The organism is Chitinophaga sp. sic0106 (assembly GCF_019219075.1).
In the GTDB taxonomy this organism is placed as follows: Bacteria; Bacteroidota; Bacteroidia; order Chitinophagales; family Chitinophagaceae; genus Chitinophaga.
This window is the reverse complement of record NZ_JAHUWJ010000017.1, coordinates 57,672-115,342: the sequence shown is the minus strand read 5'-3', so window position 1 is coordinate 115,342 and position 57,671 is coordinate 57,672. Positions and strand designations below refer to the sequence as shown.

At 47.4% G+C, this 57,671-nt stretch carries 45 protein-coding genes (2 of these 45 cut by a window edge); 27 read left to right on the top strand and 18 right to left on the bottom strand.

The features are described from left to right. Window positions 1–1,178, top strand: the 3' portion of a protein-coding gene (locus KW844_RS22185) for an ectonucleotide pyrophosphatase/phosphodiesterase (protein ID WP_255578578.1). 76 nt of this gene lie to the left of the window's left edge; 1,178 of the gene's 1,254 nt are visible here — the last part of the coding sequence; its start codon lies off the left edge, out of view; its stop codon occupies window positions 1,176–1,178. 311 nt (window positions 1,179–1,489) lie between these two features. Then, a complete protein-coding gene (locus KW844_RS22180; RefSeq protein WP_218378979.1) occupies window positions 1,490–4,198 on the top strand; it encodes a hypothetical protein in 2,709 nt (902 codons plus the stop codon). A 7-nt stretch (window positions 4,199–4,205) separates the two neighbouring features. Here the strand turns inward: KW844_RS22180 and KW844_RS22175 are convergent, their stop codons facing one another. Then, entirely contained in the window at window positions 4,206–5,051 is an 846-nt protein-coding gene (locus KW844_RS22175; RefSeq protein WP_218378978.1) for an AraC family transcriptional regulator, read from the bottom strand. 91 nt (window positions 5,052–5,142) lie between these two features. On the opposite strand from KW844_RS22175, the gene KW844_RS22170 reads away from it, so the two are divergent. Continuing rightward, window positions 5,143–6,372, top strand: coding sequence for an MFS transporter (locus KW844_RS22170; RefSeq protein ID WP_218378977.1), 1,230 nt, complete (start codon window positions 5,143–5,145; stop codon window positions 6,370–6,372). A gap of 75 nt (window positions 6,373–6,447) precedes the next feature. Here the strand turns inward: KW844_RS22170 and gcvP are convergent, their stop codons facing one another. Then, window positions 6,448–9,309 carry an aminomethyl-transferring glycine dehydrogenase gene (gene gcvP, locus KW844_RS22165; protein WP_218378976.1) on the bottom strand — a complete coding sequence of 954 codons (2,862 nt, stop codon included), beginning with the start codon at window positions 9,307–9,309 and terminating at the stop codon, window positions 6,448–6,450. Window positions 9,310–9,473: 164 nt separating this feature from the next. Between gcvP and KW844_RS22160 the strand changes: the two genes are divergently transcribed. Then, window positions 9,474–9,968, top strand: a complete 495-nt coding sequence (locus KW844_RS22160; RefSeq protein WP_218378975.1) for a YkgJ family cysteine cluster protein — start codon at window positions 9,474–9,476, stop codon at window positions 9,966–9,968. A gap of 101 nt (window positions 9,969–10,069) precedes the next feature. On the opposite strand, the gene KW844_RS22155 is transcribed toward KW844_RS22160, so the two are convergent. After that, complete coding sequence (locus KW844_RS22155; protein ID WP_218378974.1) at window positions 10,070–11,323, bottom strand: MFS transporter; 1,254 nt, start codon at window positions 11,321–11,323, stop codon at window positions 10,070–10,072. A 120-nt stretch (window positions 11,324–11,443) separates the two neighbouring features. On the opposite strand from KW844_RS22155, the gene KW844_RS22150 reads away from it, so the two are divergent. After that, complete coding sequence (locus KW844_RS22150; protein WP_218378973.1) at window positions 11,444–12,664, top strand: sorbosone dehydrogenase family protein; 1,221 nt, start codon at window positions 11,444–11,446, stop codon at window positions 12,662–12,664. Window positions 12,665–12,836: 172 nt separating this feature from the next. After that, a complete protein-coding gene (locus KW844_RS22145) occupies window positions 12,837–14,954 on the top strand; it encodes a carboxy terminal-processing peptidase (protein ID WP_218378972.1) in 2,118 nt (705 codons plus the stop codon). Window positions 14,955–15,821: 867 nt separating this feature from the next. Here the strand turns inward: KW844_RS22145 and KW844_RS22140 are convergent. Continuing rightward, window positions 15,822–17,426, bottom strand: coding sequence for a S41 family peptidase (locus KW844_RS22140; protein ID WP_218378971.1), 1,605 nt, complete (start codon window positions 17,424–17,426; stop codon window positions 15,822–15,824). Window positions 17,427–17,584: 158 nt separating this feature from the next. Between KW844_RS22140 and KW844_RS22135 the strand changes: the two genes are divergently transcribed. From KW844_RS22135 to KW844_RS22100, 8 genes are all read left to right on the top strand, one after another. Continuing rightward, on the top strand, window positions 17,585–18,433 hold the full coding sequence (locus KW844_RS22135) for an N-acetylglucosamine kinase (RefSeq protein ID WP_218378970.1): 849 nt from the start codon (window positions 17,585–17,587) through the stop codon (window positions 18,431–18,433). A gap of 20 nt (window positions 18,434–18,453) precedes the next feature. Beyond that, the gene (gene murQ, locus KW844_RS22130) at window positions 18,454–19,272 is read left to right on the top strand and encodes an N-acetylmuramic acid 6-phosphate etherase (protein WP_218378969.1); all 819 of its coding nucleotides are present in this window, start codon (window positions 18,454–18,456) and stop codon (window positions 19,270–19,272) included. Between the two features lie 29 nt (window positions 19,273–19,301). Then, window positions 19,302–19,865 (top strand): hypothetical protein, encoded by a 564-nt coding sequence (locus KW844_RS22125; RefSeq protein WP_073083787.1) that lies wholly within the window; start codon window positions 19,302–19,304, stop codon window positions 19,863–19,865. Window positions 19,866–19,966: 101 nt separating this feature from the next. Further along, the gene (locus tag KW844_RS22120) at window positions 19,967–20,653 is read left to right on the top strand and encodes a succinate dehydrogenase cytochrome b subunit (protein ID WP_218378968.1); all 687 of its coding nucleotides are present in this window, start codon (window positions 19,967–19,969) and stop codon (window positions 20,651–20,653) included. Between the two features lie 19 nt (window positions 20,654–20,672). Then, window positions 20,673–22,646, top strand: a complete 1,974-nt coding sequence (locus KW844_RS22115; protein ID WP_218378967.1) for a fumarate reductase/succinate dehydrogenase flavoprotein subunit — start codon at window positions 20,673–20,675, stop codon at window positions 22,644–22,646. A gap of 50 nt (window positions 22,647–22,696) precedes the next feature. Continuing rightward, window positions 22,697–23,461 (top strand): succinate dehydrogenase/fumarate reductase iron-sulfur subunit, encoded by a 765-nt coding sequence (locus KW844_RS22110; protein WP_218378966.1) that lies wholly within the window; start codon window positions 22,697–22,699, stop codon window positions 23,459–23,461. Window positions 23,462–23,678: 217 nt separating this feature from the next. After that, complete coding sequence (locus KW844_RS22105; RefSeq protein WP_218378965.1) at window positions 23,679–25,061, top strand: Gfo/Idh/MocA family protein; 1,383 nt, start codon at window positions 23,679–23,681, stop codon at window positions 25,059–25,061. A gap of 42 nt (window positions 25,062–25,103) precedes the next feature. Continuing rightward, complete coding sequence (locus tag KW844_RS22100; protein ID WP_218378964.1) at window positions 25,104–27,161, top strand: S9 family peptidase; 2,058 nt, start codon at window positions 25,104–25,106, stop codon at window positions 27,159–27,161. Between the two features lie 604 nt (window positions 27,162–27,765). Here the strand turns inward: KW844_RS22100 and murI are convergent. The 3 genes from murI to KW844_RS22085 all read right to left on the bottom strand — a co-directional run bounded on the left by murI (window position 27,766) and on the right by KW844_RS22085 (window position 29,769). Then, the gene (gene murI / locus KW844_RS22095; protein WP_218378963.1) at window positions 27,766–28,593 is read right to left on the bottom strand and encodes a glutamate racemase; all 828 of its coding nucleotides are present in this window, start codon (window positions 28,591–28,593) and stop codon (window positions 27,766–27,768) included. A gap of 18 nt (window positions 28,594–28,611) precedes the next feature. After that, window positions 28,612–29,268: a carbonic anhydrase gene (locus KW844_RS22090; protein ID WP_218378962.1), complete on the bottom strand. Its 657-nt coding sequence runs from the start codon at window positions 29,266–29,268 to the stop codon at window positions 28,612–28,614. A gap of 66 nt (window positions 29,269–29,334) precedes the next feature. Next, window positions 29,335–29,769 carry a hypothetical protein gene (locus KW844_RS22085; protein ID WP_218378961.1) on the bottom strand — a complete coding sequence of 145 codons (435 nt, stop codon included), beginning with the start codon at window positions 29,767–29,769 and terminating at the stop codon, window positions 29,335–29,337. Between the two features lie 201 nt (window positions 29,770–29,970). On the opposite strand from KW844_RS22085, the gene KW844_RS22080 reads away from it, so the two are divergent. Next, window positions 29,971–31,614, top strand: coding sequence for an ABC-F family ATP-binding cassette domain-containing protein (locus KW844_RS22080; RefSeq protein WP_218378960.1), 1,644 nt, complete (start codon window positions 29,971–29,973; stop codon window positions 31,612–31,614). A gap of 103 nt (window positions 31,615–31,717) precedes the next feature. On the opposite strand, the gene KW844_RS22075 is transcribed toward KW844_RS22080, so the two are convergent. Together KW844_RS22075 and KW844_RS22070 are read right to left on the bottom strand one after the other, a co-directional pair. Further along, window positions 31,718–32,191, bottom strand: coding sequence for a response regulator (locus KW844_RS22075; RefSeq protein WP_218378959.1), 474 nt, complete (start codon window positions 32,189–32,191; stop codon window positions 31,718–31,720). 373 nt (window positions 32,192–32,564) lie between these two features. After that, window positions 32,565–33,527 (bottom strand): hypothetical protein, encoded by a 963-nt coding sequence (locus KW844_RS22070; protein ID WP_218378958.1) that lies wholly within the window; start codon window positions 33,525–33,527, stop codon window positions 32,565–32,567. A gap of 102 nt (window positions 33,528–33,629) precedes the next feature. Here KW844_RS22070 and KW844_RS22065 point away from each other — a divergent pair, with 102 nt between their 5' ends. After that, a complete protein-coding gene (locus KW844_RS22065) occupies window positions 33,630–34,355 on the top strand; it encodes a ribonuclease H-like domain-containing protein (protein ID WP_218378957.1) in 726 nt (241 codons plus the stop codon). A 6-nt stretch (window positions 34,356–34,361) separates the two neighbouring features. Continuing rightward, the gene (gene holA / locus KW844_RS22060; RefSeq protein WP_218378956.1) at window positions 34,362–35,357 is read left to right on the top strand and encodes a DNA polymerase III subunit delta; all 996 of its coding nucleotides are present in this window, start codon (window positions 34,362–34,364) and stop codon (window positions 35,355–35,357) included. Between the two features lie 78 nt (window positions 35,358–35,435). Here the strand turns inward: holA and KW844_RS22055 are convergent, their stop codons facing one another. Then, window positions 35,436–36,371, bottom strand: coding sequence for a bifunctional riboflavin kinase/FAD synthetase (locus KW844_RS22055; RefSeq protein WP_218378955.1), 936 nt, complete (start codon window positions 36,369–36,371; stop codon window positions 35,436–35,438). A gap of 141 nt (window positions 36,372–36,512) precedes the next feature. Between KW844_RS22055 and KW844_RS29470 the strand changes: the two genes are divergently transcribed. Beyond that, the gene (locus tag KW844_RS29470) at window positions 36,513–37,691 is read left to right on the top strand and encodes an AIR synthase related protein (RefSeq protein ID WP_218378954.1); all 1,179 of its coding nucleotides are present in this window, start codon (window positions 36,513–36,515) and stop codon (window positions 37,689–37,691) included. Window positions 37,692–37,779: 88 nt separating this feature from the next. Here the strand turns inward: KW844_RS29470 and KW844_RS22045 are convergent, their stop codons facing one another. Both KW844_RS22045 and KW844_RS22040 read right to left on the bottom strand, forming a co-directional pair. Next, window positions 37,780–39,450: a M56 family metallopeptidase gene (locus tag KW844_RS22045; RefSeq protein WP_218378953.1), complete on the bottom strand. Its 1,671-nt coding sequence runs from the start codon at window positions 39,448–39,450 to the stop codon at window positions 37,780–37,782. Beyond that, the gene (locus KW844_RS22040; RefSeq protein ID WP_218378952.1) at window positions 39,447–39,818 is read right to left on the bottom strand and encodes a BlaI/MecI/CopY family transcriptional regulator; all 372 of its coding nucleotides are present in this window, start codon (window positions 39,816–39,818) and stop codon (window positions 39,447–39,449) included. The genes KW844_RS22045 and KW844_RS22040 overlap by 4 nt, the downstream gene beginning before the upstream one ends. A 256-nt stretch (window positions 39,819–40,074) precedes the next feature. On the opposite strand from KW844_RS22040, the gene KW844_RS22035 reads away from it, so the two are divergent. From KW844_RS22035 to KW844_RS22025, 3 genes are all read left to right on the top strand, one after another. Next, window positions 40,075–40,770 carry a cell division ATP-binding protein FtsE gene (locus KW844_RS22035; protein WP_218378951.1) on the top strand — a complete coding sequence of 232 codons (696 nt, stop codon included), beginning with the start codon at window positions 40,075–40,077 and terminating at the stop codon, window positions 40,768–40,770. Between the two features lie 208 nt (window positions 40,771–40,978). Next, complete coding sequence (gene rpsO / locus KW844_RS22030; RefSeq protein WP_073087248.1) at window positions 40,979–41,251, top strand: 30S ribosomal protein S15; 273 nt, start codon at window positions 40,979–40,981, stop codon at window positions 41,249–41,251. 129 nt (window positions 41,252–41,380) lie between these two features. Then, complete coding sequence (locus KW844_RS22025; protein ID WP_218378950.1) at window positions 41,381–43,744, top strand: polyribonucleotide nucleotidyltransferase; 2,364 nt, start codon at window positions 41,381–41,383, stop codon at window positions 43,742–43,744. Between the two features lie 198 nt (window positions 43,745–43,942). Here KW844_RS22025 and KW844_RS22020 read toward each other — a convergent pair whose 3' ends face one another. Then, complete coding sequence (locus KW844_RS22020; RefSeq protein ID WP_218378949.1) at window positions 43,943–44,545, bottom strand: hypothetical protein; 603 nt, start codon at window positions 44,543–44,545, stop codon at window positions 43,943–43,945. A 111-nt stretch (window positions 44,546–44,656) separates the two neighbouring features. On the opposite strand from KW844_RS22020, the gene prmA reads away from it, so the two are divergent. The 3 genes from prmA (at window position 44,657) to KW844_RS22005 (ending at window position 47,199) form a co-directional block, all read left to right on the top strand. After that, the gene (gene prmA / locus KW844_RS22015) at window positions 44,657–45,475 is read left to right on the top strand and encodes a 50S ribosomal protein L11 methyltransferase (RefSeq protein WP_218378948.1); all 819 of its coding nucleotides are present in this window, start codon (window positions 44,657–44,659) and stop codon (window positions 45,473–45,475) included. A 130-nt stretch (window positions 45,476–45,605) separates the two neighbouring features. Further along, window positions 45,606–46,247: a glycerol-3-phosphate 1-O-acyltransferase PlsY gene (plsY, locus tag KW844_RS22010; RefSeq protein ID WP_218378947.1), complete on the top strand. Its 642-nt coding sequence runs from the start codon at window positions 45,606–45,608 to the stop codon at window positions 46,245–46,247. Between the two features lie 142 nt (window positions 46,248–46,389). After that, complete coding sequence (locus KW844_RS22005; protein ID WP_218378946.1) at window positions 46,390–47,199, top strand: M48 family metallopeptidase; 810 nt, start codon at window positions 46,390–46,392, stop codon at window positions 47,197–47,199. A 162-nt stretch (window positions 47,200–47,361) separates the two neighbouring features. Here the strand turns inward: KW844_RS22005 and KW844_RS22000 are convergent, their stop codons facing one another. Together KW844_RS22000 and KW844_RS21995 are read right to left on the bottom strand one after the other, a co-directional pair. Then, a complete protein-coding gene (locus KW844_RS22000; protein ID WP_218378945.1) occupies window positions 47,362–48,309 on the bottom strand; it encodes a hydrogen peroxide-inducible genes activator in 948 nt (315 codons plus the stop codon). A 271-nt stretch (window positions 48,310–48,580) separates the two neighbouring features. Beyond that, window positions 48,581–49,909, bottom strand: coding sequence for a DivIVA domain-containing protein (locus KW844_RS21995; RefSeq protein WP_218378944.1), 1,329 nt, complete (start codon window positions 49,907–49,909; stop codon window positions 48,581–48,583). Window positions 49,910–50,091: 182 nt separating this feature from the next. Here KW844_RS21995 and KW844_RS21990 point away from each other — a divergent pair, with 182 nt between their 5' ends. Genes KW844_RS21990 through KW844_RS21980 form a run of 3 tightly spaced genes read left to right on the top strand, consistent with a single transcriptional unit; the run spans window position 50,092 to window position 52,510 of the window. Beyond that, a complete protein-coding gene (locus KW844_RS21990) occupies window positions 50,092–50,829 on the top strand; it encodes a glycosyltransferase family 2 protein (protein WP_218378943.1) in 738 nt (245 codons plus the stop codon). A gap of 18 nt (window positions 50,830–50,847) precedes the next feature. Beyond that, on the top strand, window positions 50,848–51,645 hold the full coding sequence (locus KW844_RS21985) for a class I SAM-dependent methyltransferase (protein ID WP_218378942.1): 798 nt from the start codon (window positions 50,848–50,850) through the stop codon (window positions 51,643–51,645). A 49-nt stretch (window positions 51,646–51,694) separates the two neighbouring features. Next, window positions 51,695–52,510, top strand: coding sequence for a dienelactone hydrolase family protein (locus KW844_RS21980; protein ID WP_218378941.1), 816 nt, complete (start codon window positions 51,695–51,697; stop codon window positions 52,508–52,510). 89 nt (window positions 52,511–52,599) lie between these two features. On the opposite strand, the gene KW844_RS21975 is transcribed toward KW844_RS21980, so the two are convergent. The 3 genes in view from KW844_RS21975 to KW844_RS21965 are tightly spaced (at most 28 nt apart) and all read right to left on the bottom strand, a layout consistent with a single transcriptional unit that may run on beyond the window. Then, window positions 52,600–54,030 (bottom strand): TolC family protein, encoded by a 1,431-nt coding sequence (locus tag KW844_RS21975; RefSeq protein WP_218378940.1) that lies wholly within the window; start codon window positions 54,028–54,030, stop codon window positions 52,600–52,602. Further along, window positions 54,023–57,166, bottom strand: a complete 3,144-nt coding sequence (locus tag KW844_RS21970) for an efflux RND transporter permease subunit (RefSeq protein ID WP_218378939.1) — start codon at window positions 57,164–57,166, stop codon at window positions 54,023–54,025. Before KW844_RS21970 ends, KW844_RS21975 begins: the two co-directional genes overlap by 8 nt. A 28-nt stretch (window positions 57,167–57,194) precedes the next feature. Then, a protein-coding gene (locus KW844_RS21965) for an efflux RND transporter periplasmic adaptor subunit (RefSeq protein WP_218378938.1) crosses the window boundary here: on the bottom strand, window positions 57,195–57,671 show its 3' end. It continues 636 nt past the right edge of the window; only the last 477 of its 1,113 coding nucleotides appear in the window; its start codon lies beyond the right edge, outside the window; its stop codon occupies window positions 57,195–57,197.

The following is a 57,671-nucleotide window of genomic DNA, read 5'->3' as shown; positions in this document are numbered from 1 at the left end:
AAATTGTAGCAGGCCGGGTTAACAGCGCCTCCAATCAAACAAGGCCTTATGTAATCATGATCTCCATAGATGGTTTCCGCTACGACTACGCGGAAAAATACCAGGCCCAAAACCTGTTGCGCCTCTCCCAGCAGGGAGTACGCGCCACAGCCATGCAGCCTTCCTTTCCATCCCTGACCTTTCCGAATCACTATTCCATTATCACCGGGTTATACCCGGCACACCATGGCCTGGTCGACAACCTCTTCTGGGACAAAAAAAGAAAAGAGAAATATCGTGTAGGCGATACTGTTAGTGTGGCCGATGGTACCTGGTACGGCGGCTCGCCACTGTGGGTACTCGCCGAAAAACAAAAGATGGTAAGCGCCAGCTACTTCTGGGTAGGCTCCGAAGCTGATATCCAGGGTACACGCCCCACCTATTACTTCAAATACCACGAAAAAACAGGTATTAACAGCCGTATCTCCCAGGTAGTCAACTGGCTCCAACTGCCGGAAGAACAACGCCCGCACCTGATCACCTTCTACTTCCCGGAAGTAGATCATATGGGGCATTCCTACGGTCCGGACTCCGACAGCGTCCGCGCAGCGGTTAAGTTCGTAGATGAAGCCATCGGGCGCATGACTGCCGAAGTAGCGAAACTAAATCTGCCGGTAAACTTCATCATCGTGTCGGACCACGGCATGTCCGCAGTAGATACGGTACATACCATCTCCATCCCGGAAGACGCTTCCCTGGCCAACCTGAAAATAATGCCAGGTGGTGAAAAAGTGATGCTCTACGGCAACACAGAAGAAGAGATCACCAACGCATACAACTATCTCAAACGCCACGAAAATCATTATACCACTTATCGTAAACAGGAAACTCCTGCCCGCTGGCACTATGGTCAGGAAGATATCTACGGCCGCATCGGTGATATCATCCTCCTGGCAGAACCAGGCTTCGTATTCAAAGGCACAGCTAAAAAAATGCATCCCGGCCACCATGGATTCGATAACAACCTGACCAACATGAACGCCATCTTCATGGCATGGGGCCCTGCATTCAAATCTAATTATCGCATCGCTACCTTCGAAAACGTTCACGTGTATCCACTGGTCGCTTATTTGTTAGGACTCAATATTACCCAGCCTATCGATGGTAAGCTGGAAGTATTGGAAGGTATCCTCCAGTAAAATAGCTTTCACTCCTTATCCAACTGGGCGGCGGCTACCGGCCACCAGCCTGTTGGGGCTTGCTTGCAAGGGATTGCACGCGCTGGTGTTAGCATAGCAGGAGGCGGGCACTTAGTCAACACCCTGTTGGGCCTTATTTGCAAGGGATTGCACGCTTTGTCGTCAACATAGCAGGAGGGCGGCGGCTGGTAGCCGCCGCCCTCCTGCGTTAAATCCGGTGCCGAAGGCGCCGGATTTAACGCAGGTAAAATCCACAAATTGTCGTAACTTAACATTGACCCCAATTTATTGTTCCCCAAAAAGTCAAAACCATGTTGACTAAGGCTCTCGACGTTGTAAAAGACCTGCTCGTCTTATTATTTCTTCATTTTCGGGCAGTCTTTAAAAAACTAAACCGCGCCAAACACGGTATCCCGCTGCGATACCTCGCGTCAGATTTCCTCGGCGTATTGCATAGCTGCGCTATGTTCACCGTACTCACCATGCTGGCATTCTTCATTTTTAATGTACTCCCCCAGGGCAGGGATGTACTGCTCATTATCGTGGAAGAAATTGCCGTGCAGCACCGCGTAGGCAGCCTGTTCTGGCTACTGGGCGGCGTTACCGCCTGGAGCGTGGTGTCGGAATTTGGTACCCGCTACAGCATTTATGTAACGGACAACTCCGGCAGGAGCCTGCCGGAAGAACGGGTGGAATGGCGAAAAGTAGTGCAGGAAACCGTGGCACAGCTATTCCTGTTACTTCCATTTTTCATCGTTTTCCTCGGCTTCCTCCGCAACTACCTCCAGGATACCACCCTCACCACCAGCCAGAAAAACTGGGGCTTTGGTATACCCGTAGCCTGCCTCTACCTCGTGATGAACCTGGTAGTGCGCTCCTATTTCTCCGATACAGAGGTAGAACAGAAAATAGACCGCCATAAAGCCACCAGCAAAAGACTCAACAAGGAAGCCAATCTGGCCGCTGATGCTAAACTGGCAAAAACCATTGCCAGGCCGCAAAAGCCGGATGGCATCTTCTCCTTCTTCCAGCTCAATGAACAGGAACAAACCTGGTGCAGTAAGCTGATAGGCATCTACAATACTTATGTATTCGCCATCAGGAAGGCATCTAATTTTCAGCCCACCATCAACGAGCCACTGGAGCGATTTACAGACCAGTTCTCCAAGCTGGAAAGCTATAACGAACAATTACATTTTCTGCAACGGGAAGATCATATGCCGGATAACACCCGTATCCCGGCTGATTTTATTCCTTTGAAATTCACCCAGGACCCGGATAAACCCGACGGCCAGTTCCGCTGGGTGTTCAAAATTCCGCTGGACTTCTACGACGATCTTCACCGCCAGATCAAATGGGTCACTATCATCTGCCTGTCGGTATTCCTCATCGTTTGCTTCCTGCCACTTAATATGTACCCGCTGATTGGCTCTCCGGGTCTGGTGATCATCGCCATCACCTGCTGGCTGGGTATGTACCTCGGCCTCCTTTATCTCGATTATGCCTGGTCGCGCGACCGGCAGGTATCCCTGCGCTTCCTGCTTTTTGTGCTGCTCGTGGTCAGCTCCTTTATCAACAATGACCACCAGGTACGCTATAACGATACCGGCAGAATCGATAACCGTCCCTCACTGGCCACTCACTTCGATCGCTGGTTCGAGGACTATAAAAAGGACTCCCTGCATACCCGCTATTATTTCAGGTGGATACAGGATACGCCGGTGGCTAAGTTCAGGCATCCGGTCATTTTCGTATGTGCGGAAGGGGGAGCGTTGCGTACCGCCGCCTTTGCCGCCCAAACCCTTAGCTTTTTGCAGGATAATTTTGTGAGAGAAAAAGATTCATTCATCTACCGCAAGGCCATGGAAATGGACGATTCCGCCCGTAAAAAAGGCCAGCCTGCGGATAACCTGGCCCGTTACTTCCAACGTAAAGTAGAACGGGAGGAAGTCGGAAAGGACTTTAAAAAAGCCGTATATGCGTATTCCGGCGTTTCAGGTGGTGCCCTGGGCCTCTCTTTCTTTAACGCTATCGCCTATATGACGCCGGGCTTCAAACGCCGGGAAGACTCCCTGAGCATCCTTACCCGCACCTTTTTTACACAGGACTACCTGTCGCCGGTGATCGGTAAAATGTTTTATGGAGATTTCATCAACCTCTTTTTACCATTCCATATCCAGTATTTCGATCGCGCCATTGCCCTGGAAGAAAGCTGGGAACACGGTTTCATGGAAACAGTTACCAGCAGCTCTACGGATATATTTTCAGAAGATTTCCTGTCGCTCTATCCCCAGTCGCACAAATACCCGGCAATGTTTATCAACACCACGGAAGTAGAATCCGGATTGCCCTGCTGGCTCACTAATGTGCGGCCCGATAGCAGTATGGCCCTCTGGCAACGCCGGGATCTGCTCGCAAAGAAAATTAAGGGAGGCATCAACTACAGCACCATGGTCAATTTCAGCTCACGTTTTCCGCTGTTTTCTCCTGCTGCCAACCTGCGGCAAAATTCAAATATGAAGTTACATTATGTAGATGGGGGGTACGCTGAAAATACAGGTTCCGGTACAATGCTGGAAGTACTCCAGGCGCTGAAGCGCAAGTCCACCTACTTCAAACGGGACGAGGTAGTACCCTTCGTCATCGTCCTCAAATTCAGCGATGAAAAAGCAGATAATTTTGAAAATATTAACCTGGGCAATGAAATAATGGAAGTATTACTGGGTATCAATAATGCCCGCAGTGGCCGTTCTACCATGGCATTAACGCAACTGGAGCGTTACACAGAGCGGGACCTCAAGGGAAGGTTCATTGCTTTGTCGCTCGAAAAAACCGGTAGCCAGGTGCCGCTCAACTGGGTGCTGTCCGGCACCAGCATCCAGAACCTGCAAAGTGATATAGAGGAGAAATGGAAGAACCGTATGGTCAACGACCTTAACCAATTCTTCCTGCTGAATAACGAGTGTGTGCTCATGGCCGATACAGCGCGCGCAGCGGCCTGTGGCATCTCCCGAAAATAAAATAAATTTACTCCGCAGCAACCAGGCTTTTGCGATACGCTTTAGGACTCAAGCCTGTTTGCTGCCTGAAAAATTTATTCAGGTGACTTTCATCCGTAAACCCAAGCTCGGCAACAATTTCATTAATCCGCATATTGCTGTGCTTCAGGCGATGTGTTACCAATGAGAGCTTGTAGTTGCTGATGTATGACTGCAACGTATGGCCGGTGTGCTTCTTGAAATAACGACCCAGATAATTTTCTGAAATGCCGAAAATGTTGCAGATGGTTTCTGTTCGCACAGTGTCCGGTTCGTAAATATTGGCCTGAATATGCTGGAGAATGGATACTATTTTCTCGTCGGTATGTTCATTGATTTTTTCAGGCAGTCGCCTGGCAATATTTCTTGCAACCACCACAATCAAAGTGTTCACTAATTGTTGCGTCATTTCTTTCTCATACAAATCTTTGTTGGCCACCTCTACGATCAGTGATTCAATGATAGCGCGAACCAGGCTTTTGTCCGTAATGTCTTTCATAATGCAGCCAGGCTTATGATTGGCATTATGCAGGATGTATTCCAGGCGCTGAATATTTTCCGATTGCAGTGCGTTGGACTTAATATAGATATCGTTAAACCGCAAAAAGAAAAAGGACGAGGTAGTGGTTAACTCAAACGAATGGGAATCCTGTGGTGTAATCAAAAAAAGCTGCCCCGGTTTGTAGTCCAGTTTATGCCCGTTAATATACTGTATCCCCGTTCCTGCATGAATATAAATCAACTCAAAAAATGAATGCTGATGCGTCAGTTTAGGACATACATCAGAGGTTTTATACACAATTTCAAACGGTTCGTATAAATGTTCTCTTTTCATACCAGGATGTAAATTTACCGATTTATAGCAAAGATATACCAATTTAGCTGTGTTTTTATGTAGAATTTTGCCTTACTAAATCACAGGTAGAATGAAACAGCTCAAAAAAGAGAATGAAAGAATCAGTACCGTCCTTGCGTTTGCCCTGGTACCAATTTCCGGATTTGCCATGGATGTATACATCCCATCTTTCCCGGAAATGGCCACCGCCTTACACACTTCCGCATCCAATATCAAGCTCACCATGACGATATTCCTCATCAGTTACGGCATCTCGCAACTGTTTGTTGGTAGTATCCTGGATAGTTTCGGACGATATAAGATCAACCTGATTTCCTTGCTGGCTTTCACGCTAAGCAGTATCGGAATTGTACTCACAAAAGATATTTACCTGATATTCCTGCTTCGTTTCGTACAGGGGATAGCGATATCGTTTATCGTACTAAGCAAACGTGCCTTCCTGGTGGATGTGTATACAGGAGAGAAACGTAAACACTATACCAGTTTGCTTACGGTGATATGGTCCATAGGTCCTATCGTAGCGCCTTTCCTCGGTGGCTATTTACAAAATTCCTTCGGCTGGAGATCTAATTTTTATTTCCTTGCTTTTTATGGTTTAGTAATGCTGCTCCTGGAATTGAGATATAGCGGCGAAACAATTCATACCCGCCACCGGTTCCGTCTTAAAAATATTCTCCATGTATATTCCGAACTCCTGTCTGCCAAGCAGTTTAGTTTGGGCATAGTGATCCTGGGGCTGAGTTATAGCATGGTCATGGTTTTCGGAATGAGTATCCCATTTGTGGTAGAGCAGCATTTCCACTTTTCAGCGGTAGTATCTGGTTACTGTGCGCTGGCATCAGGCGTGGCCATCATGTTAGGTGGTATGCTCAGTAAATACATGATTGATAAGCCGATGATGAAGAAGTTACAGATCGCCAATTATGCGCAATTCGCTGTGGCAGCCATCATGCTGCTCACAGGCAGCTTTTTCAATTCACTGTTGCCGATTGTGATATTTGTGATGTTATTGCACTTTGGGCAGGGATTCACTTTCAATACGCAATTCACTTATTCCCTCACCAGGTTCCCGGATCATGCGGCTACGGCGAGTGGACTGGCCAGCGGAGGTACTTACCTGATCATTTCCGTGACCAGTTATGCTATTGCCAATACGCTCAACATCAGTAACCAGCAAACGTTATCCGGTTCCTACCTGATCCTGCTGGGCGTGATAGGCGTATGGCTGATCCTGATAAAACTCATGACAACAAGGGGAGCTAAAAATCATGCACCCGCCATACCACAAATGCAATTATAAACCAGCCAATCAATACAAAAGTAAAAGGCCGTCTCAAACGAATGAGACGGCCTTTTTTGCTTTTCTTGGTAAAACTTATGCGTTTACTTCTTCATAAGCACTCACTGGTTCGCAGGTGCAAATGAGGTTTCTGTCGCCATGAGTGTTATTAACACGGCTTACAGAAGGCCAGAATTTATTCAGCTTCACATATTCCAGTGGGTAAGCGGCCTGCTGACGGCTGTATGGATGGTTCCATTCGTCGGCAGTGATTACAAACTGTGTATGTGGTGCATTTTTCAGTGCGTTGTCCTGCTTGTCTGCACGACCTTCTTCTACTGCGCGGATTTCTTCGCGGATAGAAAGCATGGCATCGCAGAAGCGGTCCAGTTCACCTTTATCCTCACTTTCAGTAGGCTCAATCATGATGGTACCAGCAACCGGGAAGCTCATAGTAGGAGCGTGGAAGCCGTAATCCATCAGGCGTTTTGCTACATCTTCCGCTTCGATACCGGCGGTAGCTTTAAACGGACGAAGGTCCACGATGAACTCGTGTGCGCAGGTACCGTTGCTGCCACTGTACAGGATATCGTATGCTTTTTCCAGTCGCGCCTTCATGTAGTTGGCATTCAGGATCGCATACATAGAAGCTGCTTTTACGCCCTCAGATCCGAGCATGCGGATGTAAGCGTAAGAGATCAGCAGGATGCTGGCAGAACCATAAGGGGCTGCAGAAACAGCGTTGCTGGCAGCACCGTTGTTCAGCTCTACGTGACCAGGCAGGAATGGCGTCAGGTGTTTGGCAACACAGATCGGGCCCATGCCGGGACCACCGCCACCGTGAGGGATAGCGAAGGTTTTATGCAGGTTCAGGTGGCAAACGTCCGCACCAATCAGGCCAGGAGCAGTGAGTCCTACCTGTGCGTTCATGTTTGCACCGTCCATGTATACTTGTCCGCCGTACTGGTGAACGGTTTCACAAATTTCTTTCACACTCTCCTCATAAATACCGTAGGTAGAAGGATAAGTGATCATGATACCTGCGAGGTCAGCAGCATGTGCTTCCGCTTTTGCTTTCAGGTCGGCAACATCGATATAACCGTTTTCCAGGGCTTTTACTACTACTACCTTGAAACCAGCCATTACTGCGGATGCAGGGTTGGTACCGTGGGCAGAGATAGGGATCAGCATCACGTTACGGTGACCTTCACCACGGCTCTCATGGAAATCGCGGATAACGAGCAGGCCGGCATATTCACCCTGTGCACCGCTGTTTGGTTGCAGGCTGCAGGAATCAAATCCGGTGATAGTGCTCAGGTAATCACCCAGCTCGGTGATCATCTGCTGATAACCGCCGGTTTGATCTTTAGGTGCAAATGGATGCATTTTGCTCCAGTGTGACCAGCTCAATGGAATCATTTCGGAAGCTGCATTCAGTTTCATGGTGCAGGAACCGAGAGAGATCATGGAGGTGTTGAGGGAGAGATCCTTATTTTCCAGCAGCTTCAGGTAGCGCATCATCAGTGATTCGCTGTGATAGCTGTTGAAGTGTGGGTGGGTCAGGTATGGAGAGGTACGTACCAGTTCTGCCTGGATAGCAACGGCACTGCCGTTTACTGCGTTGACATCGGTATTACCTGCGCCAAATACACCCAGGATATCATTGATATCACCAATAGTAGTAGTTTCATCCAGGGAGATACCAACGTTACCGTTAGCGAAGTAACGGAAATTGATACCGGCACCGGTGGCTTTAGCTTTCACATCCGCACCGCTTACCACGATGGTATCGAAGAAATTGTTCGATGCCAGTGTCAGACCCTTCGCTACCAGTTTGCCGGCCAGGGTGTTGGCCAGTTTGGCTACGCGGGTGGCGATGTTTTTCAGGCCCTGAGGACCGTGATATACTGCGTACATAGCCGCCATATTGGCCAGCAACGCTTGTGCAGTACAGATATTGGAAGTAGCTTTCTCACGTTTGATGTGCTGCTCGCGGGTTTGCAGGGCCATGCGCAGTGCGCGGCCACCCTGAGCATCAATGCTCACACCAATGATACGGCCTGGAATAGTACGTTTGAATTCATCTTTTACAGCAAAGAATGCCGCGTGAGGACCACCAAAGCCCAATGGAACACCAAAGCGCTGTGCGGAACCCAGGGCAGCGTCAGCACCCAGCTCACCGGGAGAGGTCAGCAGGGTCAGTGCCAGCAGGTCAGTAGCCATTGCTACATAGGCGCCGGCACCGTGAACTTTCGCGATGAAGTCCTGGTAGTTTTCAACACTGCCTACGTTGTTTGGATACTGCACCAGTGCGCCGAAATAGCTTTCATCGATCCGGGCTGCTTTATAGTCACCGGTTACCACCTCGATGTTCAGCGGGGTAGCACGGGTGTGGATAACGTCTAAGGTCTGCGGATACACATGTTCATCCACGAAAAACTTAGGTCTGCTCAGGTTGGCGTGATCCCTGTTCAGTGCATTGAAGAACATGGTCATTGCTTCAGCCGCTGCAGTAGCTTCATCCAGCAGGGAAGCATTGGCAATAGGCAATCCGGTCAGGTCGCTCACCATGGTCTGGTAGTTCAGCAGACTTTCCAGGCGGCCCTGAGAAATTTCTGCCTGGTACGGGGTGTACTGGGTATACCATCCTGGATTTTCGAACACGTTGCGAAGGATCACACTTGGAGTGATCGTGTCGAAATAACCCTGACCGATATAACTGCGGTAAACCTGGTTTTTCAGTGAAACTTCTTTGAGATGGCGCAGATAATCGCTCTCACTCATGGCAGCAGGTACTGCCAGCGGCGTCTGCATACGGATGGCGCCAGGTACAGTTTTGTTGATCAGCTCATCCAGGCTGCCGGTTCCGATGGTTTCCAGCATCTGGCTCTTCTCAGCTTCATTCGGCCCAATGTGACGGTGCACGAATTCATTTTGTTGAATATCAAAAAGATTCATGATGTAAGCAGGTAGTTTGAATAGAATGCGCAAAGCTATGACGATTTTTAGCAATCGCCAAACCTCGGCCACCAGGCTGGTTAAATCAGTGATAAATGGAGGATTTCCGGTATAAAGGAATGTCACAGTATTGTCCATTGCCTAAATGCCTATCTTTGCAGCAAATGAGCAATATTTTAGAAAACTGGGAACAGAAAGCCAAGGATAAACAAAAGGCTAACAAGCAGTTCCTGGAAAAACTGAATTCACGCCGCGGTAAAGGCGTTGAGAAACTTCTCCCGAAACTTCATGACGAAGCTTTCAGTAAAATCGACTGCCTCGAATGTGCCGGATGCTGCAAAACCATCAGCCCACGCTTCAAAGCACCTGATATTAAACGGATTTCCAAACACCTGGGCATGAAGGAAGCCACCTTCATGGATACCTATCTGAAAATCGATAAAGACGAGGATTATGTAGTGAAGTTCAGTCCATGCCCGTTTCTCGGGGACGACAACTACTGCAGTATTTATGACGTAAGACCCGGTGATTGCCATAACTATCCTTATACTGATAGCTACGACTTCTTCAAAAGACCTAATATCACTTATATGAACAGTACTACCTGCCCGGCGGTGTATTATGTACTGGAAAGATTAAAAGACGAAATGAAGCTCTGATAATCCCTTGTAGAGCCGCAATGCTTGCGGCTCCAGGCTCTGATCCTTCTGATGAACGGGTTGAAAGCGGGGAGCCGCAAGCATTGCGGCTCTACGGGGAATCACGCCTTCAAATCCAGCTTCCTCATAGCCGGCGAAATAACATAAGTAGTTATCACCACGCCCAGCGTTACACAGCCTCCAAATACCACTGATGGCACCAGCCCCAGCGCCCTTGCCATAAATCCACTCTCAAATGCCCCCAGCTCATTGGAGCTTCCCACAAACATAGAGCTAACGGAAGCCACCCTGCCACGCATCTCATCCGGTGTTTTCAATTGCAGGATCGTCTGGCGGATCACCACACTCACGCCGTCAAACACACCACTGAACAGCAGCGCTGCGAGCGACAGTATAAAACTGGTAGATAATCCAAACACAATGATGGTTAGGCCAAAGCAGAAAACTGCCGCCAGCAGCTTAATACCTGGCTTATTATTCAGCGGCTTGTGGGCCAGAATAAACATAGTAATCAGGGAACCTACTGCTGGCGCGGATCTCAGGATACCGTATTCCAGGGAACCCACATGCAGGACGTCCGTCGCAAATACCGGCAGCATGGCCACCGCACCACCAAACAGCACGGCAAACATATCCAGGGCCATGGCGTTCAACACTACCTTGGTGTTCCATACGAACTTCATACCCTTGGTAAGGCCCTCAATGAAGCCTTCTCCCTGGTTTTTATAGTAAATAGGTTTGGGTTGTATTTTAAGGAGACTGTAGAGCGGCGCCAGTAAAATGAACACTACCAGCAACATGGACCAGTGCACGCCAAACAGGTATATCAGAAAGCCACCTAAGGCAGGTCCGAGTACACCGCCTATCTGCCAGGCGGAACTGCTCCAGGTAGAGGCGTTAGCGTACAGTTGTTTGGGTACCAGCAACGATAATAAAGTAAAGGTAGACGGACTCGTAAAAGCTCTGACCACGCCGCCAAGGAATACCAGGGCGTAAATCATCATCAGCACCCGGTGGGTAGGAATGCCCTGTACGGCCTTGTCCCAGGTGAGTAAAAACAGTCCGGTAGATATCACCAGGTAGGCGATTATACACTTCAGCAGTAATCCCCGTTTTTCCCGTTTATCCACAATATGGCCCGCAAAAGGGGCCAGTAATACAGCCGGTATTACCTCTGCCAATCCAATCAGACCCAGCGCAAACGGATCTCTCGCCAGTTCATTCACTTTCCACTCAATGATTGCAAATTGCATGGCAAGTGCGAATACAATAGCAAAGCGTATTACAAGGTAGTAGTTGAATTCCGGGAAACGTAGTGAAGCATATGCGTCCGCCCTGTTAGGTGTTGTGTCCAATCTGTTGAAATTTAAAACGAAGGTAAAATAAAACAGAAAATTGTGTAATTCCGCTTATCAATTGTTTATCTATTTTTCAGGGAGATGATTACTTTTATCCTGCTAAATTCCTGCACTAATATGAAAAATCATCGTTTTATCGGCCTGGCCTTATTAACTGTACTTAATGCTCTTGTAGTAAAAGCAGGACCCGGCGCACCGGATGCCGAACCACCAGCACGTAAAGTCAAGCTGGAATTGGTTACCGACAGATTCATCTCCCCTGTAAACATGGCGGTACCCAACGATGGCAGCGGACGCCTGTTCTTTTGCCAGAAAGAAGGAAAAGTATGGATCGTGCAAAACGGTAAACTCTTTACCACGCCATTTGCAGATGTTACTGACCAGATGGTGAAAGTTAACGCCGCCTACGATGAGCGCGGCCTGCTGGGCATGGCGTTTCATCCTAAGTTTAAACAAAACCGAAAGGTATACCTCTACTATAGCGCCCCTGTTGACAAACCGGTAAAAGGACTGAATCATAAAAGTAAACTGGTGGAATACACTGTTTCTGCCTCCAATCCGAACGTGATAGACCCTAAATCCGAAAGGGTATTGCTGGAGCTGAACCAGCCTGAATCCAATCATAACGGCGGTCAGCTGGAGTTTGGCCCTGATGGCTACCTTTACGTAGGCCTCGGCGATGGCGGCGGTGGTGGAGATAAACACGGTACCATCGGTAATGGCCAGGACCTGGGCACCATCCTGGGGAAAATTATCCGCATCGATGTAAATGGTACGCCATACAAGGTGCCGGCCGATAATCCTTTCGTGAAAACAGCCGGTGCTAAGCCTGAAATATGGGCCTATGGCCTGCGTAACCCATGGCGCTTTTCTTTCGATAAGGCCAATGGCCGCCTCTTTACCGGTGATGTAGGACAAAACCTGTACGAAGAAGTAGACATCATCCGCAAAGGAGGGAACTATGGCTGGCGTATTATGGAAGGTTACCACGACTTCAACGTACCCGCCGGTACGGATAAATCTAAGCTCATTGCCCCGATACATGAGTATGATCACGACCTCGGTATCAGTATAACAGGTGGTTATGTATATCGTGGTTCCGCCATACCATCACTGAAAGGCCTATACGTTTTTGGTGATTATAATGGCAAGGCTTTTGTCTTGATACAAAACGGTAGTAAATGGGAACGCGCTGATTTACAGTTTTCTAACCGTCCGGCCGATAACCTCCAGATTCTCAGCTGGGGCCAGGACGAACACGGAGAACTGTATATGCTCACCAGCGCCTCCACCAGCAACGGTTTTAAAGGAGCTGTGTATAAATTGGTAAAAGATTAATTATTCCGGCCATAGATCCAAACATAACCACTGCCTTAATCGTTATCAACTTAAGGAGGACGGGCATTTCAGCCCGGCCAAATTTTTGTTAAAAAGGAAGATAATTCAGCTGGTAGCGGATGAATTTACTTTATATTTGATTTGAGAATATTTTTGTTCAATAGTGTTACATATGAGACTGAAAGTGATAATCCCGGTAGTGCTGATCAGCCTTTCCGCTGGTGTACTCGCCTTTACCAAACTTGGTCTTTCAGACGATCCTCCTGGTCGGTATGAAGTGATCATGAACCTGGTAGGGCAAATGCTGAAAGAGGGCCACTACCAACCCAAACCAATAGACGATGCTTTCTCCAAAGAAGCTTTCAATAAATACCTCCGTAGCCTGGACGTAGAGAAGAAGTTCTTCCTGAAAAGCGATATCGACAGACTGGGCCCCCTCTCCACACATATCGATGATGAACTGAAAGGCGCGCAGCTGGACTGCTTCCGCAACATCAACACCATCATCAAACAAAGAGTGGCAGAGGCTTCCGCTATCTATCCGGCTATTCTCTCACAACCTTTTGATTTTTCAAAAGATGAGAGCGTAGTACTGGATGTGGATAAGGTGGAATACCCGGTTGACTCCGTAGCCAGGTACGAAGCCTGGAGAAAAATGCTGAAATACCGCACCCTGGAAAAGCTCACCGATCTCCAGGAAACCCGCGAGAAATCTAAAGAAGACAGCGTTAAGAATAAAACAGACCAGCAACTGGAAGCCGAAGCACGGGAGAAAGTGAAAAAGGTATACGACCGCTACTTCGAAAGGATTAAAAACCGCCAGGATGATAACGACCGTTTCAGCCTGTACGTGAACGCCATCACCACCACCATGGACCCACATACCGACTACTTCCCGCCTGATGAAAAGCGTCAGTTCGAAGAACAAATGGCCGGTAAATTCTTTGGTATCGGTGCCGGACTGAAAGAAGAAGACGGTAAAATCAAAGTCCTCAGCATCATTACCGGTAGCCCAAGCTGGAAGGAAGGCCACCTGAAAGTAAATGATGTGATCCAGAAAGTGGCACAGGGCGATAAGGAAGCGGTAGATATCACCGGCTACCCGGTTGAAGATGCAGTGAAACTGATTCGTGGTAACAAAGGCACCACCGTTAAACTCACCGTGAAAAGTGTAGACGGTACCGTGAAAGTGATCCCGATCGTTCGTGATGAAATCATCCAGGAGGAAACATTTGCCAAATCAGCCGTGATCAACGGTACACATAAAATTGGTTACATCTACCTGCCGGAATTCTACTCCGACTTCAACGACCGCAACGGCGCCCGTTGTGCCGCTGATGTTGCCAAAGAAGTAGCTAAGCTGAAAGCAGAAAAAGTAGAAGGTATCATCCTCGATCTCCGCTTCAACGGTGGTGGCTCACTGCCGGAAGTAGTGGAAATGGCCGGTCTCTTCATTCCTGAAGGCCCGGTAGTGCAGGTACGCTCCAGAGGTGGGGACGCCATTGTACTGCGTGACCGTGATAAAAGCGTGCAGTACGACGGACCACTGGCTATCATGGTTAATGAATACAGTGCCTCCGCCTCCGAAATCCTCGCAGCAGCCATGCAGGATTACAAACGCGCCGTGATCATCGGTAGCCAGCAAACCTTCGGTAAAGGTACCGTTCAGCGCCTATTCTCCCTGGATGATTTCTATCCTGTGAAAGATGGTCAGAGCCTCGGTGCCCTGAAACTCACCCAGCAGAAATTCTACCGTGCTAACGGTGGTTCCACTCAGCTGAAAGGCGTTTCTTCCGATATCGTGCTGCCAGATCCTTACTATGAAGTGTCTGAGCGTAAAGACAGCGACGCACTGGCCTGGGATGAAATTCCTAAATCCAACTACGAAATCTGGTCTAACCCGGTGAACGCAGAGACGCTTAAAAAGAGCAGCGAAAAGAGAATGGCTAACAGCGCCGCATTTAAACTGCTGAACGAAAACCTCGCTACGCTGAAAAAACTCGAAAAACAGGAGAGTTATTCACTTAACCTCGCTACCTATAAAGCAGAGCAGAAAGTGAACACCGCCGCACTGAAGAAATACGACACCGTAAACGATAAAGTGAAAGAGCTGAACATCTCCTCCATGAAAGTGGACCTGGATAAAATCGGTAATGACACCACCAAAATCGCCCGTAACAAAGACTGGTTGAAAGCCAGAACTAAAGATATCTATCTGGACGAAGCGGTGAATGTGATGAATGACCTGATTGCCCAGACGTTACCTAAGATGCAGCGTAAGCAGCAGTAATCGCTTTTAATTGATCATACATTTTTTTGGGAGGATGCCTTTGGCATCCTCTCTTTTTTTGCATGACACCTTCGGTGTCATGCGGGTGGGGCTGCGCTGCGCGCAGCTGTAGCTTTTGAGCCTCCGTTGAGGGCTGTAGAAGATGCAGGCTGCCGGCAACTGTGTGGTGCTTGATCTCTCCAGTATAATCGTTACGGCAACTCCACCCAAAACGCGGTTAAAGCGGGTCCCAGGGCCGCGCTCCTCCCCAAATTGTTACCTTAACCTTGCTAAAACCGCCATTAAAGCGGGTCCCAGGGCCGCGCCCCTCCCCAAATTGTTACCTTAACCTTGCTAAAACCGCATTAAAGCGGGTCCCAGGGCCGCGCCCCTCCCCAAATTGCTACCTTAACCTTGCTAAAAACGCCATTAAAGCGGGTCCCAGGGCCGCGCTCCTCCCCAAATTGTTACCTTGACCTTGCTAAAACCGCCATTAAAGCGGGTCCCAGGGCCGCGCTCCTCCCCAAATTGTTACCTTAACCTTGCTAAAACCGCCATTAAAGCGGGTCCCAGGGCCGCGCTCCTCCCCAAATTGTTACCTTAACCTTGCTAAAACCGCCATTAAAGCGGGTCCCAGGGCCGCGCCCCTCCCCAAATTGCTACCTTTGACCTTGCTAAAAACGCCTGTAAAGCGGGTGCCAGGGCCGCGCCCCTCCCCAAATTGCTACCTTAACCTTGCTAAAACCGCCTGTGAAGCGGGTCCCAGGGCCGCAGGGCCCTCCCCCCAACCGGGACCGAAGGTCCCGGTTGAAAACTTCGCTAACATCTCCCTAAAAAACAAAACCCCGGAACTACAAGTCCCGGGGCCTATAAAATATAGTATAACTATTATTTCTCTGTCTCCAACGTTTCCAGCGCTTTCTTCACTACCGGATCAGTTGTATTGATCGTTTCATAGAACCCTTCTGTTCTGTACAGCTGCCGCGCCATCAGCGCTTTAATCCTTGACTTGATCTCTGCTTCATCCTTGGCGCTGATCTTATCCATGCCAGGAATGCTGTCTGTTTTGGCAAATGCCTTGAACTCATTAAAAATGTCGGGCGTGGTCTGGAATTTATTCGTAAAATCCTGTGCGTCTTTATATTGTTTGAACGCATCCTTGTGGCTGGTGAAATACTGGTAAGCAAAGTTGCTGAAGGTATTCCGGGTGTAAATCGCCATCAGGGTGGTGGAGAAACGGGAGGTATCGAATGGCACAAAGATATCCGGGGTGATACCACCGCCACCGTATACACGCCGGCCGCTATGCGTTTTATAAGGTACGGTATCGGTTATACGAATACTGTCTTTATTCACCAGTTCGCCATGCGTAAAGCGTTCGGTGATGTCATCATCATAGGCAGCATGGCCGTTACCGTAAGGTTTCTGGATACTACGGTTAGATGGTATGTAGTACCGGGCAACGGTGAGGCGTAATGCACCGCCGTTATCCAGGTCATATTGTTCCTGTACAAGTCCCTTACCAAAGGTGCGGCGGCCGATAATGGTGCCACGATCCCAGTCCTGTATGGCACCGGCAACGATTTCACTGGCAGAGGCAGAGCCTTCGTCCGTGAGGATGGCGAGGGCGCCTTTTTCAAACATGCCCGGGCGCTTGGTTTTGAATTCGGCCTTAGGGAAGTCTTTTCCTTTGGTGTACACCAGCAGCTTAGGCTCGTCCAGCAGTTCATCCAGGATGCGGGTAGCGGCGTCCATAAATCCGCCCGGGTTCTGCCGTACGTCGATGATAAGCTTTTGCATGCCGGCGCGTTGTAATTTGCGCATGGCATTCATAAATTCATCGTAGGTGGTGGCGGAAAATTTGCTGATTTTGATATAACCTACTGCCGGCGCTATCATGTAGCTGGCATCTACGCTATATATAGGAATGAGGCCACGTTTGATTTTAGCCGTGATTTGTTTACCATTACGGAGCAGGGTAGTGGTTACTTCCGAATCTTTCGGCCCGCGGAGGAGCTTGCGGATTTTTTCTGTAGTGATATTGTTGCCGGCAACGGTACTATCGCCCACCTTCAGGATTTTATCTCCCGTTTGCAAACCAGCTGCCTCAGACGGACCGCCACTGATTACAGCTACTACATTAACCGTATCCGCCGTGATGTTAAACTCTACGCCGATACCTTCAAAGTTGCCTTCCAGGTCTTCGTTTACCTGCTGCAGCTGCGAAGGGGGAATATAAACCGAGTGAGGGTCCAGGTGCATAAGCATGCCCTCTATGGCCTCCTGCTGAAGATCATCCGTATTAATGGTGTCTACATATTTCATTTTTATGAGATCCAGTACTTCCTGCAGGGGACCTCTGTTGGCTTTGGCAAAGAATATTGTATTACTGCCGGTGTTGGAACCTGGCATCTTGTGGCCCAGAAACATTCCCAGCGCCAGCACCACTGCCATTAATATGGGTAAAAAAACATTCAGCTTCCTGTTAGACATATTTTGATTATTATCCCGCTAAATTTATGACCAATCTTACAACCTAAACTTCCAGCGCCCTATTTGTTTTTATGGAACGCTTTTGTTTAAATTGTGACAAAAATAGCATAATTCGGGTGCAAACTTTTACGATTCTTTAAATTGATAAATAAACGGACATGCCTGGAAAAATAAAGCTGATAGCTGACAGCGGATCTACAAAGGCTGAATGGGGCCTCCTCGGTGCTGCCGCCCCCGGACCCTACAGAACACAGGGCATAAGTCCTTACTTTCAAACTGTTGAACAGATTGTACAGATATTCCGTCAGGAACTCATCCCGCAGTTACCTGCTAATATACATATAGATGAAATTTATTTCTATGGTACAGGGTTATCACAACCTAAGAATATCGCAGGGGTAACCGAAGCTCTGAAAATCGTATGGCCCGACAGTTATATAGAGGTAGACCACGATCTGATGGGCGCCGCAAGGGCATTATGTGGCCGCGGGCCTGGCATTGCCAGCATCCTCGGCACCGGTTCCAACAGCTGTTATTACGATGGAAATGGCATTATCAAGAACAATCCGGGCCTCGGATATGTACTTGGAGATGAAGGGAGTGGTGCTTATCTTGGGAGAAAGGTGCTGCAGTACTACCTGTACAATACCTTTGATGAAGAGCTGCGCATGCGTTTCGACGAGAAATACAATACCAATAAGGATGAAATCCTGGAGAATGTATACCGTAAGCCCCTGGCTAACCGTTACCTGGCCGGGTTTGCCTCTTTCTTGTCAGAAAACCGCCAGCACTACATGGTAGAAAATATCCTGGAGGATGGGCTCAACGACTTCTTCTTTAATCATATATATAAGTACCGCGAGAGCTGGACCACCTCCCTGCATTTTGTAGGAGGGGTAGCCTGGAACTTCCGTGATATACTGAAGGAGCTATGCGAGCTGTATGAACTGCCGATGGGCAGGGTTATGCGCACCCCCATGGAAGGGCTGATTGAATTTCATCATTAATTATATCTCAAACAACATATATGGCATTCGAAAAAGTTACTGAACAGGAATCTCACTACCATCACCTGGAAAAAATGAGCATACAGGAGTTGCTGATTAATATTAATAAAGAGGATCAGACAGTTCCCCTGGCAGTGGCAAAGGCCATTCCGCAGATCGAAAAGCTGGTGGCAGTGATTGCAGACAGAATGCTGGCCGGTGGCCGGTTATTTTATATGGGTGCGGGTACCAGCGGGCGCCTGGGTATTGTGGACGCTTCCGAATGCCCACCCACATTTGGCGTACCTCATGGTCTGGTGATCGGGATTATCGCCGGTGGCGATGCCGCCATCCGCAAGGCAGTGGAGTTTGCCGAAGATAATAAGGAGCAGGGCTGGAAAGACCTCCAGGAATTTGGGGTTACCGATAAAGACGTGGTAATCGGTATCGCCGCCAGTGGCACCACTCCCTATGTGATCGGCGCCCTGGAAAAATGCCGCAAACACGGTATTACCACCGGTAGCATCAGCTGTAACCCGGAAACGCCTATCTCCGCTGCGGCCGACTTCCCAGTGGAAGTAGTGGTAGGGCCGGAGTTTGTGACCGGTAGCACCCGCATGAAAAGTGGTACCGCACAGAAACTTGTACTGAATATGATCTCCACCGCCGTGATGATACAGCTCGGAAGGGTAGAGGATAATAAAATGGTGAATATGCAGCTTAGTAATGACAAGCTGGTAGACCGCGGTGTGAAAATGCTTATGCAGCAGCTGTCGCTCACCGATTATGAAGAAGCACAACGGTTACTGCTGAAGGCCGGCAGTGTAAAAAAAGCCGTGGAAGCCTACGAAAAGGCCTGATAATACTGATTTTGTTTTAATGACCTGCTATGCACGACATCGAACCATACTATAACTGGCGCCACCTGTATGCGGCGGAAGAGGACGAATTATCACCCTTCTATGGCCGGGAATACAGCGAGTTCGAGTATTCCAATACTGTATATAACTATTACGTACACCCGCAATGGGACGAGTTCGGGTCCAGGAACCTCTATATGAAGGTCCTATATGCCGATTACCAGTTCGGCTTTGCCATCATCGAACTGCTGGGAGAGTGGAACGATACCCTGGACAATGATATTATGACCCTCAAGCGGGAGGTAATCGATCTCATGATTGCCGAAGGTATCCGGAAATTTATACTGATCGCCGAAAATGTAATGAACTTTCATTCCTCTGATGACTGTTATTATGAGGAGTGGTGGGACGACATAAAAGACGACGGAGGTTGGATTGTAGCCCTCAATATGCCCGTGCAGACCCGTCAGGAATTTGAAAAGGCACGCCTTTACAATTATGTGCATTTATTGGAGGATGAGAAGTGGCGAACCTACCAACCAGTTCACTTGTTTAATATGATTGATAACGTCATGTTGAAACGTCTGGAATAACGTTTACTGATAAATATCATTTGGTTTTAATTTTTCCTGCGTTAAATTTGCCCGACATTTCAACAACTTATTTTAATACTAGGAAGCTTAGATTTTTACTTATGAAGTGGTCACAGTTCTTTAATACCTCTATCGGTAAAAAGTTATTGGTAGGCGCTACCGGCTTTTTTCTTTGCAGTTTCGTACTCGTGCATCTTGCCGGAAACCTGCAGCTGTTGTACAAAGACGGAGGTAAGGCTTTTAACACTTACGCTCAGTTTATGGGTCACAACAGCCTGATTCAGTTCCTCGCCTGGGGCTTGAAAATTGTGATCTTATTGCATGCATTTGTTGCACTGCAGCTCACTATCAGCAACCGCGCTGCCCGCCCGGTTAAATACCAGGTGAATCCTGGTAACCAGACTTCCTCCTGGTACAGCCGTCAAATGGCTATCATGGGAAGCATCCTCTTAATCTTTATCGTTGTGCATCTCGCACAGTTATGGGCGCCATTCCACTATTCTGAAATGCCTACCCAATCCTACGAAGGCGTTTCTGAGCCAATCAAAGATCTGTACAGCGTTACTTACGCACTTTTCCAAAATCCACTGTGGGTAGTTCTTTATGTAGTCGGTATGGCTGCGTTGTCTTTCCACCTGGTGCATGGGTTCAAGAGCGCTTTCCAGACATTTGGCTTAAACCATTCCAAATACAACGGATTGATCAATTTCATTGGTATCTGGCTCTTTGCTGTTGCCATCCCTATTGGCTTCGCTGCCATTCCCGTTGTGATCTATTTAAATAAATAATTCTGAAAAGTTAGGATATATGTTGAACGCAAAAATTCCTGCAGGCCCATTAAATACTAAATGGGAAGATTATAAAGGACATTGTAAGCTGGTAAACCCTGCCAATAAACGTAATCTTGAAATTATTGTTATTGGTACTGGTTTGGCTGGTGCTTCAGCAGCGGCTTCATTAGGTGAACTGGGATACAAGGTTAAAGCATTCTGCTTTCAGGATAGCCCACGCCGTGCGCACAGTATTGCTGCGCAGGGTGGTATCAATGCTGCTAAAAACTACCAGAACGATGGTGACTCTGTTTACCGTCTGTTTTATGATACGGTAAAAGGTGGTGACTACCGTTCCCGCGAAGCCAACGTACACCGTCTGGCTGAAGTGAGCGGCAACATCATCGACCAATGTGTGGCACAGGGTGTTCCCTTTGCCCGCGAATACGGTGGTCTGCTGTCTAACCGTTCTTTCGGTGGTACACAGGTACAACGTACTTTCTACGCTGCGGGTCAAACCGGTCAGCAGCTGCTCCTCGGTGCTTACTCTGCACTGGAGCGTCAGGTAGCCCTGGGTAACGTTACCCAGTACTCCCGTCACGAAATGCTCGACATCGTAAAAATCGATGGTAAAGCACGTGGTATCATCGCACGTAACCTCATCACCGGTCAGCTGGAGCGCCACTTTGGCCACGCCGTACTGATCTGCTCCGGTGGTTATGGTAACGTATTCTTCCTGTCTACCAACGCAATGGGTTCTAACGTAACCGCCGCCTGGAAAGCAACCCAAACAGGTGCTTACTTCGCTAACCCTTGCTTCACACAGATCCACCCTACCTGTATCCCGGTTTCCGGTGATCACCAGTCGAAACTGACCCTCATGTCAGAATCACTGCGTAACGACGGTCGTATCTGGGTACCAAAGAAAAAAGACGATAACCGCAAATCCAGCGATATCCCTGAAGACGAAAGAGACTACTACCTGGAACGCCGTTACCCTGCATTCGGTAACCTCGTACCTCGCGACGTGGCCTCCCGCGCTGCTAAAGAAAGATGCGATGCCGGCTACGGTGTTGGTACTTCCAAACAGGCAGTGTACCTCGACTTCGCCGCAGCAATTGAACGTTACGGCAGCATCGAAGCAAACAAACGCCAGATGCACGGTGTATCCAAAGAAGAAATCATTAAACTGGGTAAAGAAGTGGTTGCTGAGAAATATGGTAACCTCTTCGATATGTACGCAAAAATTACCGGCGAAAATCCTTACGAAACGCCAATGCGTATCTACCCGGCTGTTCACTATACCATGGGCGGCCTCTGGGTTGACTATGAACTGCAAACAACCGTTCCTGGTCTGTACTCCCTCGGTGAAGCTAACTTCTCCGATCACGGTGCTAACCGCCTCGGTGCCTCCGCACTCATGCAAGGCCTCGCAGATGGTTACTTCGTACTGCCTTACACCATCGGTAACTACCTGGCAGACGAAATCCGTGTCAAGGCAATCCCTACTGATCACCCTGCCTTCGCTGAAGCTGAAAGCAAAGTACGTGATAACATCGCCAAACTGATGAGCATTAAAGGAACTAAGTCGGTTGACTTCTTCCACAAAAAGCTCGGCAAAATCATGTGGGATAAATGCGGTATGGCCCGTAACGAACAAGGTCTGAAAGAAGCCATCGAAGAAATTAAAGTACTGCGTGGCGAATTCTATAAAGATGTTCGTATCCCCGGCGATGAGAATGAATTCAACCCTGAGCTGGAAAAAGCTGGCCGCGTGGCCGACTTCCTCGAACTGGGAGAACTCATGTGTATCGATGCACTTAACCGTCGCGAATCATGCGGTGGCCACTTCCGTGAAGAATCACAAACAGAAGAAGGGGAAGCTAAACGTGACGACGAAAACTTCAGCTACGTAGCAGCATGGGAATACAAAGGCCCAAGCGATTACGTATTGCATAAAGAACCACTGGTGTTCGAAGAAGTGAAACCAACTCAACGTAGCTACAAATAAGGGAATTGGCCCCAGGGCCAGGTTTAATAATCAAATAATTGTCCAAGCATATGGAACATTATAACATGAACCTCACACTTAAAGTGTGGAGGCAGAAAAACAAAAACGCGCAAGGGAATTTCGAAACACTGCAGGCTAAAAACATCTCTTCCGAAATGTCTTTCCTGGAAATGTTCGACGTGGTGAATGAAGAGCTGATCAACGAAGGGAAAGAACCTGTTGCTTTCGATCATGACTGCCGCGAAGGTATCTGCGGTATGTGCTCTATGCATATTAATGGTCGCGCTCACGGTCCTTGGGACGGTACTACTACCTGCCAGCTGCACATGCGCGCCTTTAAAGACGGTGATACTATCACTGTTGAGCCATGGAGAGCCGGTGCATTCCCTGTACTGAAAGATCTGACAGTAGACCGTACTGCTTTCGACCGTATTATTGAAGCGGGTGGTTATGTTTCCGTAAACACCGGTAACGCCCAGGATGCTAACAATATTCCGATAGAAAAACATAAAGCTGACCTGGCTTTCGCCGCTGCTGCCTGTATCGGTTGTGGCGCCTGCGTAGCTGCCTGCAAAAACTCTTCTGCCATGCTGTTCGTATCGGCAAAAGTTTCTCAGCTGGCACTGTTACCACAGGGCCAACCTGAAAAAAGAACCCGTGCACTCAACATGGTGGCTCAGATGGATAAAGAAGGCTTCGGTAGCTGTACCAACACTGGTGCCTGTGAGGCTGAATGTCCTAAAGAGATCTCTCTCACTAATATCGCCCGCCTGAACCGCGAGTTCATCAACGCCGGCTTTACTTCTGAGAAGTAATTTTTAACTTGACTGATGCAATATAGGTCCTCTCCACCTCCGTGGAGAGGACTTTTTTTATGGTTACCTGACCCGGTGAGCGAGTTTACGTCTACAGGCGCGCAGTGCGGCTCCTCCCCGGATGACACCGAAGGCCCCATCCCTTCTACCACTCATACAGCAAATACCAATTATCCCCCGAAAATTTACTATCATGTGTTCCACGAAATGAAACCTTATGTCTGAATCGCGCAGAAAATTTATCAAACACCTGGGAAGTACCGCAGCACTGCTAGGTGTAGCTCCATTGGCAGCCCTCGCCAGTGAACAGGAAAAAGTAACATTATTAGAACCGGAAAAACCAATATCTCCCAATGATAAAATCCGTATAGCATGCATTGGGATGGGCATCATGGGCTTTGGTGATGTGAAATGCGCCCTCAAAGCACCCGGTGTGGAGTTTGTAGCTGCGGCCGATCTATACGATGGCCATCTGACCCGCGTAAAGGAAGTATTCGGTAACCAGGTGTTTACCACCCGCGACTACCGCGAAATACTGCAGCGCCGAGACGTGGACGCGGTGATCGTGGCTACGCCCGACTTCTGGCATGATACCATTTCCATCGACGCCATGCAGGCAGGAAAAGCCGTATACTGCGAAAAGCCGATGGTACAACATATCGATGAAGGGCATCAGGTGATTGCCGCGCAAAAGCGTACCAACGCTGTTTTTCAGGTGGGTAGTCAGCGTGTAAGCAGCGTGGCCCTCAAAGAAGCTAAAAAACGCTACGAAGCAGGGGAAATAGGGCAGCTCAATATCGTGGAAGCAGTGATGGATCGCCACAGTGCTCTCGGTGCCTGGCAATATTCCATTCCGCCGGATGCCTCTCCTAAAACGGTAGACTTCGACCGTTATCTGAAAGATACCGCTAAAATGCCGTATGATGCCAACCGCTTCTGGCGCTGGCGCAACTATCAGGCTTATGGTACCGGCATTCCGGGCGACTTATTCGTACACCTGATTTCCGGTATGCATTATATTACCGGTTCACTCGGTCCTGAGCGTGTATACGCCACCGGTAACCTGGTACAATGGAAAGACGGCAGGGATGTACCGGATGTAGTAGTGGCGATTTTCGACTATCCGGCTACCGCTACCACCGCAGCGTTTCAGATGACGCTCCGTGTAAACTTCGCCGATGGCGGAGGCGGAAGCGAGTATACCCGCCTGATTGGTACCGATGGGGTGATGGAGCTGGAAGGCAACTCTTTTAAAATCAAGAAACATAAACTGCCGGAAGCACCTGGCTATGGTGGCTGGGATACATTTAATACCTTCTCTGAAGCCAATCAGAAGGCTTACGTGCAGGAATACCAGCAAAAATATGGCACTGCCACCGCGCAGGCCCAAAGGAGTTCTACCTCCTATGCAGCGCCGGCAGGTTACGATGAGCGGTTGGATCACTTTATCAATTTCTTCGACAGCGTTCGTACCGGCAAACCAGTGGTGGAAGATGCTTCCTTCGGCCTCCGCGCCGCAGGCCCGGCTTTGCTTTCCAACGAAAGTTATTTTAGCAAAAAACTTATTCACTGGGACCCGGTAGCAATGAAAATTGTATAAGCGGATTTCCTTAATTTTAGCTGCATCGAAAAATTTTGCAGCATGTCACAGGAAATACTTACCCCACCGTCTGTAGAGAAAATTGCGAAAGAACTCTCGGTCCACGGCCATACCCGTACAGATCATTATTACTGGCTCAATAACCGCGAGGATCAAAAAGTAATTGATTACCTCACAGCGGAAAATAATTATCTCGAAGCTGTTCTCGCGCCTGAAAAGGAGCTGCGGGAGCAGCTTTTTGCTGAAATGAAAGGCCGTATCAAAGAAACAGATATGGGCGTGCCCTATCGTAAAAACGGCTACTATTACTATACCCGCTTCGAGCAGGGAAAAGAATACCCCATCTATTGCCGCAAAAAGAACAGCCTGGATGACCCGGAAGAAATTGTGCTGGACGTAAACCAGCTGGCGGAAGGGCATAACTACTGCCAGGTGAGCGGCCTGGCTATCAGTCCGGATGCGCGACTGCTGGCCTATGGCATCGATACGGTTAGTCGCCGCAAGTATACCCTTCGTATCAAGGACCTTGCAACCGGTGAGCTACTGCCGGATGAAATCAAAGATACAGATCCGTCTTATACCTGGGCGGCAGATAACCTAACGCTATTCTATACACGAAAAGACCCGGACACGTTGCGCTCGGATAAGGTAATGCGCCATACACTGGGGGCAGCAGCGGATGTAATGGTTTTTTTTGAGGGAGACGAAACCTTCAATGTTGGTATAAGTAAAACGAAATCGGGCAAATTCATCGTCATCGAAAGTGACAGTACACAAACCGGTGAATGCAGGATTTTGGCTGCCGATGATCCTAACGGCACCTTCAGGGTTTTTCATCCGCGTACAAGGGATATGCTGTATAGCATCGATCACCGTGATGATAAATTCTATATCATCACCAATTGGGATGCGCTCAACTTCCGGCTGATGACAGCAGGCCTGGATAGCACGTCCAGAGAGGAATGGCAAGAACTAATCCCGCATCGCGCCGATGTATTGCTGGAAGAACTGGAGTTATTTAACAACTTCCTGGTACTGAATGAGCGCTCCAATGGGCTTAACCGCATCAGGATTATTCACCGGGAGAGTGGGAGAGACGAATACCTGCAGTTTTCGGAGCCTGCCTATACGGTTTATACAGGTGCTAATCCGGAGATGGACAGCCATGTATTGCGCTATGGGTATGTATCTATGGTGACCCCTTCTTCTGTATATGATTATGATATGCTTACTGGTGCGCAGCAGTTGATGCGGCAACAGGAAGTATTGGGTGGGTATAACGTGAACGATTATACGTCGGAAAGACTGATGGTGCCGGTTTCGGATGGTACACTGGTCCCGGTGTCGCTGGTATACCGTAACGATTTTGTGAAAGATGGTACCCGGCCATTGTTGTTGTATGCGTACGGGTCGTACGGACACAGTATGGACGTGCATTTCAGCTCCGGCATGTTAAGCTTGCTGAATCGCGGTTTTGCCTATGCTATTGCGCATATCCGTGGTGGAGAAGACATGGGAAGGCAGTGGTATGAAGACGGGAAGATGTTTAAGAAGAAGAATACTTTCACCGACTTCGTTGATTGCGGGGAGTATTTGGTGAGGGAGAGATATACTTCCGCTAAGCAATTATATGCCATGGGAGGCAGCGCGGGTGGCTTATTAATGGGGGCGGTTATCAACATGCGGCCCGACCTGTGGAACGGTGTGGTGGCGCAGGTGCCCTTTGTGGATGTAGTAACAACTATGCTGGATGAAACTATTCCATTAACAACCGGCGAGTTTGATGAGTGGGGTAATCCCAAAAACAAGGATTCGTATGAATATATGTTGTCGTATTCACCGTATGATAACGTCGAACCCAAGGCTTATCCAAACCTGCTGGTAACAACGGGTTTACATGATTCACAGGTGCAATATTGGGAGCCTGCAAAATGGGTGGCTAAGTTGCGCGAGTTAAAAACGGATAACAACCTGTTGTTACTGCATACGGATATGGAAACAGGACACGGTGGTGCGAGCGGAAGGTTTGAAGCGCTGAAGGAAAAAGCGATGGAATATGCGTTTTTACTTAAGATCAGCGGAAAGGAAAAGGTTGACTAACTTTATTAGTTTTTTCATTTTGATAAAATCCTTATCAATACTGTGTAATGTAGTATTGGTAAGGGTTTTGTTTTGAAATAAATATGCTAATTTTTTTGGTAAATATAATTAGGTATACTACCTTAGTAGTATCATATTAAAATATTTGAAACACACTTTTCTAAGTGCTAAAATTCCAACCTGGATGCGGCTTAACATCCAGGTTATTTTTCTCTCCACTCTAAGACTTCATTTTACCATCAGGTAAAATCACCCACAGCTACCAGGGTGATTGATTGGTAGCGTTTCAAAATTTTAATATGAAAGTCTGCAAATTCAATTGTATCAATGGCTGGGTATTTACGCCCTATCGAAAGATCCGCGGTGTAAGAGTATGGCATCCACGTGGTGGAGTCTATAGATTCCCATGTCGTTGTAGAATTGATGGTTCGACGGCAGATATTGTACATTAAGCCGTACAATGTTTGTGCGGTTGTTGCTCCGGGAGTTCTCTTCGCGGGGGCAACCGCGTATAGGGTGGGAGGAGAATGTACGATAAAAAAAACGGCTGCATCTTCATGATGCAACCGTTATAGAGAATTTGTTTCAACAGAATTTCTTTCGACTATTTCAATTTTTCTGCCTCAATCTTTGCTGACGTTACTGTCTTCCCAAAAAATATCTCTGCCATCTGGTCAAAAATTCCCGGATCATCTGTAGTGTAAAATGATTGCTTACCGCTTTTACTCAGTCGCTGTTCCATTTCCGGATGTCGATGCAGGTAATCTTTCAGGCTCCTCGCCACCAGCTTGCCTTGTCCTAACACGGTAACACCGCCAGGCACATGTTGACGGATCTTACGCAGCAATAATGGGTAGTGCGTGCAGGCCAATACCAGGGTGTCGATATTGGTGGATTGAGACAGGATTTTATCTAAATATTCCTTTACGAAGTAGTCAGCCCCGTCAGCTTCATGCTCATTATTTTCTATCAACGGCACCCACATCGGGCAAGCCTGCTGAAATACTTTTACATTCGGGAAAAATTTAGCAATCTCTATCGGGTATGACTGCGATGATACGGTACCGTTAGTAGCTAATATGCCAACTTCACCTGATTGTGTAATAGAGCCAACCATTTCAGTTGTGGGTCGTATTACCCCCAATACTCTGTTGTCAGGCGCAATGCGAGGCAGGTCCTTTTGCTGAATAGTGCGTAGCGCCTTTGCCGAAGCGGTATTGCATGCCAGCACCACGAGCGGACAACCCATGTCGAATAGTCGCTGTACACACTGCAGCGTGTAAGTGTGAATAGTATCAAAACCGCGGTTACCATACGGTGCGCGTGCATTATCTCCCAGATAGATATAGTCGTACTGCGGCAGCTCCGTTACAATTTCTTTGAGAACGGTAAGTCCGCCATAGCCGGAATCGAAAACCCCGATTGGCCCCATGGTCAGTTGTTTTTGGTATTAATCTTTTTGCATCAGGCCTGATCCGGTCAGATCATAGATCTTCTGAATTTCGTGCAGTACGCCTTCAAAGTCGATCTGCAAATCTTTCAGCATACCATTTTTCAGGTCATATACCCAACCGTGTACGGTAGGAAATCCTTTAGCTGTATACATTTTCTGTACCGCTGCTGTCTTGATGATGTTGATGCATTGTTCCTGTACATTGAGCTCTACGAGGCGGTTATAGCGATCATGCTCATCAGGGATGGCGTTGAGTTCATCCATGTGCAGGCGGTAAACGTCACGGATATTGCGTAGCCATGGGTTCAGGATACCGAGGTCCTTTGGTTGCATAGCGGCTTTTACACCACCACAGTTGTAGTGGCCACAAACGACTATATGCTTCACTTCCAGGTGTACCACGGCATAGTTGATCACTGCCATAACGTTGAGGTCGGTATTGGGTACCAGGTTAGCAATGTTACGGTGTACAAATACTTCACCCGCTTCCAGGCCCATAATCTCATTGGTGGGTACCCGGCTGTCGCTGCAACCGATATAGAGGTACTTCGGAGATTGGGAGTCAGCCATTTTCTCAAAAAAATCAGTTTCAGTAGCGGTTTTGGAAGCTACCCATTTTCTGTTGTTCTCAAAAACCTGATTGTAATCAGTCATAGCGCTAGTATTTTATGCGCTAAAGATACGGCAGGAATGGCTTTCGGCGTACACAAAAGGTGATAACTAATTGTTCTTTAACTCAATTTCCTCGGCTAACCGATCCAGGAACAGACTTTTGGGCGTAGGTGGGATTTCATCTCTGCAAAAGATCCTTATAGCAACCTCCATTATTCCTATTAAGCTCAGATAGAAAAGCGTCATGCCAGAATTTTTGAATAGTTCCAGGGCTATAACCATCGTCAACAGAAATGCCAGGAATATCCTGACTAGTATTCTTGTACGCCTGAATCCCCTGGAAGATGTTGAGACAGGCAGCTCTGCCTTAATCATTTGATCGGACGGGCAATTGACATTTATCCGTTGAATGACCAGCCTGGTATCATCAGGCACAAGCAGGGATTGCTCAATGATGATATCGAGGGAGATTTGTGACGCCAGTAGCTTGCTGATTTTATGAACCTCCGTGTAATAATTGGTGGGTGGCTTTGTCTCTATCATTAGTAAGGGCTGTTTTATCTCCTGAACCTAAAGGGTAAGTGGGATCATAGAAGAATTAATATAATAATCTCTCTAATATATAAAAAATTAATTCTAAAATGATTTGATGCAAAAGTTATACTTCTCTTACTATTGCTCCATTCACTTGGAATCCCCGGTATATATTCGTAACTTTGCCGCTTCAAAATTTACTTAGCAAGCATGATCAGTGTTAAAAACGTAACGCTCTCTTTCGGTAAGAGAGTACTGTTTGACGAAGTTAACCTCAATTTCACAAAAGGGAACTGCTATGGTGTTATTGGGGCTAATGGAGCAGGAAAGTCCACTTTCCTGAAAATCCTGTCCGGAGAGATCGAGCCGAACAAAGGCACCGTGGAGATTACTCCCGGCGAGCGCATGAGCGTACTGAAGCAGAACCACTTTGAATTTGATGAAGTTACGGTGCTGAATGCAGTATTAATGGGCAACAAAAAGCTCTGGGAAATTGCCAAAGAGCGCGACGAAATATATGCCAAAGAAGATTTCACCGAAGAGGATGGTATCCGCGCAGGTGAACTCGAAGGCGAATATGGTGAAATGGGCGGCTATACCGCGGAAAGCGATGCAGGTGTACTTCTGGGCGACCTCGGCGTAAAAGAAGACCTCCACAACATCCTCATGAAAGACGTGGCAGGTAACATCAAAGTACGTGTCCTCATCGCTCAGGCACTGTTCGGTAACCCGGACATACTCCTGCTCGATGAGCCTACGAATGACCTCGACGTGGAAACGATCGGATGGCTGGAAAACTTCCTGGCCGACTACGAAAACATCGTGATCGTAGTATCCCACGACCGTCACTTCCTCGATGCCGTTTGTACGCATGTAGCCGACGTAGATCGCGCCAAAATCCAGATCTTCAGCGGTAACTATTCCTTCTGGTACGAATCATCCCAACTGATGGCCCGCCAGATCGCAGATAAGAACAAGAAAATGGAAGACAAGCGTAAAGACCTCATGGACTTTATCGCCCGCTTCTCTGCGAACGCTTCCAAATCCAAACAGGCTACCTCCCGTAAGAAAGCACTCGAGAAACTGGTTATCGAAGATATCCAGCCTTCAAACCGCAAATACCCTGGTATCATCTTCAAACAACAGCGCGAAGTTGGTAACCAGATCCTCAATGTTGAGAAACTGGATAAATCAGTAGACGGTCGCAAACTGTTTACCGATGTTTCCTTCTCTGTTAATAAGGGAGATAAAATCGCCTTCATGTCTAAGGACCACCTGGCGCTGACTACCTTCTTCCAGGTTATTAACAATGAACTGCCTGCCGATGGTGGTAAGTTTGAATGGGGTACTACCGTTACTACCGCCTACCTGCCAAATGATAACGCAGAATTTTTTACCAATAAAGATGTAAACCTGATGGACTGGTTACGTCAGTACGTGCCTGCGCATGTAACCGATGTTGATGAGCCTTTCCTGCGTGGCTTCCTCGGTAAAATGCTGTTCGGCGGAGATGAGATCATGAAGAAAACCTCCGTGCTCAGCGGTGGTGAAAAAGTACGTTGCATGGTGAGTCGTATGATGCTCCAGGACCCTAACGTAATCATCCTCGATGAACCTACCAACCACCTTGACCTGGAATCTATCCAGTCATTCAACGAAAGCATGATGAACTACAAAGGTATTGTGCTGTTTACCACACATGACCACGCCTTCATGCAATCCGTTGCTACCCGTATCATCGAGCTGACACCTAAAGGTATCATCGACAGAATGATGTCATTCGACGAGTACCTGTCAGACGAACGCGTGAAAGCGCTCCGCGCCGAAATGTACGGTACACCGGTATTAGCCTAATTCAAATTGTATACAGCCCCATGGGTTGTCAACATAAGCTAAAAAAGGAACGCCCTCTTCGTATACCGAAGAGGGCGTTTTTTAGTTGGTAACTATTAAGAGATTACAAATACTCTTCTATCACTTTCATCTTATTCTTATCCAGCGGCTTGGTGATGTAAGCCATCAGCTCCGGCGTCTTCTCCACTTTCTGCAAATCACGCATATCCACCGAAGAAGAACACATGATGATCGGAATATTATTGTGAAGGGAAGGCTGTATGCTCCGATACGCCTCGATAAAATCCCAGCCATTCATGCGGTCCATATTCATGTCGAGTATAATCAAAGAAGGTAAGGATGGCTGAGGAACTGCTGACAACTGCTCCAATGCTTCTTCCGCACATAGAAATGATGTTACAATCAGATTATCATCCTGCTGTCCCAACATTTTTTTGATAATGAAATGGAATATCTCATCATCATCTACAACGTACACTATTTTATTGATGTCTTCCATGCTTATGTATTGATCGGGCGTCTGAACTTTTCCGTTTAATAACACGTAATGGCTGGCAAAAGCTGCAATCTTTATCATAACTCACAGGATGAATGATACTAACAACAACAATAGATTTCACGACTCCAGGGTCTAACATCTACCTTTGAAATCGGGCAATCGGTTATACTATTAATATGGGTTATCCTGACACGAAAACGTCCTGGTCACTTGCTGCTTTAATGCATTGGTTTCTTTGTTCCAGTGCTTTACTGGCCTCCGGTTATGTCTTTCTGATTATGCCACAAAGAACGTTAATTTAATTTTATTTTTATATATAACTTTTCTCCAATAACTAATCATTAACAAACAATTCAACCGGAAAAGTTGCACTCCTCATTGCATAGATAAACGAAAAAGGCGGAACAAGTGTTCCGCCTTTAACAAAAAACATATATTAATTAACAAGCCGTTAAAATAATCCGCCTTTCTTCAGTGTTACTTTACCCTGTCCGATTTTAAAACCGTTATGATAAATTTCTACACCATAGTCGCCCGGTTTGAAATCAGAATTCTGTTTCCAATCCATACTTACTGCCTGGCGCTGACCCTGTACATACGCGATCGTTTTCTTGGCAGTATATAATTTCTCAGTACCATCTTCCAGGGTGAATCTGCCGGAACCCAGCGCTTCAACTGCAAGTGGTGACCCATCAGGAGCAGAAATGGATACAAAAATCTCTTTGTCGCCGGTTGGTGCAATTCTGTTGTCATCCAGGTCAAATTCTACACGCATCATATCCGCTTTCTTAGCTTTGGTAGTAGCAATCTCTTTACCATTACCTTTTACGCGGATAGGCTCCAGCTTGATGTTGGAAGCATGCAGTACAGAACCCAGTTCAACCTGTTTACCCAGACTATCTTTTACCGTGCTAACAGAGTCTCTCTCTTTACGGGCATAATCTCTTTCGCCAGCCAGTACAATTTTTTCACCCTCCAGGCGCTCAATGGTTTGCTGATAACCTTCGATGTTAGACTTCAGTTGTTCAATCAGTCGACGGGCCTCTGCCAGTTCAGCTGCACTTGCATTTTTCTTGGTAAGGATGCTGGAAATACGGGCTTTCATATCCTGAATTTCCTTGTCTTTGGTTTTAACCAGACTGTCCATACGGGTATTCTGGCTGATCAGATCATCCAGACGCGCGTTGGCAGCGTTGAAATCTTGCTCTAAGGCATCACGGGATGAAGAGATGGAATCAATCTGGATTTTCTGCGATGTTACGATTTCACTAGATTTGCTTTTATCGTAAAACATATATATCCAGGTGCCTGCGAGGGCCGCAATCAGTATACCATAAATCAATAAATTGCGACTGCGGGGTTTTTCTGGCCCGGGAGATCCCGGAGCAGGCGTGTTAAAAGTGTTCTCCGTCATAGTTGTTTGTTTTATGTTTATGTGTTATATGGTTAAAAATCGTTATTCAAAAGTAGGCATTAAATTCTAATTTCTTTTCCTTTTAAAAACAGTTTTCGGCACGTGTTACCTAACATTGGACTAGATCAGTTATTGCTCCTTGATATTGAAACAACGCCTGCTACAGCGGCGTTAGACCATTTGCCCGCACACTTGCAGGAGCTCTGGCGGGAGAAAAATACAAAAATTGCGCCAGTTTCTGAAAGTGAAGATGACGGTTACGCAAACAGGGCGGGGATCTACGCCGAATTTGGCAGAATCGTTTGTATATCAGTGGGTTTTTTTCACCTGGAAAATAACAGATATCAACTCCGGCTCAAATCTTTTGCAAGTGAAGACGAAGTAGTACTGCTGAATAACTTCTTTGACCTCCTGCTAAAGTTCCAGGAAAAGATGCCTAAATTCCAGTTTGCAGGTCATAACATCAGGGAATTTGATATCCCTTTTATTTGCCGCCGTTCTGTGATACATCAGTTATCTTTGCCGCAATCGCTGCAACTGCACGGCATGAAACCCTGGGAGGTGCCTGTTGTGGATACACTCCACCTCTGGCGCTTCGGCGACTTTAAGCATTATACCTCCCTGAAATTACTCACCGCCGTCATGGGGATCGACACGCCTAAAGATGATATCGATGGCAGCATGGTCGGCAAAGTATTCTGGGAAACAAAAAATCTGGAGCGCATCGCCACCTATTGCCAGAAAGATGTGCTGGCCGTAGCTCAGCTCCTGCTGCGCTTTAAACGATTACCACTGCTGCCGCCGGAAGATGTGGTCATTATCAAATAACGAATCATGGAATATCAGGATATCATTAAAGACTGGAAGCAAAACAAGTTCAAAGCCTTCTACTGGCTGGAAGGTGACGAGGACTTCTTTATCGACCAGGTAGTCGATTATGCGGAGCATAACCTGCTCACCGAAGCAGACAAAGGTTTTAATCTCACCGTATTATATGGAAAAGACACCGACTGGAGCACAGTTGTAAACGCCTGCCGCCGCTACCCTATGTTTGCGGAACGACAGGTAGTGGTGCTGAAAGAAGCACAGGCCATGCGGGATCTGCTCAAGCTGGAAGCATATCTTGATAACCCGCTCGTGTCCACCGTTTTTGTGGTGGCTCATAAACAAGGTAAACTCGACGGTCGCAGTAAGTTGGCCAAGATGATCAAAGACAAAGGGGTCTTACTGTCTACCAAAAAATTATATGATAACCAATTACCCGCCTGGGCGGAAGCCTATGTGAGCGGCCGTGGACTGGCCATCAGCCAGAAAGCTGCCATCCTCCTGGTAGATCATATCGGCAACGATCTTTCCCGTATCGCCAACGAAATCGATAAACTTCTGGTCAATCTGCCGGAAAAAAAGAAAATCGATGAAGGTGATATCGAGAAATACGTCGGCATCAGTAAAGAATACAATGTATTTGAACTGCAAAATGCCCTGGGTACTAAAAATGCAGCCAAGGTCTATAAAATAATCGGCTATTTCGCAGCTAACCCTAAGGCTGCACCACTGCCCATGATGCTGCCGGCATTATATAATTACTTCGCTAAAATGAGTCTGGTGTTTACTATCAAGGGTGGGGAGAAGGAAATCGCCTCGGCACTCGGTGTACATCCGTTTTTTGTAAAGGACTATATCGCAGCAGCCCGCAGCTACGGCCCTGAAGCCACCGACCGGGCCATCCTGCTCCTGCAGCAGTATAACCTCCGAAGTATCGGTATCAATGACAGTGGGGTAGAAGATGGAGAGTTAATGAAGGAATTGATGTATAAAATTATGGCCTGATGCAACAAACGAATCGCTTCGCGATTCGTTTGTTGCTTGGGACGTAGGCGCCGCCCACATCCCAGGCTTTCCCGGGAACTATTTCGCCAGAATCTCTTTCGCCTTCTCCGCATCCAGCGTGATCTGTTTCACCAGATCATCTAAATTATTAAACTTCAGATTAGGACGAATATACTCTTCGAAATAAACAGTCAGTGTCTGACCATATATTTCTCTGTTAAAATCAAAAATATGTACCTCCAGCCTTAGGTCCGTACCATTAAAGGTGGGGCGGGTACCAATGCTCATTACCGCCGGAATGGTAACCCAGTGCCTGTTGAGCGCTACCTGCACCGCATAGATGCCTTCTGATGGAATCAGCTTGCGGTCATCGGTCAACTGGAGGTTAGCAGTTGGGAAACCCAGCTGCCGCCCCATCTTATCCCCATGCACTACGGTGCCGGTCATGAAATAACGGTAGCCCAGGAGCTCGTTGGCCAGGCGGATATCGCCATCCTGCAGACTGTTACGGATTTTAGTAGAACTCACCGTCAGGTCATGTACCACCTGTTGCGGAATTTCTATGAGCTCAAAACCGTATTTGCTCTTCTCCTCTTCCAATAATTCCAGTCCACCCTCCCGGTTATGCCCGAAACGGTGATCATATCCAATAATTATTGTATGTGGGTGAAACCTGGCTATCAGAAAATCTTCCAGGTAAGCCTGTGCGGAGAGTTCGGAAAATTCTTTCGTGAATGGTACCACTACCAGGTGGTCAATGCCCTGTTTTTCCAGCAAGGCAATTTTTTCCGGTAAGGTGGTCAGCAGCTTCACGGCGCCGCGGTTGGCCCCTAAAACCTCCCGTGGGTGGGGATCGAAGGTAACGATGACCGTTTCCCCATTACAGCTGGCAGCAGCCTGTTCCAGTTGCTGTAGTATATAACGGTGGCCTGAATGCACACCATCAAAAGTACCAATGGTAATAACCGCATTCCTGAATTCCGGTAAGTGTTCTAAGTCCCTGTGAACCTGCATAAATTTCTATAACAATCAAAAAACGCCACGCAAATCTAACACATTCGCCGTGCATTCTGCGCGGAATCTGTTACTTTTGCAGCCAGAAGGAAATACTAAGCGATTTCCCGGATCTCTAAATTACTAAATCTCTAATTCCAGGTGGATCAGAATATTTACGCCAAACGTGGTGTTTCCGCAGGCAAGGAAGATGTGCACAACGCCATTAAAAACATTGATAAGGGTCTTTTCCCGAAAGCTTTCTGTAAAATAGTGCCCGATATCCTCGGTGGCGACGAAACCTACTGCAATATCATGCACGCAGACGGAGCGGGAACCAAGTCCAGTCTGGCTTACGTTTACTGGAAAGAAACCGGCGATATCAGTGTATGGAGAGGCATTGCGCAGGATGCGATCATTATGAATATGGACGACCTCCTTTGCGTGGGCGCCACAGATAATATCCTCCTGTCATCCACCATTGGCCGTAATAAACAACTGTTGCCGGGAGAAGTAATCGCAGCTATTATCAATGGTACAGAAGAAATTCTGGCAGAGCTGCGCAGCCATGGCATCTCCATCTACTCCACCGGAGGTGAAACCGCGGATGTGGGCGACCTCGTACGAACCATCATCGTGGATTCTACCGTTACCTGCCGCATGAAACGCGAAGACGTAATTTCAAACGATCGTATCCAGGCAGGTGATGTAGTGGTTGGACTGGCATCATACGGCCAGGCTACCTACGAAAACAGCTATAACGGCGGTATGGGCAGCAACGGTCTTACCAGCGCCCGTCACGACGTATTTCATAAAGCTATTGCGGAGAAATACGCGGAGAGCTATGATCCGGGTATTCCGTATGAACTGATCTTCAGCGGTAACAAAGCGCTTACTGATAAAATCGATATCCCTGGCTTCGGACAGGTGGATGCGGGTAAGCTGGTATTATCACCTACACGCACCTACGCACCGGTGATCAAGAAAGTACTGGAACAGTTCCGCCCGCAGGTACACGGAATGGTACATTGCAGTGGTGGTGCGCAAACCAAAGTGCTGCACTTTATCGAGAACCTGCATGTGATCAAGGATAACCTGTTCCCGGTTCCTCCGCTGTTCAGCCTGATCCAGGAACAATCTGGCACCTCCTGGAAGGAAATGTACCAGGTGTTTAACATGGGCCACCGTATGGAGCTCTACGTACCTGAAGCGATTGCTGCGGATATCATCGCAATCAGCAAAAGCTTTAACATCGATGCACAAGTCATTGGCCGCGTAGAAGCCGCTGAGAAAAAACAAGTAACCGTCAAAGCGCCTTCAGGCACTTATATTTATAATTAGTTGTGTTGTTTAGAAGTAATGCAAAGGCCGGCCTCAGATGAGACCGGCCTTTTGCTTGGTGTGAATTTTAGTGTTGTATTATTTACATCTAGCAGTCTTTTTCTGCTCCAAATCCAATACCACGCATGGTCTTGAGCGGAGAGAGTATGGCTGCTGTTTTGCCGGATGTTTTGTTTGTATCCAATTTGAAAAGCACAGGCAATACGCACTGAACACGTACTTTTTTCCCCTTATGAACGCCAGGTATCCAGTCAGGCATATGGCGTACAACCCTGATGGCTTCTTCCTCCAATCCATAACCTATGTTTTTTATGTCGGATTGAACATTGGCCACCTTACCATCTGGCTCAATAACGAATTGCAGGAAGACAGTGCCGCTGATGTTATTTTTCACCGCTGCTTCAGGATACTTAATGTTGGCATACAGATAGTCCATGAGTGCGTCTGTCCCACCTTTAAAGCTCGGTTGCGTATCCACTATACCATAAACTGTTCCCTGGTTTTTATTGGACCCTGCAAGCATGAACCTCACAGGCAACTGGAACTCTACGTTTACGGGGATACCTTTTTGCCTTCCCGGTTTCCAATCGGGCATGGCTTTTATTACTCTAATCGCTTCTTCTTCCAGGCCTGCACCATGTTTGGGATATATGGGTGAGGCGGCCACATTGGTGATTTTGCCGGTGGATGTTACGATAAATCTAACCATAACCATTCCGCTAACCTTGTCTTGTACGGCTTCTTTCGGATACCGGATGTTTTTTGCGAGGAATTGGTTAAGTGCAGCGTCGCCACCGGGGAATTCCGGTTTCACCTCTACCTTGGTAAACACGGGCTGCGAGGTGTCTGCAGATAATGATTTGATTACTGTTTCGGCAACCGGAATGGCGTTCGAATTGCCGGAAACAGCAAAGGCAAAGGAGCAGAAAATCAGGCCGGATACGGGTAATACCATAATGCGGCGCAGGTAGGAAAAGCGGTCGTTGTGGAAGTTTGTGAGCATAAGAATACGTCTTTTGATTGGCGGATAAAAAAAATCGTTTGTTATGGAAAACTGTCGGCTATGAAAGGCGGATTGCAGTATGGTAGTGGCATATCCTGCTATTTCTTTACCGGCAGCGTGTTTATCTGCAATGAATTCATGTACGAGCGACAACTCCCGGGCACAGAGATGGAAGAAGGGGTTGATCCATCCCAGACTGCAAACAACGCGGAGGTAGAGTTTATCGAACGTATGTTTTTGCCGGACGTGTACGATCTCGTGGCGCAGCATCTGGCTGCCCTGTTCATCGTGTAGGGGCGTGGTTTTGCTCCAGAAGATGTAGGACAGGAAAGAGAAGGGGCTCCCCGGTTTTTCCAGGGCCACAAGCGTATAGTTTTTTACTGTTTCGCTGGGATTGGTGCGGGTGAGTCGCAGGATGCGAAAGCAGATAAACGTGAGTTTGGCCAGCAGCAGGAAGGCAATCGCACTGTAGGCTACCGTCAGGAAGTCGGGCAGCGTAAAGGGAAAACTATTGCTTTCGATTTGCTGCCTGATTTCTACTGCCCGGTACGTGTAGGCGTACACGATAGAATTATCATCTCCCGAAACAGATAAAGGAATTTTTAGCAATGGGATCAGGAGAGAAATTACCGGCAGTAGTAACAGATAATAACGGTTCCACTGGTGGAAACGCTTGTTGCGTAAGGCTGCCAGGTAATAACCGAACAGGATGCCTGAGCAGATAATTACTTTGATCAGATAGGAAAGTAGTATCATTTGGGCTGATTTTGGGCGTCTTTAATTTTTTGAACCAGGCTTTCCAGTTCATTAACGCTGATGTCTTTTTCTTTTATGAAGAAGGAAACCAGGTTGCTGAACGAGCCTTCGAAATAGCCTTTGACCAGGTTACTCACGGTTTTGTGACTGTATTCTTCCCGGGAGATAGTGGCGTAATACTGGTGCGACTTCCCAAACACGTTGAAGTCCACAAATCCTTTTTCTACCAATATTTTAATGAGGGTAGATACCGTGTTATAGTGTGGCTTGGGCTCCGGCATGGCTTCTATCAGGTCTTTAACGAATGCCGGTCCGGTTTGCCAGAGGGCCATCATAATTTGTTCTTCCGCTTTGGTAAGTGCTTTCATGATCTATTGTTTTCTATGCTGAACTAAAGTTAAAACTAAGTTTTTAGTTAATCAACTATTTCCTTAGTTTTTAAACTAATTTTTTAGTTAAATAGATGAAATTGGGAGAAAAGGGGAGTTTTGGGAGATAAAAAGCAAAAAATGGTGGGTGGACGCGTTAGTACCGGGTTGGTAATTATTCTTATATATAACAAGAAGTTATCCCCTAAATAGTTATTTTTGTTCGTAACTAGCTAGAACTAAACGAAATTCTTACATGACGCCCGAACAGCCAATTATACAACTGACGAATGCAAGTATATATCAGGGTAACTCGCTGATATTATCTGATGTGAATATTACCGTAAACAAGGGGGAGTTTGTGTATCTGATTGGAAAAACGGGTACGGGAAAATCCAGTTTACTGAAAACATTATATGGAGATCTGCCATTGAAAGATGGTACGGGTCAGGTCGTTGGGTTTGATTTGAAGAAGATGGACTGGAAGAAGGTACCTTACCTGCGTCGTAACTTGGGGGTAGTTTTCCAGGATTTTCAGTTGCTGACGGACCGGAATGTGCACGACAACCTGAAGTTTGCACTGCGGGCTACCGGCTGGCAGGATAACAAGCAGATAGAAGATAAAATTACGGATGTGCTGGATAAGGTAGGATTGGGGACCAAAGGGTTTAAGATGCCTTATGAGCTGAGTGGCGGGGAGCAGCAGCGTGTGGATATTGCCCGTGCTATGCTGAATTCGCCCCGGTTGATCCTGGCAGATGAGCCTACCGGTAACCTGGACCCTGAAACTTCGGATGGTATTATGCAGCTGTTGTTCCGCATTTGCCGGGAGGGTACGGCGATTGTGATGGCTACGCACGATTATATCGTGTTACAGAAATTTCCGTCCAGGGTGTTGCGTACCGAAAATGGTCATGTGACGGACAATGCGGCGGTGAATTTCTCTTCTTAAACAGATCTTAAATAGTGGTGTATTCAGTTAATTTTACTATTTTTGCACCACATTTCACCGAAATAATTGAATCAGAACTCTTTATGCAATTAAATAGCTCTGAAACAATTATATATTCCCTGCAAATTGGTAATTCATATTTTTCTAATTACCTTTGCACCGGAAAAATAGCGACAAAAAACATTATTATTACTTATTATTATTCAAGATGTCTTACTTAACTGTTGAAAAGAAAGCCAATATTTTCAAGGAATTTGGTGGAAGCGAGAAAAATACAGGCTCTGTAGAAGCGCAAATTGCACTGCTGACTGAGCGTATCAACAGCATTTCCGGTCACCTGAAACAAAACAAAAAAGATTTCTCAACCCACCGTGGTCTGATGAAAATGGTAGGTCAGAGAAAGCGTTTACTTTCTTACCTTTCTAAAACTAACCTCAGCGGCTACCGTGCCCTGATCGAGAAGTTAGGTATCAGAAAATAACCATGACTTTATTATAGCGCTATTCCCAACTCTCTGGTTGGGAATAGTTTTTTTGTATGTATACGTTTTGTTGTTCCGCTAACTGATTGTCTATAAGGGAACAACGTTATTCTTAATCCTCACTAATTTATGAATCTGACACCTATTTCAGTGAAATTCGATATAGGAGACGGTCGTATAGTGACCATCGAAACCGGCAAGATGGCCCGCCAGGCTGACGGTTCGGTTACGGTGCGTCTGGGTGATTGTATCCTGCTGGCTACCGTGGTAGCTAACAAGGAGCCTAAACCGGGCCAATCGTTTTTCCCTTTGACTGTTGACTACCAGGAGAAATTTGCTTCCGCAGGCCGTATTCCAGGTTCTTTCTTCAAACGTGAAGGCCGTCTCTCCGATTCAGAGGTGCTGATCTCCCGCTTGATCGACCGCGCATTGCGCCCTTTGTTCCCCGATGATTATTTATGCGAAGTACAGGTACTTGTAACACTTGTTTCCTCTGATCCTGAAGTAATGCCTGATGCGCTGGCCTGTTTAGCTGCATCTGCTGCCTTGGCCGTTTCTGACGTGCCTATTCAGGAAATCATTTCTGAGGTACGTGTTGCCCGTATCGATGGTAAATATGTGATCAATCCAAACCGTACTCCTCTTGCTACTGCTGATATGGACTTCATCATCGGCGCCACCGACAAGAACATCATGATGGTGGAAGGTGAAAGTAAGGAGTGTCAGGAAGAGGACCTGATCAATGCTATTGAGGCAGCACATGCTGCTATCAAAGTTCAGGTTAAGGCTCAACAGGAGCTGGCGCAGCTGAAAGGCGTAACCGGCAAACGTGAGTATACCAAACCTCACCAGAACGACGAGCTGAAAGCAAAAATCGCAGGTTTTGCGAAAGATAAGATCTATCAGGTTGCTAAATCTGCTTCTGCAAAGCACGATCGTTCTGATGCTTTCAAACAGATTGGTAATGAGCTGGTGGAATTCCTCGGCGAAGAATTGCCTGATGAAGACGCACCACTGGTAGGTAAATACCTGCACGATCTGGAAAAAGAAGTGATCCGTAACATGATCCTGGATGAGAAAGTCCGCCTGGATGGCCGTTCCCTTGATCAGGTACGTCCGCTGGCTATGGAAACTGACATCCTGCCTTCTCCGCACGGTTCTGCCCTGTTTACCCGTGGTGAAACACAGTCCCTGACTACTGTTACCCTGGGTACTCCGGAAGATGAGCTGCTGATCGAAAGCGCTGCTACTTCCAACTATGTAAAATTCATTCTGCATTATAACTTCCCTCCATTCTCTACCGGTGAGGTAAAACCTATGCGTGGCCCTGGCCGCCGCGAGGTTGGTCACGGTAACCTGGCTATGCGCTCCCTGAAGCAAATGATGCCAGGTAGCGAGTATCCTTACACCGTGAGGGTTGTTTCCGATATCCTGGAGTCTAACGGTTCCTCTTCTATGGCTACTGTTTGTGCTGGTTCCCTGGCACTGATGGACGCTGGTGTTCCTTTGCCTAAGCACGTGAGTGGTGTGGCAATGGGTCTGATCTCCCGCGCATCTGACGGTGCTTGGGCGGTACTGACCGATATCCTCGGTGATGAAGATCACCTGGGTGATATGGACTTTAAAGTTACCGGTACACGCGATGGTATCTGCGGTATCCAGATGGATATCAAAGTAGATGGCCTTAGCATGGATGTTATGCGCTCGGCACTGGCTCAGGCCAACAAAGGACGTCTGCACATCATTGATGCAATGTATGCTGCATTCCCGGCTGCACGCCCTGAACCTAAGCCACACGCTCCACGTATGGAGAAAATCATCATCGATCGTGAATTCATCGGTGCTGTGATCGGACCAGGTGGTAAAATCATCCAGGAAATCCAACGCGAAACCGGTACTACCATCAACATCGAAGAAGTTGGTGAAACCGGTGAAGTGAGCATCTTCTCTGCACAGAAAGAAGGTCTGGATAAAGCGGTGAAATGGGTTAAAGGTATTGTTGCCGTTCCTGAAGTAGGTGAAACCTACGAATCAGTTGTGAAATCCATCATGCCTTACGGTGCATTCGTGGAGTTCATGCCTGGTAAACAAGGACTGCTGCACATCTCTGAAGTTTCCTGGAAACGCCTGGAAACCATGGAAGGTGTACTGTCTGAAGGTGAAGTTGTGAAAGTAAAACTCACAGGTACTGATCCTAAAACCGGTAAATTCAAACTGAGCCGCAAAGCCCTGATGCCTAAACCGGAAGGTTATGTAGAAAGGCCAGAGCGCGAAGAGCGTGGTGACAGAGGCGACCGTGGTGATCGCGGTGGTTTCCGTGATCGTGGTCCTCGTGACGACCGTCGCGGTGGTGGTGACAGACGTGATGACCGTCGTGGTCCACGTGATGATCGCGGCCCTCGTGAAGATCGTGGTCCTCGTAATGGTGGCTTTGATCGTAACAACAATAATGAGCCTGAGAAACCTCAGGAGCCTTATTTCGACGAACAATAATAATTCGCGAAAGCTGAAAATAGAAAAGGTCCGCTGTGAAGCGGACCTTTTTTTATGCTTGCTGGTGGACCGGAAGTCTGCCTTCTGTATTGCTTTATAGGGCAAGTGGTGTAACTTTTTCTTTTGCCTTCGGCAGATGTGAATGCAACGGGGTCCATGGCTGCTGCCATGGACCCCGTTGCATTGTGAGGAGGTGAGCTATCTCGGATAGAAAGTAGCCAGCTGCTGCTCTGCAGCAAACGTGCTTTCCCGGAAAATCTGTTTCCCGTTGTTGAGGCGGAACACCCGGAAATCGTGGCCGTTTACGGGTTCAAAAATCATCTTATAGGAAGTAACGGGCAATTGTGGTTTCACAAATTTCTCCACCACCTTCAGGCGTGCCTGTTGGAGGAGATCCGCCATAATCGTTTCTATGTAGGGAAGGAGGATACCGCCATCTTCTGCCCATTGCATGTACATTTTGGTAGTGCTATAGGTGAGATCTTTATTAGTAGAATCTTTCAGGTAACAATAGGCTTTCTGAAAGTGAGCTGCCATATCTGCCTTGGAAAAATTCTTGAAGGAGATATGATTTACGGCCAGGCCGCTATATTGCTGACGAGGCAGTGAGGTATCCAGCATGTCCATGTAGTCCAGTAAAAACTGCCTGTTCATGATCACCACGGAGGTTTCTCCTTCGTAGGTGATGGAGTCGGTCATGATAGGCTCTTCCGGGTCTGGTGGCCGCATTTTGATCACAGTTTGTGCCATGGCCGTGCAGGAAAGCACTACGGCCGATAGCAGCAGGAGTAATGTTTTCATAGGTGTATCAATATTGATATTTATAAAATTCAAATATAATATCTTTTTAATTTTATACAAGGGATTAGTTGCCAGGGGTTAATCGCATGGATTCAGTTATATTTGCGGCCTATGTCACACATTGCTATTACCATACAGGCTACGGGCGATCAGGCGGAGCTGCTGATTGCGGAGCTGGCGGAAGCCGGTTATGAGGGGTTTGAAGAACAGGAAACCGCACTGGTAGCCTTTATTCCGGAAGCTGATTTTGATGAAGCTATTTTACATGATTTACTGACAGCTAACGGTATTGCCTACACGCAGGAGCGCATTGAGCAGCAGAACTGGAATGCCTTGTGGGAAAGCAACTTTCAGCCGGTGCAGGTAGATGATTTCTGTGGTATCCGTGCTAATTTCCATCCGTCATTCGATCCGAGGCCTACGTATGAAATAGAGATCACTCCTAAAATGGCCTTTGGTACCGGCCATCACGCCACTACATCTTCCGTCATCAAATTGATGCGTGCGATCGACTTTAAAGGCAAAAAGGTATTCGACTTTGGTACCGGTACCGGTATATTGGCTATACTGGCTGAAATGATGGGTGCTGCCGGGGTAGATGCGATTGATTATGATGAGTGGGCGGTAAATAATACCATTGAAAATATCGGGGCCAACCATATGCAACGCGTGAAGGTATGGCAGGCTGATAATTTGGGTGGTATTTCCGAAAAATATGATATATTGCTGGCGAATATTAATTGTAATGTACTGTTGCACTATATGGCAGATATGCGCCGGTTACTATCCCCTGGTGGCATTCTCCTGTTGAGCGGTATCATGCCATCTGACGAGCAGCAGATATTAGCCGCAGCTTTACCGCAAGGATTTGACCTACAGCACAAAATAGAGAAAGACAACTGGTTGGCACTACAGTTCGGGGTGCAATAATTCGAGAGAGTTTACTAATATTACACATATGAAAGTTATTGAATTTCCAACTTTTGTGTTATAAACTTTCCTAATATTCGCTTAATTTTAACACATAATTTGTTATCTTAGCAATTCCTAACTTTTAGTGATGACAGAATTTTTATTGCTTTTTTGCGCTTATCTGATAGGATCTGTACCTACAGCTGTTTGGGTAAGTAAAGGCGTTTTTGGGATGGATATCCGGGAGTATGGCAGCGGCAACGCCGGCGCCACCAACACCTTCCGCGTGCTCGGTCCAAAAGCCGGAACTTTTGTAATGTTGGTAGATATGCTCAAAGGAGTACTGGCAGTGAGGCTGGCTTACCTGGCCCCTTATTACCAGGATCATGAACACCTCACACAACTGGTTAACTTCCAGATCGGATTGGGCCTGGCAGCCGTATTAGGCCATATCTTCCCGATATGGGCAGGCTTCCGCGGCGGTAAAGGTATCGCCACACTGTTCGGACTGGTACTGGCTATTCAGCCGGTAGTAGCGCTCTGCTGCGTAGGTGTGTTTCTAATGATTTTATTTTTGACGAGATATGTTTCTTTAAGCTCCATCATAGCAAGTATCGCATTCCCTGTACTGATACTGTATATTTTCAACGAGCCGGAAATATTCTACCGAATTTTTGCCATCGCTGTGGCGCTGATGGTGGTGCTTACCCACCAGAAAAACATCGGCAGGCTCCTGAAAGGCAACGAAAGTAAAGTGCCGCTATTCAGGAACCGCAGAGAAAAGCACTAAGGTTTTATTTCAAACGATATTTTAAGAGCTTATTGGAACGGATGTTGCATCCATTTCAATAAGCTCTTTTGTTTTTACAAATAAAACAAAAGCTAAATATTTCTTACGTTTGCAATGCTTTTAGCAAAAATTTGATAAACCCATGAAAAAGATCGCACTTTCCTTTTCTGTCGCTGCAGCCTTCCTGTACGGATGTTCAAGCGTTCCTATTACAGGCAGAAAGCAACTGAATTTACTCCCCGAAAGTACTATGGAGTCCATGGCACTCCAGGAATACCAAACATTTCTATCTTCCAATAAAGTAGTAGCACAAACTACCAGCAAGGATGCGGATATGGTTAAAAGGGTAGGACAGCGTATAGCCGCCGCCGTTACCCAGTACATGAACCAGAAAGGTCAGGGTGCTGCCATCGCCACTTACAAATGGGAATTCAATCTGGTCGACAGCAAAGAAGTAAACGCCTGGTGTATGCCTGGTGGTAAAGTAGTGGTGTATACGGGGCTGTTACCTGTTACACAGAATGAAACGGGACTTGCAACCGTAATGGGCCACGAAATTGCGCACGCCATTGCCCGCCATGGTAACGAGCGTATGAGTCAGCAAATGGTAGCACAGGGTGTGCAGATGGCTGGTGCTGTTGCTTTGGGAAAAAATCCAACCGCGGTAAATCTGTTTAACCAGGCAGTAGGCGTTGGCGGTAACGTTGGCTTACTGGCCTTCTCCCGTCAAAACGAACTGGAAGCGGATCACCTGGGTGTGATCTTTATGGCAATGGCCGGTTACAATCCACAGGAATCTATCCCATTCTGGCAACGTATGGCAACCCTGAGCGCCAGTTCCAGCAAACCACCTGAGTTTCTGAGCACGCACCCTAGTGATGATCGTCGCGTGGCACAGCTGAAGGGATTAATGCCGGAAGCCATGCAGTATTATAAACCAGCAGGTAAGTAAACTTTTTTTAAAAGGTAACAGCCCAACCGTACGGTGTTCGGAATCCATCCTGGCAAAACCTAAGGTTTTGCTTTATTATTCAAAAGCCACCTTCGGTGTCTTTTGTGTGGATTCAGAGCTACGCTCGGTTGGGCTGTTGCTTTTTTATAATTTAGGGAGATGTTAATCGTTCACAATCTCCATTACTTTCTTGTTTTTCTGCGCTCTCATCTTCTCCGGCACATGGGCTAATATTTCGGCTTTAAACGCCTCAATAAGCGCCTGTTTTATAAAATGCCTATGTGTGACCAGACTGATCTCCCGAACCGGTTCTGGTGTCTTAAAATAGCGAACCATCGACAGCTGTTTGGAAGATAAATCCTGCAGCGATAACTCCGGCAGAATAGTATACCCTTCGTTGAGGTCAACCATGCGTTTCAGGGTTTCTACACTACCGGTATTATATTCCAGGTTTTTGTATTCGCCACCCATGGTAAACTTATCCTTGCAGATATTGAGCACCTGGTTGCGCATGCAATGGCCCTCGTTGAGTAACCACACTTCTTTTACATCCAGGTCTTCGGCCTTGATGACCTTCTTTTCGTACAGGGAGTGATTACGGGAGGCATATACTACAAACGACTCATAGAATAACGGATGCTCTTCCAGGTGTGGGTTGTGCAGCGGTGTGGCCAGCAGGCCGCAGTCCAGCAACTCTTGTTTCAGTTGCTGTACAATTTGCTCGGTAGGATATTCCCAGATTTCGAGTTTTACTTTCGGGTATTTTTTCATGAACCCGGTGAGAATCCGGGGCAGGAGGTAAGGAGCGAGCGTAGGGATGATGCCTACTTTGAGGTTGCCCTGTACCTCTTTTTTCTGATCGGCAATGATTTCGCGTATACGGGCATTTTCTTTCAGGATGATTCTGGCCTGAGATATTACTGCCGTACCGATTTCCGTTGGCACCACCGGCAATTTACTGCGGTCAAATAACTTGATCCCCAGTTCATCTTCCAGCTTCTGGATTTGCATGCTCAGTGTTGGCTGAGTTACGAAACACTTCTCTGCTGCTACTACGAAACTTCTGTAAGTATCTACCGCAACTATATACTCCAATTGTACAGTCGTCATTTCCCTTGCTTTGAGGGTGTAAAGGTATTGATAAAATCTATATAATCTTAAAAAGAAATCGGGGATTTAAGAAGTTAACACCTTCTTAAATCCCCGATTAGTTATATTAAAGCCTTTTGTGGTGGCGGATTTTAATGACACCTTCGGTGTCATTGGGTAGGTTCCCCGCTTCGCGCGGTGGCTACCGCCGGTTGGATATATATTTCAAGTTGTTGCTGCACAACACGCAGTAACAACTTTTTGGCAGCCGGCTTGCCGGCTGCCAAAAAGCTTAGAAAATTCTATATCTGTACTTGATCTTCTCCGTATTCTGATACAGCTCCCTGATGTTAATAGAAGCCTGAATCTCTTGCACCGCTTCAGTTTTCAGATTCCTGAACTCAGCCTGTTTGTTGTCAATCACGCTTTTTTCAGCCAGGCTGTTGTCCTGCGCAATTTTCAGCGAGTTGTTTACCTTGGCGTAGTAGCTGTCCAGCAGGGTAAAGTACTCGTTGTACAGGTTCTCAAAGCGTTTGGTTTGCAGTACCAGGTCTTCCAGCTGATTGTTTACTTCTTTCAGATTTGGATTTTCGCGCAGCAGCGACTCATAGTCGATGCGCTTGCCTTTACTGGTATATTTAGTTTCCAGCTGATTGAAGAAATCTACTACTTTCTCCTTTTTAAAGTCGAAGAAGTAATCATTCATGGTCTGGCTCAGCGGCTTGTTGCCTTTCTGCGGTGGCGCAAACTTCAGGCTGGTAGCGGTAAACGACAGGTGGTCAAAGAGATTGTCCTGCAGCAGTCCTAACTGATCCTTGTTGAAGTTGAGGCCATACTCAAACTTCTGGTTTGCATCATTGAGAGCAGTGTAGTATACCACATACTTGTTCAGTTCCTTTTCAAAATCCTGCAGTGATTTCTGATTAATCTGTTTGTTGTTCACACTTACACTATGCAGGAAGTTCATCACCGAATTGGCAATGGCCAGTGGTGGGGTGAGACTGGTGAAACTCTGGAAAATCGGACTGTTGATGATGGATTTGGTGGACTCAACGATCTTACTGTTTTTCTCCCCCTTTTCATCTTTGTTCTTCAGGATGATTTTTTGCACCAGGTCCACGATACGGTCGCTCAGCGAAAAGCCGAGAGCCTTACTTTCCGGGTTGTTCAATGATGTAATGAACACATCCAGGTTGTTGGTGGTAGTACGTGATTTCAGGTCAATAATCTTCTTGTTCAGCAAATAGTATGTTTCGCTGGCATTAATGATATTGGATTTAATCAGTTCGTATTTACTGATATTGTCCAATTCCTTTCCCTGCAGCAGGGCCTGAATAGAATTGGAATTCTGCCTGTCACTGTCGGTAATACGCTGTAACTCATCAATAATGTGCTTAATAGTAGTATCCTGCGTTTTTACTGTTGGCGTAGTGGTAGCTTTGAGCTCCGGGTCCTGCGCCTGTGCCCGGAAGGATAATAAAGTGAGGAAAAAAGCGGGGACTACTAGCAACCATTTTTTAACACTAAGTTTTTCAGCCAGATACACTAACGGTAATGCCTCTTCGTGCATGGGTAAAGACCCATTCTCTTGCAGCACTTCCGTTGGTAGGTGTTTTAACATGCTTTTTTGCTTTTTGTTAACAAAAATTAAAGAAAATATGATGCCAAAAACATCAACAAGCAAAGATAAATAATAAATAACAGTTAATATTAAATCATGATGGATGGTGCCTCAATATATTTTGAATTATCATCAGGTAAATTACCTTTGCAGCTCTAAACCTACAAAATATATCCACTTTCATGCTGAATCAGAAAAAGATAGTGGTAGTGTTACCGGCCTACAACGCAGCACTTACGCTGGAAAAAACATTCCGGGAGATCCCCTTTGATATTGTTGATGAAGTTGTTTTAGTTGACGATTGCAGTAAAGATGACACCATTGAGGTGGGAAAACAATTGGGAATAAAACATATTATCCGCCATGATAATAACAAGGGATATGGCGGAAACCAGAAATCCTGCTACAACAAGGCACTGGAGCTGGGAGGGGACATCGTGGTGATGCTACACCCGGATTATCAATATACGCCGATGCTTATTACCGCTATGTGCAGTATTATTGCAAACGGGGTGTATCCGGTGGTATTTGGCAGCCGTATCCTCGGGAAAGGTGCCCTGAAAGGGGGCATGCCCATGTATAAATACATATTCAACCGCTGCCTGACCCTGGCTCAGAACATCCTGATAGGGCAGAAACTGAGTGAATATCATACCGGATACCGTACCTTTTCGGCAGAGGTGCTCCGAAACATTAATTATATGGCCGATAATGATGATTTTGTGTTCGACAATGAAATGGTTTCACAAATCTTTATGAAAGGTTACGAAATTGCCGAAATTACATGCCCAACCAAATACTTCGATGAGGCATCGAGCATTAACTTCAAACGAAGCGCCATTTATGGCATGGGCGTATTGAGGGTATCTTTGCAGCATCGATTGCATATGTGGGGCCTGATGAAAGGAAAAATTTATTAAAACTAATTATAAGAGTCAGTGAGTTTAGCGCAACAGTTTTCAGTAGCCGGCAAATACCTGCGGTACTATCTTACAGCAGGCAACCGTCATGATGTACATTCTCCTTTTGTATTTTCCCTGATAGAGGAAGTATTACAGGATAGGCAGCCACAGGCCGCCTTTACCGAAATAGAACTGTTGCGCAAACAACTGCTGCAAAGCCGTGATACCATCAGTGTGACCGACCTCGGCGCCGGTTCCATCGTATCCGGGGGCAACCAACGTCGTATCGCTGACATCACCCGATACGCTGCCAAACAACCTAAATTCGGACAGCTTTTCTATAGACTTATTCAATACCTGCAACCGCAGTATCTCGTGGAACTGGGGACCAGTATGGGTTTATCATCTTCCTATATGGCCAAAGCAAACCCTAACGCCACCGTATATACGATAGAAGGATGCCCGAACATAGCCGCCAAAGCCCGCTCCAACTTTGACCAGCTGGGGATTAACAACATTGAGCAACACGTGGGGAACTTTGATACCGTGCTGCCGGAACTGCTGCCACAGCTGCCACGGCTCGACTGGATGTACGTTGATGGCAACCACCGCAAAGAGCCCACCTGGAACTACTTCCTTGAATCATTGCCCTATGTGCATGAAGGTACCATCCTCATTTTTGATGATATCCACTGGACACCGGATATGGAAGAAGTATGGCACCGCATTCAAAGCCATGAAGCCGTTACCTATACGATCGACCTGTTCTTCATAGGCCTTGTCTTCTTCCGGAAAGATTTTAAGGTAAAACAACACTTTACGCTCAAATACTAAACTTGCTTTAACCCGCTGTAGGTAGTATATTCGGAAAAACATTCCAGATATGCGCAACCTCAAGCTAATGCTGTGTTTGCTGGTAACCTTGTTAACCATTGATACCCAGGCACAAACTCCTGATGCTTCCCTGCAGGCCACCGACTCCGTATATAGTTACGAATCGTATATCCGTGAAGGTGATACGCTGCGTTACCGTATGCTCACCCCCCTGCACCACGATATTCACAAACAATATCCGCTGATTATTTTCCTCCATGGCGCCGGCGAAAGAGGGAGCGATAACAAAGCGCAGCTTAAACATGGCGGTAAATGGCTCGGTAGTGATAGTCTCCGGGAAAAGTTTCCCGCATACGTGATTTTTCCACAATGCCCGGTGAATGAAACCTGGGCACCCATGAAAGCTAAATTTGACTCGGCAGGCAAAAGGGTGAGCTTCGAATTCCCGCTGCAAACACCGCCTACCAAACCCGGAGGCATGCTCAAACCGCTGATCGACAGCCTGATAGCCAGCGGAAAAGTAGATCCCAAACGAATCTATATTGGCGGCCTCTCCCTCGGGGGCATGGGCACGTTCTATATGATTACTACTTACCCTAACCTCTTTGCTGCCGCCTTCCCGATTTGTGGTGCAGGAAACGTAGAGGCAGCAGTGAACTTCGCCAAAAAAGTTCCGGTATGGATCTTCCACGGCGGCGCCGATCCGGTAGTACCTGTGCAGGCTTCCCGCTTATACGATGAAAAACTGAAAAGCCTGGGCGCGGAATATAAATACACTGAATACCCTGGCGTAGGCCATGATAGCTGGAATAATGTTTTCGTAGAGCCGGGCGTGTTAGAATGGTTGTTTGAACATAAGAAATAATAATTTAAGCAGGATTGATCAGCCCTAAAAAATAGGGCTGATCAGGTAATATTCCTGACCAGCCCCGGTTTGCTGTATTTAAAAAAATATTAATTCCCTCCGAGCGAACGATACAACGTGATCATCCCCTGGTAAACATTCCTTCGTGTAGTCACCAGTGTTAGTTCCGCTTCCAATACACTTTTTTGTGCGGTTATCACCTCCAGGTAATTGGCATAGCCGGTAGTGAATAACAGGTTGGAAGTAGATACTGCATCGCGCAAAACTGCTACCTCTTCACTTTTCAGCTGCCAGGTAGCCTGCTCATTTTCTACTTTGCTGATGACAGAAGATACCTCTGCATAACCATCCACTATTGTCTGCTGATAACGGTAGAAGGCAGTCATCGCTTCGGCCTTGTTGATATTAAACTGTGATTGTAATTGCTTCTGGTTAAATATCGGTGTGGTGAGTCCGCCCAAGGCGCCCCAGGCGATAGACGCCGGCTGAAATAATAAGCCTGCCTTAAATGCATTGAAACCCGCATATGGCGTCACGGTCAGGGACGGGAAAAAGGCTGCTCTGGCAGCTTTCACATCTGCCTGGGTAGCGGCCAGGTTCCTTTCTGCCTGCTGAATATCAGGCCTGCGCAGTAAAGTGGTAACCGGTATGCCTTTATGAATAGCGGGAGGTATACTATTGGTGGTGTCCACCGTGCGTTGGATAGGCTGCGGGAGGCGGCCCAGCAAAGCATTCAGCTGATTCTCCGTAGCTACTATCTGTTGTTTTATGTTGTTCTCCAGCGCTTTAGTGCTCAGCAGCTGTGCTTTAAATTGCTGTACAGCCAGCTCGGTGGCGCGTCCGCCGGCTTTTTGTACTTCTACGGTAGCCACTGCAGCTTCCTGCAAGCCAATGTTGCGGTGGATGATTTTCAGTTCATGGTCCAGCGCCACGAGGTCGTAATACATTGTAGCCACGCCTGCTACCACCTGCGTGCTCAGGAGGCGACGGCCTTCCGTGCTGGCAAGGTACCTGTTAAGCGAGGCATCTTTCTGTGCCCTTACTTTTCCCCAGAGGTCAATTTCCCAACTGCTGCGGAAGCCCACGAAGAACTCCGGCGTAGGGGAGGTAGGTATGCGCTGGTCTTTATCAATGTTGGGCGACAAGTTCGTATCATAATTACCTACACCGTTGAGGGTGTAGTCGCCGTAGCGGTCGGCCCCGGCGCTGATAACGCCGTTAACGGTGGGCAGCCAGGCATTTTTAGCCATGCGCAGCTGCGACTGTGCCACTATCACCCGCTGGGAGGCCGCCTGCAGATCAAAGTTGGCAGCCATGGCTGTGTCGATCAGCGATTTCAGGTGCGGATCATTGAATACCTGTGCAAAGCTTTTGATATCCAGTGTATCCGTTACCGTAGTTTCAGGAATAGCCACGGCTGGTGGCGTGGTAATATGTTTCGGCACGCTGCACGCACTGACACCCGTTGCGAGCGCCAGTACGTATAGACCTTTCCGTATATGAAGTGGTTGCTTATTCATTCGTATAGTTATTTAATTCCACGGCTGGCTTTTTGCGCGTCATGGAGGCAAAGAGTACGTAGAGTCCTGGTATCACCAGCACCCCGAAAATGGTTCCTATGAGCATACCGCCTGCCGCAGCAGTACCAATGGATCTGTTACCCATGGCACCTGCACCGCTGGCAATACACAGTGGTATCAGGCCCGCGATAAATGCGAAGGAGGTCATCAGGATAGGTCGTAACCTGGACACCGCACCTGTAATGGCTGATTCCAGGATACTGGCCCCGTGCTTGTTTTTCAGGATCGCAAACTCTACGATGAGGATGGCATTTTTACCCAGCAAACCGATCAGCATTACCAGTGCCACCTGTGCATAAATATTGTTTTCCAGGCCCATTAATTTCAGGCTGAGGAAGGCACCGAATATACCGGCGGGGAGCGACAGGATCACCGGCAGCGGCAGCAGGAAGCTCTCGTATTGGGCTGCCAGCAACAGGTACACGAATACCAGGCAGAGGGCGAAAATGTATATTGCCTGGTTACCCGACAGGATCTGTTCCCTCGTCATACCACTCCATTCATAGCTGTAACCACGTGGCAGTTCTTTTTGCGCTACTTCTTCCACCGCAGCAATAGCCTGGCTGGAACTGAATCCTGGTGCAGCATCACCATTGATCATCGCGGCGGTATACATGTTATAGCGGGTGAGCTGATCCGGTCCGTATACGCGTTCCAGTTTTACGAAATCGGCGTAGGATACCTGTTCCCCGTGATCATTTTTTACATAGAGAGATAGGAGATCTTCCGGTTTGCCACGGTATCGCGGATCGGCCTGCACCATCACCTTGTACATTTGCCCAAACCTGATAAAGTTGGACGCGTAATAGCTTCCCATCAGCGTCTGAAGGTTGCTCATGGCGTTGTCGATGCTCACGCCTTTTTTAGCAGCCATGGCCTGGTCCACATGAATCATATATTGCGGGAAGCTGGCGTCAAAGCTGGTGAAGGCGCTTCCTATTTCTTTTCGTTGCTTCAGCGCTGCGATGAACTTATCCGTTACATCAGCGGTTTGCCTGATATCTCCCGCACCTGTTTTATCCAACACACGTAACTCAAAACCGGAGCTGTTACCAAAACCAGGAACGGTGGGCGGTGGGAAGAATTCGATTTGTGCATCGCCGATATCTGCTGTTTGCTTTTGCAGTCTTTCGATGATATCCTGTACGGAGGCTTCACGGTCTTCCCATGCTTTCAGGTTCACCATTCCCATCCCGTAGGAGGCGCCTGCCACCTCGTTGAGCAAACTGTAACCTGCCAGCGTAGATACTGACTCCACTTCTTTGGAACTGGCAGCAATGGCTTGTACCTGATCCAGTACTTCTTCTGTACGTTCCACTGTAGCGCCCGGAGGCGTGGTTACGTTTACATAGATCATACCCTGATCTTCTGTAGGAATGAAGCCGGAAGGCAGGATAGCGCTAATGCCCCAGGTAGCCACAAAAAAGAAAATAAGTGCGGCAAGGGTTACTAACCTTCGGCCTGCAAATTTCTTAATCAGTGCGGCGTATTTATTTTCAGTGCCGTTATATACTTTGTTGAATCCGCGGAAGAAGCGCTGCAGCAGGTTTTTGCCGGCTGGCGCACTCGGATTATGTTTCAGCATGATGGCACAGAGTGCAGGCGTAAGCGTTACTGCGTTGATACCTGAAATTACGATGCTGATGGCGAGTGTGAGGGAGAACTGCCGGTAAAATACGCCCACCGGACCGGAAAGGAAGGCCACCGGTACAAACACGGCGGACATTACCAGCGTAATGGCCACGAGTGCGCCGCTGATTTCCTTCATGGCTGCCAGTGTGGCTTCCATTGGCGGGAGGTGTTCTTCGTTCATTTTCACATGGACGGCCTCCACCACCACAATAGCGTTATCCACCACAATACCGATGGCGAGTACTAACGCAAACAACGTGAGCAGGTTGATGGAGAAGCCCATCATCTGCATAAATGCCAGCGTACCGATCAGCGCCACCGGCACCGCCAGTGCGGGAATCAGTGTGGAGCGGAAGTCCTGCAGGAAGATGAATACCACAATGAATACCAGCAGGAATGCTTCCACCAGCGTGCGCAATACTTCATGGATAGAAGCATCGAGGAAGCGGGAAACGTCGTAGTTGAAGTTAAAGGTCATGCCCGGAGGGAATGAGGTGTTCTTCATTTCTTCCATTTTGGCTTTGATGGCAGTGATTACATCACGTGCATTGGAGCCGGGGCGTTGTTTGATCATGATGGAAGCAGAGGGCTTGCCATCGGTTTTGGACACCATGCTGTAGGTGAGGGAACCGAATTCTACGTCGGCAACATCTTTCAGATGTAGCACGGAGCCGTCGGCGCCGGCGCGCAGCACAATGTTTTCATATTCTTTAGGTTCAAAGAATTTACCGGTATAGCGCAGTACATATTGCAGTACGTGCGGATTTTTATCGGAGCTTTCCCCGGTTTTGCCGGGAGCGGCTTCGATATTTTGTTTCCTGATCACCTGGATCACTTCATCGGCGGATACGTTGTAAGCCAGCATGCGGTCGGGTTTGAGCCAAATGCGCATGGCGTATTCTTTTGCACCCATGATTTCGGCGCGGCCCACCCCGTCGATACGTTTCAGTTCCTGCAGCACGTTGATGTCGGCAAAATTGTAGATGAACTGTTCGTTGAGGGTGGTATCCTCGCTCATGACGTTGAGGTAGAGGAGCATGGAGTTTACCTCTTTTTCGGTGGTAACCCCTGCTTTGATTACTTCTTCCGGCAGCTCGTCGATAACGGTGGCTACACGGTTTTGTACGTTTACGGCGGCCTGGTCAGGGTCTGTTCCTACCTGGAAAAATACCTGGATCACGGTGATACCGTCGTTACTGGATACGGACGACATATAAGTCATTCCGGGAACCCCGTTGATAGCGCGTTCCACAGGAGTGGCTACTGCTTTGGCACATACTTCGGCGTTTGCGCCGGTATACTTAGCCGTTACCGTTACTGATGGCGGTACGATGTCGGGGAACTGGGTTACCGGCAGTGTAAACAGTGCCAGCAAACCTACGAGTGTGATAATAAGAGATATGACCAGTGATAACACCGGTCGTTTGATGAATGTCGAGAACATGGATTGTCAGTTTCGGTAATGCAGAATTTTATAAACTCAGTAAGCTGTCCATAGCCACAGATCTTGGTGTGATCTGCATGCCGTCGCGGATGTTTCGTACGCCTTCGGTTACAATCTTGTCGCCTGCTTTGAGGCCGGACTGTACAATGTAGAAGTGTGCGAATCTTGTTTCAGGAATGAAGTTTTTCATCTTCACGGTTCCTGACTGGTCTACTACAAAAACATAGTTTTTGTCCTGCATTTCGAAAACGGCTTTTTGCGGGATGATCACTGCGCTATCCATTTCGCTGGTGAGTTTCACTTTGCCGCTGGCGCCATGTTTCAATAATTTAGAAGGGTTAGGGAAGCGTGCGCGGAAGGCAATGGAGCCGGTATTTTCCTCGAACTCGCTTTCCATAGTTTCTATTTTTCCTGGCTGTGTGTAGGTGCTGCCATCTGCCAGTTCCAGTTCTACCTGGTTGGAGCGCGCAGTACCGTTGGCCAGGCTCTTCTGGTAATGGAGATA

What these genes read in the sequence shown, in the direction of transcription:
- KW844_RS22180 (WP_218378979.1), top strand. Translation starts at nt 1,490, where the DNA reads ATGTTGACTAAGGCTCTCGACGTTGTAAAAGACCTGCTCGTCTTATTA.
- KW844_RS22175 (WP_218378978.1), bottom strand. Translation starts at nt 5,051, where the DNA reads ATGAAAAGAGAACATTTATACGAACCGTTTGAAATTGTGTATAAAACC.
- KW844_RS22170 (WP_218378977.1), top strand. Translation starts at nt 5,143, where the DNA reads ATGAAACAGCTCAAAAAAGAGAATGAAAGAATCAGTACCGTCCTTGCG.
- gcvP (WP_218378976.1), bottom strand. Translation starts at nt 9,309, where the DNA reads ATGAATCTTTTTGATATTCAACAAAATGAATTCGTGCACCGTCACATT.
- KW844_RS22160 (WP_218378975.1), top strand. Translation starts at nt 9,474, where the DNA reads ATGAGCAATATTTTAGAAAACTGGGAACAGAAAGCCAAGGATAAACAA.
- KW844_RS22150 (WP_218378973.1), top strand. Translation starts at nt 11,444, where the DNA reads ATGAAAAATCATCGTTTTATCGGCCTGGCCTTATTAACTGTACTTAAT.
- KW844_RS22145 (WP_218378972.1), top strand. Translation starts at nt 12,837, where the DNA reads ATGAGACTGAAAGTGATAATCCCGGTAGTGCTGATCAGCCTTTCCGCT.
- KW844_RS22140 (WP_218378971.1), bottom strand. Translation starts at nt 17,426, where the DNA reads ATGTCTAACAGGAAGCTGAATGTTTTTTTACCCATATTAATGGCAGTG.
- KW844_RS22135 (WP_218378970.1), top strand. Translation starts at nt 17,585, where the DNA reads ATGCCTGGAAAAATAAAGCTGATAGCTGACAGCGGATCTACAAAGGCT.
- murQ (WP_218378969.1), top strand. Translation starts at nt 18,454, where the DNA reads ATGGCATTCGAAAAAGTTACTGAACAGGAATCTCACTACCATCACCTG.
- KW844_RS22125 (WP_073083787.1), top strand. Translation starts at nt 19,302, where the DNA reads ATGCACGACATCGAACCATACTATAACTGGCGCCACCTGTATGCGGCG.
- KW844_RS22120 (WP_218378968.1), top strand. Translation starts at nt 19,967, where the DNA reads ATGAAGTGGTCACAGTTCTTTAATACCTCTATCGGTAAAAAGTTATTG.
- KW844_RS22115 (WP_218378967.1), top strand. Translation starts at nt 20,673, where the DNA reads ATGTTGAACGCAAAAATTCCTGCAGGCCCATTAAATACTAAATGGGAA.
- KW844_RS22110 (WP_218378966.1), top strand. Translation starts at nt 22,697, where the DNA reads ATGGAACATTATAACATGAACCTCACACTTAAAGTGTGGAGGCAGAAA.
- KW844_RS22105 (WP_218378965.1), top strand. Translation starts at nt 23,679, where the DNA reads ATGTCTGAATCGCGCAGAAAATTTATCAAACACCTGGGAAGTACCGCA.
- KW844_RS22100 (WP_218378964.1), top strand. Translation starts at nt 25,104, where the DNA reads ATGTCACAGGAAATACTTACCCCACCGTCTGTAGAGAAAATTGCGAAA.
- murI (WP_218378963.1), bottom strand. Translation starts at nt 28,593, where the DNA reads ATGGGGCCAATCGGGGTTTTCGATTCCGGCTATGGCGGACTTACCGTT.
- KW844_RS22090 (WP_218378962.1), bottom strand. Translation starts at nt 29,268, where the DNA reads ATGACTGATTACAATCAGGTTTTTGAGAACAACAGAAAATGGGTAGCT.
- KW844_RS22085 (WP_218378961.1), bottom strand. Translation starts at nt 29,769, where the DNA reads ATGATAGAGACAAAGCCACCCACCAATTATTACACGGAGGTTCATAAA.
- KW844_RS22080 (WP_218378960.1), top strand. Translation starts at nt 29,971, where the DNA reads ATGATCAGTGTTAAAAACGTAACGCTCTCTTTCGGTAAGAGAGTACTG.
- KW844_RS22075 (WP_218378959.1), bottom strand. Translation starts at nt 32,191, where the DNA reads ATGATAAAGATTGCAGCTTTTGCCAGCCATTACGTGTTATTAAACGGA.
- KW844_RS22070 (WP_218378958.1), bottom strand. Translation starts at nt 33,527, where the DNA reads ATGACGGAGAACACTTTTAACACGCCTGCTCCGGGATCTCCCGGGCCA.
- holA (WP_218378956.1), top strand. Translation starts at nt 34,362, where the DNA reads ATGGAATATCAGGATATCATTAAAGACTGGAAGCAAAACAAGTTCAAA.
- KW844_RS22055 (WP_218378955.1), bottom strand. Translation starts at nt 36,371, where the DNA reads ATGCAGGTTCACAGGGACTTAGAACACTTACCGGAATTCAGGAATGCG.
- KW844_RS22045 (WP_218378953.1), bottom strand. Translation starts at nt 39,450, where the DNA reads ATGATACTACTTTCCTATCTGATCAAAGTAATTATCTGCTCAGGCATC.
- KW844_RS22040 (WP_218378952.1), bottom strand. Translation starts at nt 39,818, where the DNA reads ATGAAAGCACTTACCAAAGCGGAAGAACAAATTATGATGGCCCTCTGG.
- KW844_RS22035 (WP_218378951.1), top strand. Translation starts at nt 40,075, where the DNA reads ATGACGCCCGAACAGCCAATTATACAACTGACGAATGCAAGTATATAT.
- rpsO (WP_073087248.1), top strand. Translation starts at nt 40,979, where the DNA reads ATGTCTTACTTAACTGTTGAAAAGAAAGCCAATATTTTCAAGGAATTT.
- KW844_RS22025 (WP_218378950.1), top strand. Translation starts at nt 41,381, where the DNA reads ATGAATCTGACACCTATTTCAGTGAAATTCGATATAGGAGACGGTCGT.
- KW844_RS22020 (WP_218378949.1), bottom strand. Translation starts at nt 44,545, where the DNA reads ATGAAAACATTACTCCTGCTGCTATCGGCCGTAGTGCTTTCCTGCACG.
- prmA (WP_218378948.1), top strand. Translation starts at nt 44,657, where the DNA reads ATGTCACACATTGCTATTACCATACAGGCTACGGGCGATCAGGCGGAG.
- plsY (WP_218378947.1), top strand. Translation starts at nt 45,606, where the DNA reads ATGACAGAATTTTTATTGCTTTTTTGCGCTTATCTGATAGGATCTGTA.
- KW844_RS22005 (WP_218378946.1), top strand. Translation starts at nt 46,390, where the DNA reads ATGAAAAAGATCGCACTTTCCTTTTCTGTCGCTGCAGCCTTCCTGTAC.
- KW844_RS22000 (WP_218378945.1), bottom strand. Translation starts at nt 48,309, where the DNA reads ATGACGACTGTACAATTGGAGTATATAGTTGCGGTAGATACTTACAGA.
- KW844_RS21995 (WP_218378944.1), bottom strand. Translation starts at nt 49,909, where the DNA reads ATGTTAAAACACCTACCAACGGAAGTGCTGCAAGAGAATGGGTCTTTA.
- KW844_RS21990 (WP_218378943.1), top strand. Translation starts at nt 50,092, where the DNA reads ATGCTGAATCAGAAAAAGATAGTGGTAGTGTTACCGGCCTACAACGCA.
- KW844_RS21980 (WP_218378941.1), top strand. Translation starts at nt 51,695, where the DNA reads ATGCGCAACCTCAAGCTAATGCTGTGTTTGCTGGTAACCTTGTTAACC.
- KW844_RS21975 (WP_218378940.1), bottom strand. Translation starts at nt 54,030, where the DNA reads ATGAATAAGCAACCACTTCATATACGGAAAGGTCTATACGTACTGGCG.
- KW844_RS21970 (WP_218378939.1), bottom strand. Translation starts at nt 57,166, where the DNA reads ATGTTCTCGACATTCATCAAACGACCGGTGTTATCACTGGTCATATCT.